Annotated in this window: 49 protein-coding genes (1 of these 49 cut by a window edge); 22 read left to right on the top strand and 27 right to left on the bottom strand. The window is 71.9% G+C overall.

Going from position 1 to position 56785, the window contains the following annotated elements; translation table 11 throughout:
• Positions 1 to 479, top strand: partial view of a sulfite oxidase gene (locus ACTOQ1_RS39070; RefSeq protein WP_440073216.1) — the final stretch only. Its footprint begins 586 nt before the window's first position; 479 of the gene's 1065 nt are visible here — the last part of the coding sequence; its start codon lies beyond the left edge, outside the window; the stop codon is at positions 477 to 479.
• Positions 480 to 538: 59 nt separating this feature from the next.
• Here ACTOQ1_RS39070 and ACTOQ1_RS39065 read toward each other — a convergent pair whose 3' ends face one another.
• From ACTOQ1_RS39065 to ACTOQ1_RS39050, 4 genes are all read right to left on the bottom strand, one after another.
• Complete coding sequence (locus tag ACTOQ1_RS39065) at positions 539 to 1057, bottom strand: DUF2087 domain-containing protein (protein ID WP_440073214.1); 519 nt, start codon at positions 1055 to 1057, stop codon at positions 539 to 541.
• Positions 1058 to 1117: 60 nt separating this feature from the next.
• Positions 1118 to 3610 carry a DEAD/DEAH box helicase gene (locus ACTOQ1_RS39060; RefSeq protein WP_440073212.1) on the bottom strand — a complete coding sequence of 831 codons (2493 nt, stop codon included), beginning with the start codon at positions 3608 to 3610 and terminating at the stop codon, positions 1118 to 1120.
• A gap of 127 nt (positions 3611 to 3737) precedes the next feature.
• A complete protein-coding gene (locus ACTOQ1_RS39055) occupies positions 3738 to 4478 on the bottom strand; it encodes an SDR family oxidoreductase (RefSeq protein WP_440073211.1) in 741 nt (246 codons plus the stop codon).
• 73 nt (positions 4479 to 4551) lie between these two features.
• The gene (locus ACTOQ1_RS39050; protein WP_440073209.1) at positions 4552 to 5931 is read right to left on the bottom strand and encodes an acyltransferase family protein; all 1380 of its coding nucleotides are present in this window, start codon (positions 5929 to 5931) and stop codon (positions 4552 to 4554) included.
• Positions 5932 to 6187: 256 nt separating this feature from the next.
• Here ACTOQ1_RS39050 and ACTOQ1_RS39045 point away from each other — a divergent pair, with 256 nt between their 5' ends.
• The 3 genes from ACTOQ1_RS39045 (at position 6188) to ACTOQ1_RS39035 (ending at position 9057) form a co-directional block, all read left to right on the top strand.
• The gene (locus ACTOQ1_RS39045) at positions 6188 to 7438 is read left to right on the top strand and encodes a sensor histidine kinase (protein ID WP_440073207.1); all 1251 of its coding nucleotides are present in this window, start codon (positions 6188 to 6190) and stop codon (positions 7436 to 7438) included.
• Positions 7429 to 8076 (top strand): response regulator transcription factor, encoded by a 648-nt coding sequence (locus ACTOQ1_RS39040; protein ID WP_350966815.1) that lies wholly within the window; start codon positions 7429 to 7431, stop codon positions 8074 to 8076. Before ACTOQ1_RS39045 ends, ACTOQ1_RS39040 begins: the two co-directional genes overlap by 10 nt.
• An 84-nt stretch (positions 8077 to 8160) precedes the next feature.
• Complete coding sequence (locus ACTOQ1_RS39035; RefSeq protein ID WP_440073206.1) at positions 8161 to 9057, top strand: ribokinase; 897 nt, start codon at positions 8161 to 8163, stop codon at positions 9055 to 9057.
• 144 nt (positions 9058 to 9201) lie between these two features.
• Here ACTOQ1_RS39035 and ACTOQ1_RS39030 read toward each other — a convergent pair whose 3' ends face one another.
• The 3 genes from ACTOQ1_RS39030 to ACTOQ1_RS39020 form a co-directional block, all read right to left on the bottom strand.
• The gene (locus ACTOQ1_RS39030) at positions 9202 to 9672 is read right to left on the bottom strand and encodes a MarR family winged helix-turn-helix transcriptional regulator (RefSeq protein WP_440073205.1); all 471 of its coding nucleotides are present in this window, start codon (positions 9670 to 9672) and stop codon (positions 9202 to 9204) included.
• Positions 9665 to 10942, bottom strand: coding sequence for an FAD-dependent oxidoreductase (locus ACTOQ1_RS39025; protein WP_440073204.1), 1278 nt, complete (start codon positions 10940 to 10942; stop codon positions 9665 to 9667). The genes ACTOQ1_RS39030 and ACTOQ1_RS39025 overlap by 8 nt, the downstream gene beginning before the upstream one ends.
• 239 nt (positions 10943 to 11181) lie before the next feature.
• Positions 11182 to 12696: a SulP family inorganic anion transporter gene (locus tag ACTOQ1_RS39020; protein ID WP_440073202.1), complete on the bottom strand. Its 1515-nt coding sequence runs from the start codon at positions 12694 to 12696 to the stop codon at positions 11182 to 11184.
• 495 nt (positions 12697 to 13191) lie between these two features.
• Here ACTOQ1_RS39020 and ACTOQ1_RS39015 point away from each other — a divergent pair, with 495 nt between their 5' ends.
• Positions 13192 to 13593 (top strand): MerR family transcriptional regulator, encoded by a 402-nt coding sequence (locus ACTOQ1_RS39015; protein ID WP_440073200.1) that lies wholly within the window; start codon positions 13192 to 13194, stop codon positions 13591 to 13593.
• Between the two features lie 188 nt (positions 13594 to 13781).
• Here ACTOQ1_RS39015 and ACTOQ1_RS39010 read toward each other — a convergent pair whose 3' ends face one another.
• Positions 13782 to 13925, bottom strand: a complete 144-nt coding sequence (locus tag ACTOQ1_RS39010) for a hypothetical protein (protein ID WP_329083413.1) — start codon at positions 13923 to 13925, stop codon at positions 13782 to 13784.
• 145 nt (positions 13926 to 14070) lie between these two features.
• Positions 14071 to 14490: a GlcG/HbpS family heme-binding protein gene (locus tag ACTOQ1_RS39005; protein ID WP_440073199.1), complete on the bottom strand. Its 420-nt coding sequence runs from the start codon at positions 14488 to 14490 to the stop codon at positions 14071 to 14073.
• 280 nt (positions 14491 to 14770) lie between these two features.
• Between ACTOQ1_RS39005 and ACTOQ1_RS39000 the strand changes: the two genes are divergently transcribed.
• Both ACTOQ1_RS39000 and ACTOQ1_RS38995 read left to right on the top strand, forming a co-directional pair.
• Positions 14771 to 15781 (top strand): class I SAM-dependent DNA methyltransferase, encoded by a 1011-nt coding sequence (locus ACTOQ1_RS39000; protein WP_440073197.1) that lies wholly within the window; start codon positions 14771 to 14773, stop codon positions 15779 to 15781.
• Positions 15782 to 15815: 34 nt separating this feature from the next.
• Positions 15816 to 16817 carry a phosphotransferase enzyme family protein gene (locus ACTOQ1_RS38995; protein WP_440073196.1) on the top strand — a complete coding sequence of 334 codons (1002 nt, stop codon included), beginning with the start codon at positions 15816 to 15818 and terminating at the stop codon, positions 16815 to 16817.
• A gap of 347 nt (positions 16818 to 17164) precedes the next feature.
• Here the strand turns inward: ACTOQ1_RS38995 and ACTOQ1_RS38990 are convergent, their stop codons facing one another.
• Positions 17165 to 19006 carry a tetratricopeptide repeat protein gene (locus tag ACTOQ1_RS38990; RefSeq protein WP_440073194.1) on the bottom strand — a complete coding sequence of 614 codons (1842 nt, stop codon included), beginning with the start codon at positions 19004 to 19006 and terminating at the stop codon, positions 17165 to 17167.
• Between the two features lie 482 nt (positions 19007 to 19488).
• The gene (locus ACTOQ1_RS38985) at positions 19489 to 20442 is read right to left on the bottom strand and encodes an NADP-dependent oxidoreductase (RefSeq protein WP_440073226.1); all 954 of its coding nucleotides are present in this window, start codon (positions 20440 to 20442) and stop codon (positions 19489 to 19491) included.
• A gap of 335 nt (positions 20443 to 20777) precedes the next feature.
• Here ACTOQ1_RS38985 and ACTOQ1_RS38980 point away from each other — a divergent pair, with 335 nt between their 5' ends.
• The 4 genes from ACTOQ1_RS38980 to ACTOQ1_RS38965 all read left to right on the top strand — a co-directional run bounded on the left by ACTOQ1_RS38980 (position 20778) and on the right by ACTOQ1_RS38965 (position 23955).
• A complete protein-coding gene (locus tag ACTOQ1_RS38980) occupies positions 20778 to 21530 on the top strand; it encodes a class I SAM-dependent methyltransferase (protein ID WP_440073192.1) in 753 nt (250 codons plus the stop codon).
• A 30-nt stretch (positions 21531 to 21560) separates the two neighbouring features.
• The gene (locus ACTOQ1_RS38975; RefSeq protein ID WP_440073190.1) at positions 21561 to 22493 is read left to right on the top strand and encodes a Ppx/GppA phosphatase family protein; all 933 of its coding nucleotides are present in this window, start codon (positions 21561 to 21563) and stop codon (positions 22491 to 22493) included.
• A 37-nt stretch (positions 22494 to 22530) separates the two neighbouring features.
• Positions 22531 to 23349 carry a DUF1206 domain-containing protein gene (locus ACTOQ1_RS38970; RefSeq protein WP_440073188.1) on the top strand — a complete coding sequence of 273 codons (819 nt, stop codon included), beginning with the start codon at positions 22531 to 22533 and terminating at the stop codon, positions 23347 to 23349.
• A gap of 165 nt (positions 23350 to 23514) precedes the next feature.
• Positions 23515 to 23955, top strand: a complete 441-nt coding sequence (locus tag ACTOQ1_RS38965) for an ATP-binding protein (RefSeq protein WP_440073187.1) — start codon at positions 23515 to 23517, stop codon at positions 23953 to 23955.
• A gap of 76 nt (positions 23956 to 24031) precedes the next feature.
• On the opposite strand, the gene ACTOQ1_RS38960 is transcribed toward ACTOQ1_RS38965, so the two are convergent.
• Positions 24032 to 24505, bottom strand: coding sequence for a MarR family winged helix-turn-helix transcriptional regulator (locus ACTOQ1_RS38960; protein ID WP_440073185.1), 474 nt, complete (start codon positions 24503 to 24505; stop codon positions 24032 to 24034).
• A gap of 231 nt (positions 24506 to 24736) precedes the next feature.
• Between ACTOQ1_RS38960 and ACTOQ1_RS38955 the strand changes: the two genes are divergently transcribed.
• Positions 24737 to 26083 carry an extracellular catalytic domain type 1 short-chain-length polyhydroxyalkanoate depolymerase gene (locus ACTOQ1_RS38955; RefSeq protein WP_440073183.1) on the top strand — a complete coding sequence of 449 codons (1347 nt, stop codon included), beginning with the start codon at positions 24737 to 24739 and terminating at the stop codon, positions 26081 to 26083.
• On the opposite strand, the gene ACTOQ1_RS38950 is transcribed toward ACTOQ1_RS38955, so the two are convergent.
• Positions 26073 to 26867 (bottom strand): PaaX family transcriptional regulator, encoded by a 795-nt coding sequence (locus ACTOQ1_RS38950; RefSeq protein ID WP_440073181.1) that lies wholly within the window; start codon positions 26865 to 26867, stop codon positions 26073 to 26075. The genes ACTOQ1_RS38955 and ACTOQ1_RS38950 overlap by 11 nt on opposite strands.
• A 120-nt stretch (positions 26868 to 26987) precedes the next feature.
• Here ACTOQ1_RS38950 and ACTOQ1_RS38945 point away from each other — a divergent pair, with 120 nt between their 5' ends.
• The 3 genes from ACTOQ1_RS38945 to ACTOQ1_RS38935 all read left to right on the top strand — a co-directional run bounded on the left by ACTOQ1_RS38945 (position 26988) and on the right by ACTOQ1_RS38935 (position 30778).
• A complete protein-coding gene (locus tag ACTOQ1_RS38945; RefSeq protein ID WP_440073179.1) occupies positions 26988 to 27854 on the top strand; it encodes an amidohydrolase family protein in 867 nt (288 codons plus the stop codon).
• Between the two features lie 91 nt (positions 27855 to 27945).
• Positions 27946 to 29271: an MFS transporter gene (locus ACTOQ1_RS38940; protein ID WP_440073178.1), complete on the top strand. Its 1326-nt coding sequence runs from the start codon at positions 27946 to 27948 to the stop codon at positions 29269 to 29271.
• Positions 29264 to 30778, top strand: coding sequence for an acyl-CoA synthetase (locus ACTOQ1_RS38935; protein WP_440073177.1), 1515 nt, complete (start codon positions 29264 to 29266; stop codon positions 30776 to 30778). Before ACTOQ1_RS38940 ends, ACTOQ1_RS38935 begins: the two co-directional genes overlap by 8 nt.
• Before the next feature lie 33 nt (positions 30779 to 30811).
• Here the strand turns inward: ACTOQ1_RS38935 and ACTOQ1_RS38930 are convergent, their stop codons facing one another.
• Genes ACTOQ1_RS38930 through ACTOQ1_RS38910 form a run of 5 tightly spaced genes read right to left on the bottom strand, consistent with a single transcriptional unit; the run spans position 30812 to position 35741 of the window.
• On the bottom strand, positions 30812 to 31978 hold the full coding sequence (locus ACTOQ1_RS38930) for an alpha/beta hydrolase family protein (protein ID WP_440073175.1): 1167 nt from the start codon (positions 31976 to 31978) through the stop codon (positions 30812 to 30814).
• Between the two features lie 10 nt (positions 31979 to 31988).
• The gene (locus tag ACTOQ1_RS38925) at positions 31989 to 33407 is read right to left on the bottom strand and encodes a S41 family peptidase (protein WP_440073173.1); all 1419 of its coding nucleotides are present in this window, start codon (positions 33405 to 33407) and stop codon (positions 31989 to 31991) included.
• The gene (locus ACTOQ1_RS38920) at positions 33404 to 34453 is read right to left on the bottom strand and encodes an ABC transporter permease (RefSeq protein WP_440073172.1); all 1050 of its coding nucleotides are present in this window, start codon (positions 34451 to 34453) and stop codon (positions 33404 to 33406) included. The genes ACTOQ1_RS38925 and ACTOQ1_RS38920 overlap by 4 nt, the downstream gene beginning before the upstream one ends.
• Complete coding sequence (locus tag ACTOQ1_RS38915) at positions 34450 to 35340, bottom strand: ABC transporter ATP-binding protein (RefSeq protein WP_440073171.1); 891 nt, start codon at positions 35338 to 35340, stop codon at positions 34450 to 34452. Before ACTOQ1_RS38915 ends, ACTOQ1_RS38920 begins: the two co-directional genes overlap by 4 nt.
• Complete coding sequence (locus ACTOQ1_RS38910; RefSeq protein WP_440073170.1) at positions 35337 to 35741, bottom strand: GntR family transcriptional regulator; 405 nt, start codon at positions 35739 to 35741, stop codon at positions 35337 to 35339. The genes ACTOQ1_RS38915 and ACTOQ1_RS38910 overlap by 4 nt, the downstream gene beginning before the upstream one ends.
• Before the next feature lie 630 nt (positions 35742 to 36371).
• On the opposite strand from ACTOQ1_RS38910, the gene ACTOQ1_RS38905 reads away from it, so the two are divergent.
• From ACTOQ1_RS38905 to ACTOQ1_RS38890, 4 genes are read left to right on the top strand one after another with little or no spacing between them, the layout of a single operon-like run.
• The gene (locus ACTOQ1_RS38905) at positions 36372 to 37289 is read left to right on the top strand and encodes an STM4015 family protein (RefSeq protein WP_440073169.1); all 918 of its coding nucleotides are present in this window, start codon (positions 36372 to 36374) and stop codon (positions 37287 to 37289) included.
• Entirely contained in the window at positions 37286 to 38455 is a 1170-nt protein-coding gene (locus ACTOQ1_RS38900; protein WP_440073167.1) for an STM4014 family protein, read from the top strand. Before ACTOQ1_RS38905 ends, ACTOQ1_RS38900 begins: the two co-directional genes overlap by 4 nt.
• Positions 38456 to 38460: 5 nt before the next feature.
• Positions 38461 to 39774, top strand: a complete 1314-nt coding sequence (locus ACTOQ1_RS38895; RefSeq protein WP_440073225.1) for an STM4012 family radical SAM protein — start codon at positions 38461 to 38463, stop codon at positions 39772 to 39774.
• A complete protein-coding gene (locus ACTOQ1_RS38890) occupies positions 39761 to 40729 on the top strand; it encodes an STM4011 family radical SAM protein (RefSeq protein ID WP_440073165.1) in 969 nt (322 codons plus the stop codon). Before ACTOQ1_RS38895 ends, ACTOQ1_RS38890 begins: the two co-directional genes overlap by 14 nt.
• 42 nt (positions 40730 to 40771) lie before the next feature.
• Here ACTOQ1_RS38890 and ACTOQ1_RS38885 read toward each other — a convergent pair whose 3' ends face one another.
• The 6 genes from ACTOQ1_RS38885 to ACTOQ1_RS38860 form a co-directional block, all read right to left on the bottom strand.
• Positions 40772 to 41995 (bottom strand): DegT/DnrJ/EryC1/StrS family aminotransferase, encoded by a 1224-nt coding sequence (locus tag ACTOQ1_RS38885; protein ID WP_440073163.1) that lies wholly within the window; start codon positions 41993 to 41995, stop codon positions 40772 to 40774.
• Positions 41996 to 42015: 20 nt separating this feature from the next.
• Positions 42016 to 43107 carry a GNAT family N-acetyltransferase gene (locus ACTOQ1_RS38880; protein WP_440073161.1) on the bottom strand — a complete coding sequence of 364 codons (1092 nt, stop codon included), beginning with the start codon at positions 43105 to 43107 and terminating at the stop codon, positions 42016 to 42018.
• Positions 43108 to 43378: 271 nt separating this feature from the next.
• Entirely contained in the window at positions 43379 to 44533 is a 1155-nt protein-coding gene (locus ACTOQ1_RS38875) for a DegT/DnrJ/EryC1/StrS family aminotransferase (protein ID WP_440073160.1), read from the bottom strand.
• Positions 44534 to 44608: 75 nt separating this feature from the next.
• Complete coding sequence (locus ACTOQ1_RS38870) at positions 44609 to 45976, bottom strand: lipopolysaccharide biosynthesis protein (RefSeq protein ID WP_440073159.1); 1368 nt, start codon at positions 45974 to 45976, stop codon at positions 44609 to 44611.
• Positions 45977 to 46597: 621 nt separating this feature from the next.
• Positions 46598 to 47905 (bottom strand): M20/M25/M40 family metallo-hydrolase, encoded by a 1308-nt coding sequence (locus ACTOQ1_RS38865; RefSeq protein ID WP_440073158.1) that lies wholly within the window; start codon positions 47903 to 47905, stop codon positions 46598 to 46600.
• Positions 47906 to 48052: 147 nt separating this feature from the next.
• On the bottom strand, positions 48053 to 48436 hold the full coding sequence (locus tag ACTOQ1_RS38860; RefSeq protein WP_362683408.1) for a histone-like nucleoid-structuring protein Lsr2: 384 nt from the start codon (positions 48434 to 48436) through the stop codon (positions 48053 to 48055).
• 1104 nt (positions 48437 to 49540) lie between these two features.
• On the opposite strand from ACTOQ1_RS38860, the gene ACTOQ1_RS38855 reads away from it, so the two are divergent.
• Together ACTOQ1_RS38855 and ACTOQ1_RS38850 are read left to right on the top strand one after the other, a co-directional pair.
• Positions 49541 to 50908, top strand: coding sequence for an SWIM zinc finger family protein (locus tag ACTOQ1_RS38855; RefSeq protein WP_440073157.1), 1368 nt, complete (start codon positions 49541 to 49543; stop codon positions 50906 to 50908).
• The gene (locus ACTOQ1_RS38850) at positions 50905 to 53910 is read left to right on the top strand and encodes a hypothetical protein (RefSeq protein ID WP_440073156.1); all 3006 of its coding nucleotides are present in this window, start codon (positions 50905 to 50907) and stop codon (positions 53908 to 53910) included. The genes ACTOQ1_RS38855 and ACTOQ1_RS38850 overlap by 4 nt, the downstream gene beginning before the upstream one ends.
• Here ACTOQ1_RS38850 and ACTOQ1_RS38845 read toward each other — a convergent pair.
• From ACTOQ1_RS38845 to ACTOQ1_RS38835, 3 genes are all read right to left on the bottom strand, one after another.
• The gene (locus ACTOQ1_RS38845; RefSeq protein ID WP_440073154.1) at positions 53892 to 54209 is read right to left on the bottom strand and encodes a hypothetical protein; all 318 of its coding nucleotides are present in this window, start codon (positions 54207 to 54209) and stop codon (positions 53892 to 53894) included. The two genes, ACTOQ1_RS38850 and ACTOQ1_RS38845, sit on opposite strands and share 19 nt — an antisense overlap.
• Positions 54202 to 54645, bottom strand: coding sequence for a DUF1622 domain-containing protein (locus ACTOQ1_RS38840; protein WP_440073152.1), 444 nt, complete (start codon positions 54643 to 54645; stop codon positions 54202 to 54204). Before ACTOQ1_RS38840 ends, ACTOQ1_RS38845 begins: the two co-directional genes overlap by 8 nt.
• A gap of 108 nt (positions 54646 to 54753) precedes the next feature.
• Complete coding sequence (locus ACTOQ1_RS38835; protein ID WP_440073151.1) at positions 54754 to 55485, bottom strand: AAA family ATPase; 732 nt, start codon at positions 55483 to 55485, stop codon at positions 54754 to 54756.
• Between the two features lie 386 nt (positions 55486 to 55871).
• On the opposite strand from ACTOQ1_RS38835, the gene tnpB reads away from it, so the two are divergent.
• Positions 55872 to 56785, top strand: a 914-nt coding sequence (gene tnpB, locus ACTOQ1_RS38830; RefSeq protein WP_440073150.1) for an IS607 family element RNA-guided endonuclease TnpB, incomplete at its 3' end; no start/stop codon positions are given.

Genomic DNA, 56785 nt, shown 5'->3' with positions numbered 1-56785 from the left:
TCCAGCGCGTCACCGCGCGCAAGGACCCCTCGGACAACTACTTCCAGGCCACCGCCTACCGCCTCCTGCCCCCCGAGGCCGACCCCGCCAAGGCGGGACCCGGTGACGGCATCTCCCTGGGACCCGTCGTCCTCAACACCGCCATCCTGAGCCCCGCCGACGGTGCCCGCCCGCGGCCGGGCCTCACGCGCGTCACCGGCTACGCCTACGCCGGGGACGGCCGCACCGTCTCCCGCGTCGACGTCTCCCTCGACGGGGGCGACAGCTGGGTGCAGGCGGATCTCGGTGAGCAGGCGGGCCCCTGGGCGTGGCGGCACTGGCACACCACCGCCGAGCTGGGAGAGGGCGAGACCGTGATCACCGCCCGCGCCTGGGACAGCTGCGGGGCCACCCAGCCGGAGTCGGCCCGGCACGTGTGGAATCCCAAGGGGTACGCCAACACCTCGTGGTCCCGCGTCCGCGTCACCTGCGTCCCCTGAGGGGACCTGAGGGGACGCAGGCCGGCTGACCAAGGGACGCGCCGCCGCGCTGCCCGCCTTCAGGCCTCGACGGAGCCGCCGCTGCGCCAGTAGACGTTGTTCTCCCTGCTGAGCATGCCCTCGTCGACGAGATAGCGGCGCAGCGCCGCGTAGTCGTCGTGGAAGGCGCGCAACGCGACGTTGACCTCCTTCTCGGAGTAACGGACCCCCGGCTCGAAGACCTGGACCACGTAGTCGAGCACGACCAGCTGCTTGTCGCGCTTGGTGGGGATCGCCCGCAGTCGTCCCTCGACGAGGAAGGACTGCAGCACCCTCTCCTCGGGGGAGGCCGGGGCGGCGGGCCTGGCCGTGGCGTGCAGCAGCTCACGGAAGCGCTCGCGCCGGACCTCCCACTCGCCGCCCTCTGCCCGTACGGCGAGCCCGCCGCGTTCCAGGCGGTCCAGCGCGCGCCTGACCGCCTCCCTGTCGAGGCCGGACTCCTCCTCCGGCTTGCCGCCCAGCACCAGGGCGGCCAGCACCTTCAACGTGTCTTCCTGGTACAGCAGGCCCAGCACCTGCCTGATCGCGTCGTCGCTCATCCCGCCATTCTTGCCGGTCCCGACGGATGTTTCCGCGCCGGAAGACGGCGGAGGAGGACCTCAGAGGCGGTTCAGGCCGATGACGTGGACCACCGCGCGGCCCTCCTCGTCGGAGGCGGCGAGGTCGACCTGGGCGTCGATGCCCCAGTCGCCGTCGCCCGCCGGGTCGGAGACGACCTGGCGGACCCGCCAGAACTCCTTCTCCTCCTCGATGCGCAGCAGGCCGGGGCCGCGGGCGTCCGGGCCGGTGCCGATCTCCTCGTGGTCGTCGTAGTAGGCGTCGAGCGCGGCGCCCCAGTCGACGTCGGGGGCGAGCTGCTCCAGCTCCTGCTCGTTCTCCAGGGAGGCCAGCTCGATCAGGCGGAACATCGCGTTGCGGACCAGCACCCGGAACGCGCGGGTGTTGGCGGTGACCGGCTTGGTGCTCTCCTCCAGCGAGGGCGCCTCCAGCTCCCCGGCCGGGTTCTGCAGCTGCTCCCACTCGTCCAGGAGGCTGGAGTCGACCTGGCGGACCAGCTCGCCGAGCCACTCGATGAGGTCGACCAGGTCCTCGGTCTTGAGGTGCTCGGGGATGGTCCGCGACAGGGTGCGGTAGGCGTCGGCCAGATAGCGCAGCACGGTGCCCTCGGAGCGGGTCAGCTCGTAGAACTGCACGTAGTCGGCGAAGGTCATCGCCCGCTCGTACATGTCGCGGACGACGCTCTTGGGGCTGACCGTGTAGTCGCCCACCCAGGGGTGGCCGCGCCGGTAGGTCTCGTAGGCGCCCAGCAGCATGTCGGCCATCGGCATCGGGTAGGTGACGTCGGCCAGGAGCTCCATCCGCTCCTCGTACTCGATGCCGTCGGCCTTCATCAGCGCCACCGCCTCGCCGCGCGCCTTGTTGAGCTGCGCCGACAGGATCTGGCGGGGGTCGTCGAGGATGGACTCGATGATCGAGACCATGTCCAGGGCGTAGTTGGGCGACTCCATGTCGAGGAGTTCGAGGGTGGCCAGCGCGAAGGTGGACAGCGCCTGGTTCAGCGCGAAGTCCTCCTGCAGGTCGACGGTGAGGCGGGCCATCCGGCCGTGCTCGTCGGGCTCGCTCAGCTTCTCCACCACGCCTCCGGCCAGCAGCGACCGGTAGATCGCGATGGCCTGGCTGATGTGCCGCCGCTGCCACTTGCGGTCCTCGTGGTTGTCGGTGAGCAGGTGGCGCATCGCCGCGTAGCAGTCGCCGGGCCGGTTGATCACCGCGAGGAGCATGGCGTTGCTGACCTTGAACCGGGAGTTCAGCGGCTCCGGCTCGGCGGCCTGTAGCTTCTCGAAGGTCTCCTCGCTCCAGCCGACGAAACCCTCCGGCGGCTTCTTGCGGGCGAACCCGCGCCGTCTCTTGGGATCGTCGCCGATCTTGGCCAGGGCCTTCTCGTTCTCCACGACGTGGTCGGGGGCCTGGCAGACGACGTAGCCGATGGTGTCGAACCCGGCCCGCCCGGCCCGCCCGGCGATCTGGTGGAACTCGCGGGCGCGCAGCCGCCGCACCTTGTTGCCGTCGTACTTCGACAGCGCGGTGAACAGCACGGTCCTGATCGGGACGTTGACGCCGACGCCGAGCGTGTCGGTGCCGCAGATGACCTTCAGCAGGCCCGCCTGGGCGAGGCGTTCCACCAGGCGGCGGTACTTCGGGAGCATCCCGGCGTGGTGCACGCCGATGCCGTGCCGCACCAGGCGGGAGAGCGCCTTGCCGAACCGGGTGGTGAACCGGAAGTGGCCGATCATGGAGGCGATCGCCTCCTTCTCGGCCTTGGTCGACATGTTGATGCTCATCAGCGCCTGCGCCCGCTCCATGGCCGAGGCCTGGGTGAAGTGGACGACGTAGACGGGGTACTGGTTGGTGGTGAGCATCTCCTCCAGCGTCTCGTGGAGGGGGGTGAGCCGGTAGGAGTAGACGAGCGGGACCGGGCGCTCGGCGTTCTTCACCACCGCGGTGGGCCTGCCGGTGCGCCGGGTGAGGTCCTCCTCGAACCTGGTGACGTCCCCCAGGGTCGCCGACATCAGGATGAACTGGACGTTCGGCAGCTCCAGGAGCGGCACCTGCCAGGCCCAGCCGCGGTCGGGCTCGGAGTAGAAGTGGAACTCGTCCATCACGACCTGGCCGATGTCGGCCGCGGCGCCGTCGCGCAGCGCGACGTTGGCGAGGATCTCCGCGGTGCAGCAGATGATCGGCGCCCCGGGGTTCACGCTCGCGTCGCCGGTCATCATCCCGACGTTCTCTGTGCCGAACACCGCGCACAGGTCGAAGAACTTCTCCGACACCAGCGCCTTGATCGGCGCGGTGTAGAAGGTGCGCACGTCCCTGGTCAGCGCGGTGAAATGGGCTCCGGCGGCGACCAGGCTCTTGCCCGAGCCGGTCGGGGTGGCGAGGATCAGGTTGTTTCCCGACACCACCTCGATGAGAGCCTCCTCCTGCGCCGGGTAGAGGGTCAGTCCCCGCTCGGAGTTCCATTCGACGAAGGCGTCGAAGATGGTGTCGGGGTCGGCGTCGATCTCTTCTGGCAGGCGGTCTACGAGGCTCACGGTTCAATACTGCCGAAGAACTTGAGGTGGTCGGACCGGAGGCGGTCACGGATCACCTTACATTCCAGGTAAAGTGCGTGACTTTGTGTAGTTATGGCTGCTTTTTTCGGCATAAATGCTGATCAAATCAGATGATGCCGCCGTTGACGCGAAGCACCTGCCCGTTGACCCAGCGGGCGGGACCGGCGAGGAACGCCACGGCCTCGGCGATGTCCGAGGGCTGGCCCAGCCGCTCCAGCGGCGGCTGGGCGGCCATCCTGGCGACGGTCTCCTCGTCCTTGCCGTCCAGGAAGAGCGCGGTGGCGGTGGGACCGGGGGCGACGGTGTTGACGGTGACGTCCCTGCCGCGCAGCTCGCGGGCCAGGATGAGGGTCAGGCCCTCCACGGCGCCCTTGGAGGCCACGTAGGCGCCGTAGCCGGGAAGGGCGAGCCCGATGACCGAGGTGGAGAAGGTGATCAGGGCGCCGCCTCGGCGCAGCCTCCTGGCGGCCTGCTGGGCGACGGCGAAGGTGCCGCGTACGTTGACGCGCAGGATGCGGTCCAGCGCCTCGAAGTCGAGGTCGGCGACCGGGACGGGCGGGCCCATGATCCCGGCGGCGTGGACGACGACGTCGACGCCGCCGAAGGCCTCCTCGGCCGTGTCGAAGAGCGCGGAGACCGCGGCGGGGTCGCTGACGTCGGCCCGCACGGCGAGGCCCCCGCCTCCGGCCGTGGAGGCCTCCTTGGCCGCGGCCCGGCCCTCGGCGTCGTCGCTCGCGTAGTTGACGACGACGGCGTAACCGTCGGCGGCGAGCCGCTCCACGACCTGGCGGCCGATGCCTCGGGAACCTCCGGTGACGATGGCGACGCGAGCCGGTGCGGTGCTCATGATCGATACTCCCTCCGCGAACTTATGTACACCATGTACATATACACGTATATGACCATACTGTCCATATATTTCACAGGGGAGAGGCGACGCGGAGCCGTCCGGCGCGCTCGCCCGGCCGCGGGACGGGCGGCCCCGGCGAGCCGGCCGGGCCCGCCGGGGTGTCGCGGGAGGAGCCGGTGAGCGCCAGGCCCGCCACGATCGCGCCCGCCCCGAGCAGGGGTGCCGCCCCCGGGACGAAGCCGGTCACCGTGAGCGTGAGCAGGCCCAGTCCCACCAGCGCGGCGGCCACCAGGACCCTGGCCGTCCCGCCGGTGTACGGCCCGGTCGAGGGCGGCGTCTCGAACCGGGCGAACCCCCGCAGCAGCGGCCACATCGCCAGGGCGAGCAGGAGCAGCCAGTGCGGCCAGCCGGAGAACCAGGCCGAGGTGCCCGGCTCGGGGGTGGAGATGCCCAGCCCCACCACGACCATCGAGACGATGACGAACAGCGCGCTCATGTGCCACAGGTAGAGGGTCATCATCCGGCCGCCGGCCCAGCCCAGCGCCCGCGAGACCCCCGGCCACCCCGCGAAGGAGACGATCCACCGGCGCAGCGCCAGGACCAGCCCGACCTGGCCCACCCCGATCGAGAGCAGCGCGACCGTGGGCGGCGCCATGTTGGAGACGGCGGCCCCCGGCATCCCGATCATGCTGAGTGGGTAGGGGCCGAGGGCCGTCAGCGCCGCGCCCAGGCCGTACCCGGCCAGGGCCAGGACCCAGGGGCGGCCCAGCCGGCCGTCGGCGTACAGGAAGCCGAGCTGGTGCACCGCCAGCCAGACCAGCACGATGTTGGGGAGACCGGCGATGTCGAGGCCGCCGGTGAAGCGCAGGACGTCCACCGCCACGGCCCCCGCCGCCAGCGCGGCCGGCACCCGCCAGCCGTACACCATGTTGAGCCTGAGCATCGGCGTGGTCGCCGCCACCGCGACAAGATAGATCGCCAGGAACCAGAGCAGCTGCCCGGCCAGCCGCGAGGCGGTCATCACCGGCTGCTCCGGCACGCCGAGCGCGAGGAGCAGGTGGGGGAGGGGCAGCCAGACCGCCGCCAGCGGGACGACCGGCCAGGCCAGGCGGCGCAGGCGCCCCGCGAGCCACGCGGGAGTCGCCTCACCGCGGCGTGCCGCGCCGCGCCGGCTGATCGCGTTGGCCGCGCCGCCCGCGAAGAACACCAGCGGCATCACCTGGCTGATCCACGTGATCATCCACCCGTTCCCCGCGGCCAGCGCGTTGCCGGTGGATATCCGCCCGTCGGCGAAGGAGAGCAGCGGCATGCTCCAGTGCTGGAGCACCACCAGGACCATGCCGAACACCCGGAGCACGTCGATGAACGGGTCGCGCCCGGCGGGCGCCGGTGCCGTGCGAGGGGTCGGGATCGCCGCCAGGGGGGCTGTCGGGAAAACCGTCGGAGGCACGGTCGGGGTCGCTGCCGGCCGCACCGACGGGCCGGGGATCACGGTGGTCAAGAGGAGCTCGATTCTCAGGGAGGGAGAGAGAAGATCTCGGGAATGGCGACAGGAGAAGCCTCTCTCCAGGACCCCGGCGGCGCAGTGACGTGCGCAGCAGTCTTCTCGCCCGATCTCCCCCACCATCTCGGGTAGTGCTGGCCCCACCCCCGTAAGCGGGCACGCAGGGTCGATCGGCGCGGCCGGTCCTCGTAGCGTGGGCGGCATGAGAACCCTCCTGCGCCGCATCGGCACCGACACCCGCTATCTGGTCGTGGGCTTCCCGCTGTCCGTCATCTGGTTCGTCCTGATGGTGGCCGGCTTCGCCGCGGGGGTCGGGTCGGCCGTCGCGTTCGTGGGGCTGCCCGTCCTCGCGACGACCCTCCTGGTCGCCCGGGGCTTCGCGGACGTCGAGCGGCGCTGGCTGCCCGAGGTGCTCGGCCGTCCCGTCTCCCGGCCGAGGTACCGGCCCGCCCCGGAGAACGCCGGATGGTTCCGCAGGATGATCAACCCGTTCACCAACGGCCAGTCGTGGCTCGACCTGCTCTACGGCATCGTGGCCTTCCCGATCTCCATCATCACCTTCGTGCTGGCGGTTGTCTGGTGGGCCGGGTCGATCGCCGGCCTCACCTACCCGCTCTACGGGTGGATCGTCTACGCCATCCCCGGCAACGACGGGGGTCTCGGCATGCTCCTCGGCCTGGGCGGCAGCCTGTGGGTCGAAGTGATCATCAACACCACCATCGGCGTGCTCTTCGCCCTCACCCTCCCGGTGATCGTGCGGGGTGCCGCGCTCGTCCAGGCCGGGCTCGGCCGGGCCATGCTGACCGGGGTCGCCGAGCTGCACGACCGCATCGACGACCTGGCCGAGGGCCGGGCCGCCGCGGTGTCGGCCGAGGCGAACGCGCTGCGCCGGCTGGAGCGCGACATCCACGACGGGCCGCAGCAGCGCCTGGTCTCCCTGGCCATGGACCTGTCGCGGGCCCAGCGCCAGCTCAGGCGCGACCCGGCGGGCGTCGAGCAGATGCTGGGCCAGGCGATCACCTCCACCCGCGAGACCCTGGACGAGCTGCGCGCCCTCTCGCGCGGCATCGCCCCGCCGATCCTCAGTGACCGCGGCCTGGCTCCCGCCCTCGCCGCGCTCGCCGGGCGCTGCACCATTCCCGTCGAGCTGGACGTCCAGATCGAGGGACGCTTCCCCGCCGCGGTGGAGAACACCGTCTACTTCGTCGTCGCCGAGTCGCTCACCAACGTCGCCAAGCACAGCCACGCCACGGTCTGTACCGTGACGCTGAGCAGGACGGGGGACTTCCTCATGCTGACGATCGGGGATGATGGGGTCGGCGGCGCCCATGTCGCCAAGGGGCATGGCCTGTCGGGTCTCGGTGATCGCCTCAAGGCGGTCGACGGTGAGCTGGTGGTCGACTCACCGGCCGGAGGGCCGACGGTCATAGTGGCGGAGGTTCCGTGCGGGTAGTTGTGGCCGACGACGCGGTGCTCATCAGGGAGGGCCTGATCAGGCTCCTGGAGGAGTTCGGCTGCCAGGTGGTCGCGGCGGTGGGGGACGGCGACGGGCTGGTGGAGGCCGTCGCCGAGCACCGTCCCGACGTCTCGGTGGTGGACGTGCGGATGCCGCCCGGCTTCACCGACGAGGGGCTGCGGGCGGCGGTGGAGGCGCGCCGGAGGGTTCCGGGCACGCCGGTGCTGATCCTGTCGCAGTACGTGGAGGTGTCCTATGCCGACGACCTGCTCGCCGACGCCAGGGGCGCGGTGGGATACCTGCTCAAGGACCGCGTCGTGGACGTGGACGACTTCATGGGGGGCCTGCGCACGGTCGCGGCCGGAGGTACGGTCTTCGACCCCCAGGTGGTGGCACAGCTGATGGTGCGACGCCGCCGCGACGATCCCCTCGCCCAGCTCACCCCGCGAGAGCGCGAGGTGCTCGGCCTGATGGCCGAGGGCAGGTCCAACCCGGCCATCGGCCGACAGCTGGTGGTCAGCGACGGGGCCGTGGAGAAGCACATCCGCAGCATCTTCGCCAAGCTCGGCCTGTACGCCGAGGACGGCGACCAGCACCGCCGCGTCCTCGCGGTCCTGGCCTACCTGCGTTCCTGACCCGCGCTCCCACCCCGCGTTCCCGCACCCGCGCTCTCACCCCCCCTGCTCTCACAGCCGCGTTCCCGACCGCGAGGAGGAACAGTGATCTCGGTCTTCGGCAGTGCCAACATGGACCTCGTGGCCTACGTCGAGGTCGCCCCCGCGCTCGGCGAGACCGTGACCGGCCGCGCCTTCGGCACGGTCCCCGGCGGCAAGGGCGCCAACCAGGCCATCGCCGCCGCGCGGGCGGGCGCCGAGGTCGCCTTCCTCGGGGCCGTGGGCGACGACGCCTTCGGCACCGAGCTGCGGCGCACGCTGGCCGAGGCGGGGGTCGACGTGACGCGCCTGCGCACGGTTCCCGGCCCCTCGGGCATCGCCCAGATCGTGGTGGACGGCGACGGCGGCAACTCGATCATCGTGGTCCCCGGCGCCAACGGGACCGTGACCGCCCCCTCCGAGGCCGAGATCGAGGTCATCTCCCGGTCCGACATGCTTCTGCTCCAGCTGGAGCTCCCCCTCGAGGCCGTCACCGCCGCCGCCAGGGCCGCCCGCGCGGCCGGGACCACCGTGGTCCTCACCCCCGCGCCCGTCCAGCCGCTCCCCGCCGAGCTGCTGGAGGCCGTGGACGTCCTGGTGGCCAACGAGCACGAGGCCGCCGCGATCACCGGCCAGGCCGATCACGGGCGCGCCCTGGAGGAGCTGAGGGGCACGGTCGGCTGGGTGATCATCACGTTGGGGTCGCGCGGCGTGCTCACCGCCTCGGGCGACGGGCCCGCCGTGCGCGTCGAGGCCCTCGAGGTGCCCGTGGTGGACACCACGGCCGCGGGCGACACCTTCGTGGGCGCCCTCGCCGCGGCCCGCGTCGAGCGGCAGCCCGCCGGCCGGGCCGTCCGCTTCGCCACCGCGGCCGCGGGCCTGTCCGTCCAGCGCGCGGGTGCCAGCACCTCGATGCCCACCCGCGCCGAGATCGACCGGAGCCTTTCCCGAACCGGTGCCTGACCTCGGCGCGAGAATGCTCGTGCCCCGGCGACGTCGCCGCTCGTCGTCTCCGGATGCGAGAGCGCCGGCCGCGCGTCGAGCCGCCCCACCGGGGCACGGTCGTCCGAAGCGCCTGGTCGCCGCTCGCGGGCGTGTCCGGAGATCTCAGGAACCATCCCCTGAGGACAGGGTGGCGCGGACGGTGCGCAGCATCCGGACCAGCTCGGCGGCGTCCTTGCCCGACAGCCCGATGGCCTCCGGGGCGTTGAAGGCCTCGACTCCGGGCAGTGCGCGCTCGAGGAGCGTCCGGCCCGCCGCGGTGATCCGCAGTGCCGCGCGGCGTCCGCGGCCGCCTGGCCCGTCGCGCTCGACGAGGCCGCGCTCGATCAGGGACACGGCCACCTCGCCGAGACTCTGCGGCCGCACCATGATCGTTCGAGCGAGTTCGGCCTGGCTGAGATCATCGCCGTCGGCGAGCGAGGCCAGCACGCCGAACTGGATCGGGGTGAGCCCGACGGCGCCGAAGACCTCGGTGAAGCCCCGGGCGACGACGTAGGAGGTCTGGATCAACTCCCACAGCGGCAGGTCCGCTTCGCCCGCGGCCCATGCCCCCTCGCCGGGCCGCGCCTCACGCACCGCGGGTCCCGGTGATGGTGAGGGTGGTGAGGGTACGGCCCAGCCGCGCGGCGGCGGCGAAGGCCGGCAGCGCGATCCGGGAGGCCCGGGTTCCCGCCGGTGTGGCGAGCCGGTGTATCCATCTCAACGGCTGCGTCGACGTGCGCACGGCCTCGCCGGCGTAGGTGGCCATCCGGTTCTGGAAACGGTGTACCGCCAACGGGATCGTGGACTCCCCGTCTCGTACCAGGAACAGCTCCTCGGCGAGCACGTCGGCGTCGCGAATCGCCGTGGCCGCGGCCATGCCTCCGGTGGGAGGCATGGCGTGCACGGCGTCGCCCAGCGCGGTGACGGCGCCGGCCGGCCATGGGGTGAGGTCGGCGTCGGGGTCGGCGGCGTGGAAGCCGAAGAAGGCCGCCGTCGCGGGATCGGCCGCGCGCACCAGCGCGCGCACGGACGCACTCCAGCCGCGCAGCAGTGAATCGGTGAGCCGGATCAGCCCGGCTCCGTCGAGCTCCCGCGGCCGGCCGGGATAGGCCCTGTCCGGCGCCAGCACGCCCCAGATCAGCGAGGGCGGCTCGATGATCGCCGCGACCTGTGTGCAGGCCGCGGGATCGACCGCGGTGCCGGAGCCTGGGTCGTGGAGGGTGAGGAACAGCCCGACACCGCCGGGGCCGAACGCCAGGGCGGGCCCCCGCGCCAGCAACGCGGGGACCAGAGGGCGGGTGCCGGCGGTCAGGGGAGTGCGGCCGGCGATGCCGCTCACCCCGGCCGGGAGGGAGGTCGGACGCCCGGCCAGCGCCCGCGCGACGCGCGACCCCACACCGTCGGCACCGACCAGCAGGTCACCGCGGTCGGTGCCGCCGCCGGCGAAGTGCGCGGTGACCGTGCCATCGGGGTGGGTCCGGTGCCCGGTGAACTCCGATCCCAGCCGCAGCGCGTCTCCCAGGCCGTGGGCCAGCAGCCGTCGCAGCGGGATCCGGCCGATCATCAGTGTCTCCGACGCCCGCTCGTTCGGTTCAGCGAACAGCAGCCGCATTCTGTGGTCGGCGACCGCGAACCGCGTGAACGTCCGCGGCCCGGCCGAGCTGGCCAGCAGCGCCTGGTAGTGGCCCGGTGCGAGGTGGCGGCGCAGTGCCGCGCAGGCCGGATCGTTGAGATGGAGCCGGTACCCGCCCGTGGCCTCCACGGCCTGATCGCGCTCGTGCACGACCACGTCGATCCCGTTACGGCGCAGCGCCTGAGCCAGCGTCAGCCCGCCCATCCCCGCCCCGATCACCAGAACCTTCACGATCCACCCCCGCTATCAGGCGCCTTATACTTAAGTATAAGGCGCCTGATAGCGGGGGTGGGAGGAGATCGTCGCCGGAACTCTCGTCGAGGCCACGATCCGGGCTTCACGCCCCGCCCTCCCGCCCTCCCGCGCTGTCGGCCGAACGGTGCGACCGGTGCGACCGGGGCCGGGCCGCTGCCCGAGGCCGGGCGCCGGGCCGGCGCATGTCGCCGCTTCGGGAGTGCCGGGCCTTGTTGTCAGTGGCCGCCGGACAGCTGCCCGGCCAGGCTGTCGTGCAGGCGGGCGCTGGGCTCGTTGAGGCCGATGACGGTGACCTTCTTGCCCCGGGCGGCGTACCTGGTCTGCACCGCGTCCAGGGCGGCAACGGAGGAGGCGTCCCAGATGTGGGTGCCGGACAGGTCGATGACGACCTGGTCGGGGTCGCCGGCGTAGTCGAACCGGTAGACCAGGTCGTTGCTGGAGGCGAAGAACAGCTCGCCGGTGACGGCGTAGACGGCCTGGGTGCGGCCGGGGTCGATGACGGCGGTGACGTTGGCCAGATGGGCGACCCGGCGGGCGAAGATGACCATGGCGGTGATGGAGCCGACGACCACGCCGATGGCGAGGTTGTGGGTGGCCACCACGACCGCGACGGTGGTGGTCATGACGATGGTCTCGCCCCAGGGCATGCGCTTGAGGGTGGCCGGGGCGACCGAGTGCCAGTCGAAGGTCGCGAACGAGACCAGGATCATGACGGCGACCAGGGCGGCCATCGGGATCTGCGAGACCCAGGGCCCGAAGGCGATGCACAGGATCATGAGGAAGATGCCGGCGGTGAAGGTCGACAGGCGGGTGCGAGCGCCGTTCTTGACGTTGATCATCGTCTGGCCGATCATGGCGCAGCCGCCCATGCCGCCGAAGAGGCCGGTGACGATGTTGGCGACGCCCTGGCCGATGGACTCGCGCGTCTTGTCGGACCGGGTGTCGGTCAGGTCGTCGACGAGCTTGGCGGTCATCAGCGATTCCATCAGCCCGACCAGCGCCAGTGCCAGGGCATAAGGCGCGACGAGGGTGAGGGTGGCCATGGTGAACGGCACGTCGGGCAGGCCGAAGGCCGGCAGCGAGGAGGGGAGGGTGCCGCGGTCGCCGACGGTCGGCACGGCCAGACCGGCGCCGAGGGTGATGGCGGTCAGGATCGCGATGGAGACCAGCGGGGCGGGCACCACCGTGGTGACGCGGGGGAAGAACACCATCAGGGCCAGGCCGCCGACCACCAGCGGGTAGACCACCCAGGGCACATCGAGGAGTTCGGGCACCTGTGCCATGAAGATCAGGATCGCTAGGGCGTTGACGAAGCCGACCATCACGCTGCGCGGCACGAACCGCATCAACTTCGCCACTCCGAGCGCGCCGAGGGCGATCTGGATGAGGCCGCCGAGGATGACCGCGGCGATGAGGTAGGCCAGGCCGTGCTCGCGGGCCAGCGGGGCGACCACCAGGGCGATCGCGCCGGTGGCGGCGGAGATCATCGCGGGGCGGCCGCCGACGATGGCGATGACCACGGCCATCGTGAAGGAGGCGAACAGCCCGATGCTGGGATCGACCCCGGCGATGATGGAGAACGAGATCGCCTCGGGGATCAGGGCGAGCGCGACCACCAGGCCGGACAGGACCTCGGTGCGGGCGACCTTCGGCGACAGCCAGGCCGGCCGGGAGGCGGGCAGCAGACGGGCGGCGGACAACGAGCGTGGCAAAAGAACGTCCTTGGGCATGAGGGAGCCACCTGGCGGCACGCGGCCGCAGGCGGGCCCATGAGGGTGGCAACAGGCGAAACGGAGGGAGCGGCACCCGCATCAAGCAGGCGGTCGGCGAGATCGACGATTCCGGGCGCGAGCGCCGAGCGAGCCACTGAAGGGGCCGGAGCGCGGCTACCGGAGCGGAAGTGTCACGGCGGGCAGCAGGCGGCGGGCGAGGCGGGCATGCGCGGGCCGAAGTCCTTTACGTCGGGAGCGTCACACGGTGCGCCGGTGCGCCGTGTTCGGGCAGGCCGCGAAGCAGTGTCCGCGACGATCGGGGCAAACCAGCAGGAATCTCCCTCTCGGCGGCAACTCTACCTTAACGTTAGGGTAGAGATTGGTGAGGCGAGGTCCGGTGCGGTCGTCCCTCAGCCGCCCCTTGAACAGTGAGGCCACCCGATCATGGACATCCTGGGCGATACCGCAGCCGCGTCCACCACCCCGCCTGTCCCGCGCAGTGGTGAAGGTCACATGCACATCGGCCAGGTGGCCGAGCGCACCGGACTGTCGCTGCGCACCATCCGGCACTACGAGGAGGTCGGTCTGGTGCCGGCCTCGGCCCGCAGCCAGGGTGGTTTCCGCCTCTACACCGCGGCTGACGTGGCGCGGCTGATGGTGATCCGCCGGATGAAGCCGCTCGGGTTCACCCTGGAGCAGATGGGCGAGCTGCTGGCGGTCACCGACCGGCTGGAGGGCCGCACAGATGCCGGGCCGCTGCCCGAGGCCGAGCGCCAGGCGTGCCTGCGCCGGCTGGAGGTCTTCGAGCGCGCCGCCCGTGAGCGGTGCGAGGCGTTGCGCGCGCAGTTGCAGTGGGCCGAGGAGTTCGCCGCCGACCTGCGACGGCGTGGACAGCAGGCCGTCCACGGTGATTGACGGGGGACAGATGACAACAACCGGGCGCGCGACACCTTTCGGCATCGAGGGCGGCCAGGCCCCCGACCGCTGAGACGTCCGGCTTCGGGATGCCGTTCGAGCCCGGCCCCTCGACGCCGATCTCCCGTTCGCGGGCGGCCGCGATGCCCCCCGCCCAGGGGCATCGGCGCGCCGGGAACGGAGGTCGTCTAGCCGTTGATCAGGGACGTCTCCGACAGCGTGAGCAGGAAGGCTCCGGCGGCGAGCAGCGCGATCGGCCAGGACCGGCTGATGGCGGACCAGATCGTGGCGGCCAGGAAACAGACCAGGGCGAGCAGCACGAGAACGTCCACGAGAATCCTCCAAGGGGTCACCCCCAGACGATCATCGTCTGGGGCAAGCCCTCACTGCCCCGCGACCCTCGCGGGTAACGCGTCGCACCCCTGCTTTCGTCAGGAAGATGATTTCCGCCAACCCAATTTTTGTTGATATATCCGGCTATGCCCCTTCCCAGAGGGCCGCGGCGGCCTCGGCGCAGGCGACATCCTGGGAAACGGTGCCGCCGCTGACGCCGACCGCTCCCGCCACCGCGCTCACCACGCTCACCCCGCGCTCGTCACCGGCCTCCCCGAACGGGACGCCGCCGCCGAAGCACACGTACCGGTCACCGGCCAGGCCGTACAGCTCGCCTCCGGGCAGGACCAGCGGCGCGAGGTCGGCGGTGGGCATGCGGTGGGCCACCGCGGTGTAGGCCTTGCCGGGGGCGAGGACGGGCCCGGTGATCCGCGCGCCGTCCATCCGCTGGAACGCGATCAGGTGCCCGCCCGCGTCGACCACGGCGACCGAGATGAGCGCGCCCTCCCGCGCGGCCTGCCGCACCGCGGCCTCACACATGCGCAGCGCGAGTTCCAGGTTCACCGCTCCCCTCACCGTCTCGAAACCGTTCCGACGGTCTTCGGCGCGGGCGGCCGGGTGCGCGTGCGCCGCCGTCCGGGTGATGCGAGATGTCATAACGATGCGACGCCCGCGCGAGCCCTTCGGAGGACCGGTACGAGCCGGGACCGTCGTCCCGCGAGGGAAGTGACACCGTGAGGCGACATTCCGGCGATGCTCACCAAGAGTGATGTTCACCTTCCTTAGAGCTACGATCTCGTCACTGGCGGGATCGTTGAGGTGTCGTCCGAACATGGGGAGAGGCATGCACAGTCACAACCGCGCGAGCGTCGTCCACCAGCTCAGATACGCCCTCGGCCATCCGGGGCGGGTCCCCCGGCACCTGAGACGGCTGACCAGGGACCTGTGGCTGCGCCTGGGCAACCGCGACCACGTCGCCTACTACCGGGCGGTCATGAGGTCCGACACCGCGCGCAGTCCCCAAGGGGCCGTGGGCAGCAGGTCGTACCGGCGCTGGGTGGCCATGGGGAAGATGCAGTTCGACTATCTCGTGCGGCACGGGCTGAGGCCCGAGCACCGCATGCTGGAGATCGGCTGCGGCAACCTGCGGGCCGGGCGCCTGTTCATCGGCTACCTCGACCCCGGAAACTACTACGGGATCGACATCTCCCCGGACATCCTGATCGCCGCCCAGGACACCCTGGTCTCCTACGACCTGCGCGACAAGTTCCCGCACCTTTTGCCGGTCGGGGACCTGCGCTTCGCCGCCCTGCCCGACCAGGCGTTCGACGTCATCCACGCCCACAGCGTCTTCTCCCACTCCCCGCTCCACGTGATCGAGGAGTGCTTCCGCGGGGTCGGCCGGATCATGAGGCCGGGAGGCTGGTTCGACTTCACCTTCGACCGCACCGAGGGCAGGGAGCACCACGTCCTGCGCGAGGACTTCTACTACCGCACCGAGACGCTGCTCGGCCTGGCCGCCGCGTGCGGGCTCCGGGCGACCTTCATGGACGACTGGGAGCGGCTTCCCCACCGGCAGTCCAAGATCCGCGTCACCCTCCCGGAGCGGGAGAACGCCGAGGACCACGCCGTGCGGGACGCCGGCCGCCCGGCGGAGGCCGTACCGGACCACGGGCGGCCCGAGGTCGAGCGGGACCGCGACCCGTCCGGGATCGAGCGGGACCGCGCCCTCTCCGGGGGCGATAGAGACCGCGTCCGGCCCGGAGCGGGGCATCCCGGAGCGGGGCATCAGGGACACCTCGGCCGAGAAGCCGGGCGGGCGGCGCTGGATCTCGCGGAGGAGTCCCGGATGTAGTCTGGCGCTTCGCGCGACCGACCTGGAGGAGCCGATGCGGGCCCACGACCTGTCCGCCGGGGGCGACGTGCTGGACCGCGTGCACGACGTGGCCCGCGAGGCGACCCGGATCCACGGCCTGACCGACGCCGAGGTCACCCTGGTCAACGTGTCCGAGAACGCCACCTACCGGGTGGACGACCCGGCCACGGGGACGCGGTCCATCCTGCGGGTGCACCGGCTCGGCTACCACACCACGCCGGCGATCCTGTCCGAGCTGGCCTGGCTGGAGGCGCTCCGCGAGCAGGCCGGGATCCGCACCCCCCGGGTGATCCCGGCTCCCGGCGGCTCCCGGGTGCTGACCGTCCCCGGCCCCGAGCCGCGCGACTGCGTGATGTTCGAGTTCCTGCCCGGCGCCGAGCCCTCCCACGACGACCCGGTGCCAGGTTTCGAACGGCTCGGCGCCCTCACGGCGCGGATGCACCGGCACGCGCGCGGGTGGTCCCGGCCCGGCGGGTTCACCCGTTTCCACTGGGACCACGAGGCCGCTCTCGGCACCGAGTCGCGGTGGGGCCGCTGGCAGGACGGCCTGGGGGTGGAGGCCGAGGCGCGGACCGTGCTGGGACGGCTGGACAAGGAGCTGCGCGAGCGGCTGCACCGCTTCGGCCGCGGTCCGGAACGATACGGCCTGATCCACGCCGACCTGCGCGCCGCCAACCTGCTCGTGGAGGGTGAGAACCCGCCCGGCGTCATCGACTTCGACGACTGCGGCTTCGGCTGGCATCTCTACGACCTGGCCGCGGCGGTCAGCTTCGTCGAGCACCGCCCCGAGGTTCCCGAGCTGGTCGACGCGTGGGTGCGGGGCTACCGGACCGTCCTGGACCTCCCGGCCGAGGACGAGGCCGAGATCTGGACGTTCATCCTGTTCCGCCGCCTGCTGCTGGTCGCCTGGATCGGCACCCACACCGGCGCCGACATCGCCGCGGAACTCGGCTCCGGCTACACCGAGGGCAGCTGCGAACTGGCCGAACGCTATCTCGCCGGCTCACTCGGCTAACCCTGCCCGCCGCCTGTCTCCGTCTGCCCGCCGTCCGTCTCCGTCCGTCTCCGCCTGTCTCCTTCCGTCCCGCGTGGGCGCGGCATTCGCGTAGGGAGCGTCCGGCGGCGTGGCGCACGGTGACCGCGCATCGGGAAATCACTCCTATCCGCCTGAGATCCCGGCGATAGGGGGAAGGCGAATACGAGACGTCGTACGTATCACCATGTGCGCGTCGGATATTCGGATAACGGGATTCTCGCGGACGGAGTCGCTGTCTTGCCGGCCGTGACTTTTCCGGGCGCCCTTCCGAATCCGGAATGTTTTCCGGCGACCTCGTCTCGGCCCCGGCCGGGGCCGAGACGAGGTCAGGACTTCAGCTCGCGCCTGATGTCCTCGTCGTTCGGGGCCAGTTCCAGCGCGCGGGTGAGATCGGCGACCGCCTCCCCGTCGCGTCCGGCGGCGCGCAGCGCCATCGCCCGGTTGAACAGCAGGGCGGGGTCGTCCCCTGAGCCGAGGGCCCGGGTGAAGTCCGCGACGGCGCCCTCGGGGTCGCCGGTCTCGAACGACAGGAGCCCCCGGTTCGCCCAGGCCGCCGCCAGCGAGGGCGCGAGCTCCAGGGCCCGGTCGAAGGCGGCGCGCGCCCTGTCGTAACGGCCCTGCGCGGTCTCCACCTGGCCCAGCGCGCACAGCAGGTACGGGTTGGCGGGATCGATCGCGAGCCCGGTCTCCGCGTCCGCCCTGGCCGCGGCGTACTCGCCGAGCGCGGCCCGCAGCCCCGCCCGGTTGGCCAGGCCGTCCACGAATTCCGGGTCCAGTTCCAGCGCGTGGTCCAGGTCGGCGAGCGCGCCCCGGTGGTCACCCGCGGAGAAGCGGATCTCGGCCCGGTTGTAGTAGGGCTCGGGGAAGGGCGGGCCGACCCGCATCGCCGTCTCGTAGTCGGCGACCGCCGCGTCCATCCGGCCCAGCCGGTGCAGCAGGTTGCCCCGGTCGATGTAGTAGTCGGGATAGCCGGGGTCGGCCGCGATCACCGCGTCCAGGTCCTCCAGCGCCTCCTCGGGGCGGCCCAGCATCACGGCGAGCTGTGCCCTGTTGGCCAGCAGCACCAGCCGGTGTATCGGGTGCTCGCCGGGCAGCAGGTCGCGGTCGGCCAGGGCGACGGCCTCCTCGACCAGTTCCAGGGCCCTGGAGGGACGGCCACGCCGCACCTCCACCAGTGCCCGGCCGTTGAGGTCGAATCCCATCTTGAACGCCCGCTCGCGCGGGTCGGGCAGCAGCGAGGAGATGGCGATCGCCTGGTTCACCAGCGCCAGCGCGGCGTCGGGGTCGCGCCGGGTCCGGTCGCGGTGGCGTACCTTCAGCATCCCGGTGGCGTAGGCGGCCGAGGCGTGGACCGTGGGGGAGAGGCTCTCGCGCCTGGCCAGGTCGAACAGCGCCTCCGCCTCGTCCTCGCGGCCCAGCGCGGCCAACGCGGTCGCGGTGCTGTGCAGGAGCCGCCACCAGGTCGCGGGGTCGTCCTCGGGGCCGGCGAGGCGCAGGGCGCGCTCGCCGAGATCCACCACGGCGTCGTGGTAGCCCTCGTCCAGGCACCACTGCACCGCGAACAGGAACGCCCGCACCGCCTTCGACGGGTCGCCGCCGCGCTCGCGGTGGTACGGGATCGCTCCGATCCGCGCGCCGACCGTTCCCTCCCTCTCCAGCTCCTCGGCGAGGGCGTCGTGCCGTTCCGCGCCGAGCCGCTCCTCGGGGGCGGTGGCCCGCTCACGGGTCACCACGGCCAGCAGCTCCCCGGGGACGCGGCGCCGCAGCACCGTCAGGAGCTCCAGATCGGTGGGGTCGGCCAGGTCGGTGTTCTCGACGACGAGCGTGCGGGGGCCGGTTTCCGACAGGTGCTCACGGACGAACTCGGCCAGGCCGTTGGCCAGGCGCAACGTGCGACGCGGCGCGTGCACCAGGATCCGCTCCGCGCCGGGCAGGCTCGCGGCCACCGACCGGCGCCGGGCGGGGATCAGATCGCGCAGGTCGGGCGCCACGGCGCGCAGCTCGATGTCGTAGCGGGCGACGAGTTCGGGCCGGGCCGTGGGCAGCAGGGCGGAGACGATCGCGCCCCCCGCGGTGTACGGCCCGCGCAGGCGCCGGTCCGCGTCGACCACGGGCAGCGGCGGCGCGGGACGAGACGGGTCGCCCTGCGGGTACGGTCCCCGACTCACCGGACTCCTTTAACTCGATTAGTTGATATTTGATGATATGGCTATGCCGGGGAGCCGGCGCCCATCACTGGACGCCGGTTCTGTGATTCAGTCTCAGCCGACGTGCTTAGGACTCGCGGTGCCACTGAGTGCGATGGTGCCAGGCTTGTGAACAATGACGCGCTTCATTATCGGCCTTCCTCGCGAATAGAACAAATTGCAAGTATTCGCAGTAATCGCCCATACTGACAAGATCTATTAGTTATCGTGGCCGGATCCGGACAATCCCTGGACAGGGGCCGCACGGTGGTGTCGACGGAACCGGCGCGGCTCATCCGGAATTCGCGCCCGCCCGGATCCGGCCGCCGCCACGCGTCCGCGCCGGGCGGCACACCGTCCGTCCGCGTCGTGACGGCATCGTGGTGGCACAGCAGTGGCGCCGTACGCGCGGCGGAAAGTGGGAAGGCCGGAAAGGCGGAAGGGCAGTAAGGCCGGAAAGGCGGTCAGTGGGCCACCCGCAGCACGATCTTGCCCCTGGCGTGGCCACCGGCGAGCCGCTCGTGGGCCGCGGCGGCCTCGTCGAGCGGGAACACCTCCTCTAGTTCGGGGGCGATCAGCCCGCCGTCGATCAGCTCGGCGATCTGGGCCAGGGCCGACCCGTCCGGCTCCACCAGGAACGTGCGGGTGCGAAACCCCCGAGCCTCGGCGGCGCGCAGCAGGTCGGGGGAGGCGCCCGAGGGCACCGGAACGAGCAGCCCGCCGGGGCGGAGGACGTCGAGGGAACGCGTGCTGGTCGCGTCGTGCTCGTCCCCGACCAGGTCGACGACCACGTCCACGTCGCGCACCACGTCCTCGAAGCGGACGGCCGTGTAGTCGACGAGCTCGTCGGCTCCCAGCCCGCGCAGCCAGTCGTGCTTGCCGGCGCGGGCGGTGCCGATCACGTACGCGCCGAGGTGCTTGGCGATCTGGACGGCGAGGTGCCCGACGCCGCCCGCGGCGGCGTGGACGAGGACGCGCTGTCCCGGGGTGACCCGCGCGGCGTCCACCAGGACCTGCCACGCGGTCAGCGAGGCCAGTGGCATGGCGCCGGCCTCGTCGTGTCCCAGGGAGCGCGGCTTGAGGGTGAACTGCCTCGACGGCGCGGTCACGAACTCGGCGTAGGCACCGGCCTGGCGCGGGAACCACGGCATGCCGTACACCTCGTCCCCCACCTCCAGGGAGCTCACCCCGAAGCCGGTCTCCTCGACGACACCGGAGACGTCCCAGCCCAGGATGAAGGGCGGGTCCCCCAGGACCCCTGCCATACCCGCGCCCGCCCTGGTCTTGAGGTCCACCGGGTTCACTCCCGCCGAGACGACCCGTACCAGCACCTCGGTGGGCAGTGGTTCCGGGCGCTCCACGCGGACCGGACGCAGCACCTCGGGGCCGCCGAAGGTGTCCTGGCTGATCGCCCGCATAAGGGTCACGATGGCTCTCCCCGATCTCTCGCCGCTCTTCCCGCAGGTGCCGCCGCCCGTGAGAGCGGTGGGGATCACGCTACCCCTCCGGGGGCCGGCGACCCGGTTGCCCTGCCGTTCGCCGGGGCGTGAGCGTGCGCGACGCCCCCGCGCCGGGCCGTCGCGGGAGGTTCCCCGGGGAATGAAACCCTGATGGTCGACGTCCTCCTACCGCGGGACGACCGCACGACCACCGCACGACCGGTCAAGGCCGGTGGGTGCGCCGCCGACCCGCGGCACCATGCCGCGATCCCGCCCGACGGCTCAGGCCGGGGGCCGCACACCGGGGGTATTCGATGAAGGAACCGAGGAGTCGCTGGACGGACATCGCGGGGGGCGATGCCGGAGAGCGGTACGCGGAGAGGTTCGCCCGGCTGGCCGAGTCGGGGGCGGACATGCACGGCGAGGCGCGGTTGTGCGCGGAGCTGCTGCCGCCGGGCGCCCGGGTGCTGGACGCCGGGTGCGGCACCGGGCGGGTGGCGATCCGGCTGGCCGAGCTGGGATACGACTGCGTGGGCGTCGACCTCGACGCGTCCATGCTCGACGTCGCCCGGCGGACCGCGCCATGGCTGCCCTGGATCCTGGCCGACCTCAGCGACCTCAGCGACCTCGACGCGCTCGGCGCGCTCGGCGATCCCGCGGATCCCGCGGATCCCGCGGACCCCGCGGACCCCGCGGACCCCGTGGCGGGGGCGGACCGCGCCGTCCGGGGCGGCCGAGGGGAATCGACGGGGAAGGGCGGGAGAGGCGGGCGCTTCGACATGGTCGTCGCCGCGGGCAACGTCATCCCCCTGCTCGCCCCAGGGACCGAGGCGCGGACCGTCGCGGGGCTCGCGGCGCTGCTACGGCCGGGCGGGCTGCTGGTGAGCGGGTTCGGGCTGGACGCCGCGCACCTCCCGCTCGCCTCGGCGACGGTCACCCTGGCGGACTACGACGACTGGTGCCGTACGTCGGGGCTCACCCCGCTGCGGCGCCTGGCGACCTGGGACGGCGCGCCCTACGACGGTGGCGGATACGCGGTGAGCGTCCACACGCGCACCGCGGGCTGACGGGTCTCGGGGGAGTAGTAACTTCATCCCATGCGACTGGGCGTTCTCGACATCGGTTCCAACACGGTTCATCTGCTGGTGATGGACGCGCACCGGGGGGCCCGGCCGCTGCCGGCGTACTCGCACAAGGTGGACCTGAGGCTTTCCGAGCACATGGAGGACGGCGACCGCCTGTCCGCGCGGGGCGCCGCGCGGCTGCGGGAGTTCGTCGAGGAGGCGCTGCGGCTCGCCGAGGACAAGGGTGTCGAGGACCTCATGGCCTTCGCGACGTCCGCGGTCAGGGAATCGGTGAACGGCGAGGAGGTCCTCGCCGGGATCAAGGCCGACACGCAGGTCGACATCGAGGTGCTGTCCGGTCAGGACGAGGCGAGGCTGACGTTCCTGGCCGTGCGCCGCTGGTTCGGGTGGTCGTCCGGGCGGCTGCTGGTGCTGGACATAGGAGGTGGGTCGCTGGAGATCGCCTCGGGCATCGACGAGCAGCCCGACGCGGCGGTGTCGCTCCCGCTGGGGGCGGGCCGGCTCACCCGCGACTGCTTCACCGCCGATCCGCCGCCCGCCGACGAGGTGCGGGCGCTGCGCAGGCACGTACGGGCCGAGATCGCCCGCACGGTGGGAAACGTGGCCCGGTACGGCCAGGCCGACCACGCGGTGGCGACGTCCAAGACGTTCAGGCAGCTCGCCAGGATCGCCGGGGCGGCGCCCTCGCACGAGGGACCGTCCGTGCGCCGGGTGCTCAGGCACGCGGACCTGGTCGGGTGGACCGACCGGCTGATCAAGATGAGCACCCGGGAGCGGGCCGAGCTGCCCGGGGTCTCCGAGGGGCGGGCGCCGCAGCTGCCGGCCGGGGCGATCGTCGCCGACGCCGCGATGGACCTGTTCGGGGTGGCCCAGCTGGAGGTGTGTCCCTGGGCGCTGCGCGAGGGAGTGATCCTGCGGCGGCTGGACGCGATGCCGGAACGGTGAGGTTTACCAGAGCGTTCACAGGTAAGAGCGCATAGTCATGAACAGCCCTCAGGCTCACGTGGAAGGTGCCGCTCGCAGAGCGGCCAACAGTCAGACGCTCGACAGGCTGGCGCGGGTTGGATTGGCCTGCCGGGGTGTCCTCTACGGTTTGATCGGTTTCCTCGCCCTGCAGATCGCCTTCGGCGGGGGAAGCGGCAACAAGGAAGCCGACAAGACCGGCGCGATCGAGACGGTGGCCGAGCAGCCGTTCGGCACGTTCCTGCTCTGGCTCATGGTCGTCGGGTTCGTCGCGCTGGTCGTCTGGCAGCTGTCGGAGGCCATCATGGGCCGCGGACGGACCAAGGACCGGGTGGAGTCGGGCGCGCGGGTGGCGGTCTACACGCTGATCGTGGCCACGCTGCTCGGCGTGCTGCTGCGCGGCGACTCCGGTGCCTCGATGGACAGCCAGTCGAAGGACATCACGGCCATGCTGATGGACCTGCCCCTGGGGCAGTTCATCGTCGGCCTGATGGGCCTGGGCCTGATCGGCCTGGGTGCCTACTGGATCCGCCAGGGCTGGAAGAAGGAGTTCCTCAAGGACCTGCGCACCGGCGAGATGCCCGCGAGGGCGCGAGAGCTCGCCGAGAAGTTCGGCATGGCGGGATACATCGCCCGAGGCGTGATCGCCGCGGTCGCCGGTGTCTTCGTCATCCAGGCCGCGGTCACCTACGACCCCGACAAGGCCAAGGGCATCGACTCGACGCTGCGCTCGCTGGCCGACACCCCGGCCGGTCCGTGGCTGCTCGGTGTCGTCGCGATCGGTCTGCTGCTGTTCGCGGTCTACTGTTTCTTCGAGGCTCGCTGGCACCGCGTGTGACGGATGGAACCGCACGGTACGCCAGGTGCGGACACGCAGGTGAAGGGGCCTTTGGCAAGCCCCACCTGTCTATCCGGTAAGTGATCGCATTCCTACTTTTCCGCGACATCTTCTCCGCCGAGCCCCGCGTCTTCCCATCAGTGAAACGGTATCGGAGGGGGCGGTATGGACTCGTCGGAGTACGACGGCAGTGAATGGGTTCTCCGCCTGGCGGGTTCCCCGGACCAGGTGGTCAGAGCCCGCCGCCTGGTCTCGATGACCCTGGGGCGAGACCATCCCCTCCACGACGACTGCGTCCTGCTGACCAGCGAGATCGCCACCAACGCGGTGATCCACTCCCGGTCGGGGGACGGCGGGGCGTTCACCGTCACGGTGGCCTGCTCGGCGACGGGGGTACGGGTCTCCGTCCAGGACGAGGGCTCCTCCGCGGCCCCCTGTGTGTGCCGAGCCTCGGCCGACGCGACAGGGGGCCGCGGCCTGCCCCTGCTGGAGGCGCTGGCCCACCGCTGGGGCGTGGTCAGGGAGACCGGGTCCAACAGGGTGTGGTTCGAGCTGGTGCCGGAGATGGCCGGACTGCGCGCGGGCAGCCTGGCCGGCGCCCGCTGACACCGCGACGGCACTCACGTGACGAGCGTGACGACACGGCCTCGTCGTTCGTGGTGAAGTGATGGAAGGGCCTGTCTTACGGGCCGGAGGTGGGTGAGCGCAAGGCTCGCGTGCAGAGAGTGAGGCCCTCCATCAGCGTGGTACGCGTGGTGTCGTCGACCTCGGCGAGCATGTCCTCCTCGATGCCGTCGAGCGAACGGTCGCAGTGCCGCAGCACCGTCTGTCCTTCACGGGTGAGATGGGCGCGGAGCACCCGGCCGCCGTCCGGGTGCGCGTCACGGTGGATCAGGCCGCGTTGTTCCAGCTCGCGGACGACCAGGTTCATCGCCTGCGGCGTGACGAAGGCGATGCGGGCCAGTTCGGCCGAGGAGAGTCCGGCGCGCGTGCGCAGCTCGCTGAGCGCCATGTATTCGGTCGTCGTGATGCCGTACCGGACGAGCGCCTCGTCGAGCCGGGCGCGGATGCGACGCTCCAGCCGGTAGACCACGTAGCTCAGGCGGGGGGCCGGCTTGACCGGCTGGTCGGTTGCGGGGATGCGGCGCGAGGTCACGGGATGACCATAACCGGCGATGTAAGTTTCGCGCCCTCGATATCAAGTTACTTGATAACAAATCGCTTGATAAGCAGCGCAAGCAGCGCTTTTCCGTGGATGGAGCGTCATGATCCCTTACGGGCGTGGCTTGACCGTCCGTTGGTGTCGCCCCTATACCGGCTGATGTCAGGACGAGTCGGCGGCGCCCCGGCCTCGTGCATCGAGCGAACATCAAGCAGAGGAGAGCCGATGAAGTCATTGACCGCTGTGCTCGCGGGTGTCAGTGCCGCGGTGCTGTGCGCCGCCACGTTCCTGGTGACCGGACAGTCCGCCGCCGCGGCCACCCTGACCGAGGTGACCGGCTTCGGCGCCAACCCCGGCAACCTGCGGATGCACCTCTACGTGCCGGACACCGTGCAACCCAGTCCCGCGATCGTGCTCGCCATGCACGGTTGCGGCGGTTCGGGTCCCGGCTTCTACTCGGGTTCGGAGTTCCGGACCCTCGCCGACCGGCACGGCTTCATCGTCATCTACCCGTCGGCGTCCAAGAAGGGCAACTGCTTCGACTCCTGGTCCGCGGCGTCAAAGGTACGCGACGGGGGCAGCGACCCGGTCTCGCTGATGTCCATGATCACCTACACGCGGCAGCGCCACAACGGTGACGCCGACCGCATCTACGTCACCGGCAGCTCCGCCGGCGGCATGGAAACCAACATCATGCTCGGCAACTATCCCGACGTCTTCAAGGCCGGGGCGGCGTTCATGGGGGTGCCGTTCGGCTGCTTCGCGAACGAGGCCGACTACATTCCCTCGCCCGGCGCGAGCGACTGTGCCTCCGGGCGGATCAGCAAGACGCCCCAGCAGTGGGGGGACCTGGTCCGCGCCGCCTATCCCGGGTACAACGGTCCCCGGCCGCGCGTCCAGCTCTGGCACGGCACCACGGACAACCTCGTGTACTACGCCACCCACCAGCAGGCGATCGACCAGTGGACCAACGTGTTCGGCCTGAGCCAGACGCCCACCAGTTCGGACACGCCGCAGCCGAACTGGAACCGCCGCCGCTACGCCGACGCTTCCGGCACGGTGCGGGTCGAGGCGTACAGCATCCAGGGGGCCGGCCACAGCCTGCCGATGAGCGGGATGGCCGCCGCCGCGATCCAGTTCTTCGGCCTCACCGGCGGGACGAGCCCGTCGCCGACCCCGACCCCGACTCCGAGCCCCACCCCGACCCCGACTCCTTCCCCCACCCCCACCCCCACCCCCACCCCCGACCCGGGCACCGGGTGCAGGGTCACCTACCTTGCCAACACCTGGAACAACGGCTTCACCGCCGACGTCACCGTGACGAACACCGGCGCGACCCCCGTCAACGGCTGGACCGTGACCTGGACCTGGCCGGGGAACCAGCGGGTCACCAGTGCCTGGAACGCCACGGTGACCCAGTCGGGCTCCCAGGTCAGCGCGCGCAACCTCTCCTACAACGGCACCATCGCCCCGCAGGCCCGGACCGGTTTCGGGTTCCAGGGCACGTACAGCGGCACGAACTCGGCTCCGACGGCGTTCGCACTGAACGGGACCTCCTGCGTCATGGGGTGAGTCCGTCCAGGAGGCCGGCGGCCACCTTCAGGGCGGGCCGCTCGTACTCCTCGGCGCGTGCGTGGAAGACCTGCTCTGCCCGGATCGCCGGCCAGTCCGCGGGGAGGTGTTCGGCCGGCAGGTGGGGATCCTGCCGGACGAGCTGCAGCCAGTCGGTGTGCAGCAACAGCTGCCGTACGAGATCGTCCGGCGCGTCGGGAAGTGGCCGGGTGACGTCCCACCTGGTGAGGAACGCCCGATAGCGCCGGGCGATCTGCTCGATGTCGAAGGCCTTCGCGACCAGGTCGGCGGCCTCGGTGGGTTCGAACGCCCTGGCGGTCAGCACCGTGACGTGGTCGTCCACGTCCAGCGAGTCGAACACGCCGGTGACCTCCTTCGCGCCCGGCGCGATCCACAGCCCGCTCTGCAGCGGGCCGAACCCGGCCCAGACGAGCCGGGACCGCAGGTCGTGGCGGGTGCTGCGCCGGCTGTCCGGCAGGGAGAACCCGACGACCGTCCAGGTGCCGTCCCAGTCGCGGTTCACCGCGCCGGTCTCCCAGATCCGCCGGCGCCCGTCCCTGAGCACCGCCACGGCGTACGGGGTGAGCTCGATGTACGCCCTGCGTCCCACCCGGTACCGGGTCACGAGGTTGCGCTTCACCATGCGGGCGAGCGTGGACCGGACGGCCTCCTCGGAGACGCCGAGGCGGGCGAACACCTCGATGATGCTGCCCGAGGAGATGGGGGTGCCGCGGTCCAGCGCGTAGATGCCGAGGAAGCTGAATATCAGGGACTGCGGGCGCACAGCCGGCACTGCCGGCACTGCCGGTTCGTCTTCGCCGCCGATGGTCACACCGAAAGCGTAGACGGACCGGATGTCAGGCACATAATTGACGGAAGTCAGATATCTGCCCGAGGAGAGCTCATGAACGTCGACGAACTGGTCGCCATCGACGTGCACACGCACGCGGAGGTCTCCGCCGACGGGCACGCCTCGCTCGGTGACGAGCTGGCCGGTGCCTCGGCGAAGTACTTCAGGGGACACTCCCGGCCCACCATCCCCGAGATGGCCGCCTACTACCGCGAGCGCAGGATGGCGGCGGTGGTGTTCACCGTCGACGCCGAGCACGCCACCGGGCATCCGCGCATCTCGAACGAGGAGGTCGCGGCGAGTTGCGCCGCCCACGCCGACGTGCTGATCCCCTTCGCCAGCGTCGACCCGTGGAAGGGCAGGGCCGGTGTCCGCGAGGCGCGCCGGCTCGTGGCCGAGCACGGGGTGCGCGGCTTCAAGTTCCATCCGAGCGTCCAGGGCATGGCGCCCGACGACCGGGCGGCCTACCCTCTCTACGAGGCGATCGAGGAGATGGGCGTGCCGGCACTGTTCCACACCGGCCAGACCGGCATCGGCGCCGGCCTGCCCGGCGGGGGCGGGATCCGGCTGAAGTACTCCAACCCGATGCTGGTCGACGACGTCGCCGTTGACTTCCCCGAACTGCGGATCATCCTCGCTCATCCGTCCTTTCCTTGGCAGGATGAGGCTCTGGCGGTCGCCACGCACAAGCCGTACGTCTACATCGACCTGTCCGGGTGGTCGCCGAAGTACTTTCCCCCGCTGCTCGTCCGGTACGCCAACACGCTGCTGAAGGACAAGGTGCTCTTCGGGTCCGACTACCCGATGATCACGCCGGACCGATGGCTCGCCGACTTCGACGCCCTCGACATCAAACCCGAGGTCCGCCCGAAGATCGTCAAGGACAACGCCGTACGCCTGCTCGGGCTCGACGCTCCTTAATGTCGGGCAGAGTATTGACGTTCGTCATGAATGTGCCTAACCTCCGGGCAAGTAAGCGCAGCAGTTCGCTCTCGGACTGAGGAGCTCGGTCATGACGACCCCGTCGGCCCTCCCCCACAACCAGGTTCAGCTCCGCCGCGCGGTGGCCTCCAGCTTCCTGGGCAGCGTCATCGAGTACTACGACTTCCTGCTGTACGCCACGGCCTCGGCGGTGGTCTTCAGCAAGATCTTCTTCTCCTCGCTCGACCCGCTCACGGCCACGGTCGCCAGCTTCGGCACCTTCGCCACGGGCTACCTCGCCAGGCCGCTCGGCGGAGTGATCTTCGGTCACTTCGGCGACCGGCTCGGCCGCAAGCGCATGCTGGTCCTGACCATGACCCTGATGGGCATCGCCAGCTTCCTCATCGGCGTGCTCCCCACCTACGAGCAGGTCGGTGCCCTCGCCCCCGTCGCCCTCGTCGTCCTTCGCGTGCTGCAGGGCGTCGCCATCGGCGGCGAGTGGGGAGGCGCCGTGCTGATGTCCGCCGAGCACGCGACCAGCCGCCGCGGCCTGTGGGCGAGCTTCACCAACGCCGGCGCCCCGTTCGGCATGGTGCTCTCCACCGGGGTGCTCAGCGGCACCGCGGCCGTCCTGGGCGAGGAGGCGTTCCTGAGCTGGGGCTGGCGGGTGCCGTTCCTGCTCAGCATCCTCCTCCTGGCGGTCGGCCTGTTCGTCCGGCTGCGGGTCGAGGAGACCCCGGTGTTCGAGGCGGCCGGCGGTCGCGCCGCCAGGGTGCCGCTGCTGGAGGTGTTCCGCCACCATCCGAGGACGCTGCTTCTCGGGGTGGGCGTCGGGCTGTCCGCGTTCGTGGCCCAGGGCACGCTGACCACCTATCTCATCGCCTACGGCGTCCGGACCGGTTTCACCAGGCAGGCCGTGCTGAACGGCCTCACGCTCTCCTCCGCGCTGGCCGTGGTGAGCATCGTCGCCTGGGCGGCGCTCTCGGACCGGGTCGGACGCCGTCCGGTCGTGCTGGCGGGAGCGCTGCTCATGGCCGGGTTCGGCTTCGCGCTGTTCCCGATGGTGAACACCGGCAGCGTCGCCGTGCTCGTCATCGCGCTCGTGCTGGGCCAGGCGGTCATCCACCCGCTGATGTACGGCCCGCTCGGGGCGCTGTACGCCGAGCTCTTCCCCACGAGAAACCGCTACACCGGCGCCTCGCTCGGCTACCAGATCGCCGGACTCGGCGCCGGCCTGGGCCCGTTGCTCTTCGCCCAGCTGGACGCGTCGTCCGGAGGCGGCAGCACGACGACGATCTCAGTGATCATCGCCGTCTGCTGCCTGCTGACCGTGGTCTGCGTGCTCGCCCTGCGTGAGACCAGCACCGACGACCTCACCTCGGACGCCCCGGCGGTCCCCGCCGCCACCGATGCGTAACGCCGGGCTCGGCGGCTGGCCCGCCCGCCGGGCCCGGATGAGTCCCGGCCGCACCGCGTTCGTCTTCGCGGGCCGGTCGGTCAGTTACGCCGATGTCCACGAGCGGGCGACCCGCCTGGCGTCGCGGATGCGCGAGACGGGGATCCGGCCGGGGGACCGGGTCGCCTACCTCGGCCCCAACCACGTCGCCTTCGCCGAGACCATGTTCGCCACCCACATGCTGGGCGGTGTCTTCGTCCCGCTGAACTTCCGGCTGGCCGCGCCCGAGATCGCCTACATGCTCCGGCACTCGGGCGCCTCGCTCCTCGTGTACGACCCCGGCCGCGCGGAGACGGTACGCGGCCTGCCCGGCCCTTACACGGTCGTGGCCCTGCGGTCGCCCGCCCCGGGGGAGCACGACTTCGAGACCTGGGTGTCGCAGGGCGATCCCGATCCCGTCGACGTCCCGGTGGCGCTCGACGACGTCGCCCTGATCCTCTACACCTCCGGCACGACCGGCCGTCCCAAGGGCGCGATGCTCAGCCACGCCAACCTGGTGTGGAACTGCTTCAACATGATGATCGGCGTGGACGTGACGAGCACCGAGGTGACGCTGATCGGCGCGCCGCTCTTCCACGTCGCGGCCCTGAACCAGACGATGCTGCCGACCTTCCTCAAGGGCGGCACCTCGGTGATCATGCCGTCCTGGGACGTCGAGCTCTGTTACGACCTCATCGAGAGGCACCGCGTGACGTGGATGTTCGGCGTCACCACGATGTTCGCCGACCTCGTCCGGTCGCCGCGCTGGGCCGACGCCGACCTCTCGTCGCTGCGCACCCTCATGTCCGGCGGCGCCGCCGTCCCCATGACGCTGATCCGCACCTACCAGGAGAGGGGCCTGGTCTTTTGCCAGGGCTACGGGCTGACCGAGACCGCACCCGGCGCGACCTTCCTCGAGGCGGGCGAGAGCGTGCGCAAGGTGGGCTCGGCCGGGGTCCCGGTCTTCTTCTCCGAGGTGTCCGTGGTCCGCCCCGATCTCACTCCGGCCCCGGTCGGGGAGCCCGGCGAGGTCCTCATCCGGGGGCCGAACGTCACCCCCGGCTACTGGCGTGACCCGGAGGCGACCGCCGCCGCGCTGAGCGAGGACGGCTGGTTCCACTCCGGCGACATCGCGACCGTGGACGAGGAGGGCCACCTGACCATCGTCGACCGCGTCAAGGACATGTACGTCTCCGGCGGGGAGAACGTCTACCCGGCGGAGGTCGAGAACGTGCTCTTCGCGCATCCGGCGGTGGCGGAGGTCGCCGTGGTGGGGATGCCGGACCGGAGGTGGGGCGAGGTGGGCCGCGCTTTCGCCGTGCTCCGTCCCGGCGCCGCCGTCACCCCCGGCGAACTGACGGCCTTCCTCCGTCCTCGGCTCGCGAAGTACAAGATCCCCGTCTGTTTCGAGATCGTCGACGCGCTGCCGAAGACGGGCTCGGGCAAGATTCGCAAATCCGAACTCCGCGACCGCCCCCTGCCCGGATGACGGCGGGACCCCGGGGCGTCCCGCCGTACGGTCTCAAGGGCTGCCGCACCTCGCGGGGCAGAACGTGACCTCGGGGTAGCGCGATGACGGCCCCTCCAGCAGGGGTTGTCGTCGTGATTTCAGGTGCTGGTCGAGGAAGGCCGCCACGTACGTGCGGGTGAGCTCGGCGGAGCGCGCCGCGGACAGAGCGCGGGGGGCGGGCCTGATGCCGAGGGCGCCCGCCAGCAGCGGCAGGTCGGTGAAGGAGTGGTGTTCGGTTCCCGACAGCACGAGCCAGCGTTTCCATCCGGTCAGCAGCTTCCAGTCGCGGTCCCACGAGGTGTCGCGGCCCCCGGGGACGTGCTGCGGCGCACCGATGAACATGAACGGCCGGGCGAACCCGCTCTTGGGAATCCGGGCGTAGGCGGTGCCGTCCATGTCGATCCCGGCGCGCACGCGCGAGTCCTTCACCATGGCCGCCACGGCGGCGGCCCCGCCGATCGACTGGCCTGCCATCGCGACCCTTCCGCCGTCGATCAGGCCGGAGCGTTTCCACCTGGAGGTCAGCCAGTCCAGGACGAAGGAGACGTCGGCGGCCCGGCCCTGGACCACTCTCGGGCCGAAGCCGGGATCGGTGTCGCCGTCACAGGCGAGGCACTCGGCGACCCGCCCGTCGGACAGGGTGGTGGCGTGGCTCTCGTGGGTGTGGTCGATGCCGGCCACGACGTACCCGCGGCTGGCCAGGTCCTCGGCCAGGGAGGTGAGGGTGCTCACCGGCTTGGTGAAGCCGGGGGAGAGCACCACCAGCGGGAGCCCGCGTCCTGCGGGGTCGGCGTCTTCGACGGCGTTCGTGCGCGTCTTGCTCAGCACGTCATACGGCGCGCCGGTGATCCCGGAGCCCTTCAGGAGGAGTTCCGATTCCTTGGCCGTCATGTACGGAGCGCGTTGCCCGTCGCGCCGCTCGGTGGGGTACCACAGGGTGACCTTGAGCCGCCTGGCGTCGAGGTCGGGGTCCCAGGGATCGGGGCGGGAGGTGTCGGTCAGGTGCAGGGCGGTGGTGCCGACCGGATGGGGGCCGGTGGGGGCGGGCAGGGTGGCGGGGCCGGCCGGGGTGACCGGCGGGACGTCGGATCGGGGCGGCGTGGGCGCGGAGCAGGCGGACGCGGCCAGGACGACCAGTCCCGTGGCCAGTCCCGTTGGCAGGGCCAGGAGCTGTCTCATGGGGGTCCCTTCACGCGTGCAGCAGGGCCAGGGCCTTGGCCAGGGCGGGGTCGCGTCCGGCGGCGGCGTCGGCGGGGGTCAGGGGCACGTGGTGGTCGGGCGGCACGCCGATCCGGTCGATCACCTCGCGATCGGGGCCGAGGTGGTGCCTGGCGGGAAAGCTCAGCAGGGTGTTGTCGGCGAGCAGGTACGGTTGGGCCGGGCCGGAGATGACGCCGGCGGTCCTGGTGCCGACCAGCCGGCCGAGGCGCAGGTCCTTGACCGCGGAGCTGAAGTGCTCGCACGCCGAGGCGCAGCCGCGGTCGGTGAGCACCACCAGCGGCAGGCCGAGCAGCTCGACGGTGTCGTCGGTCCGCATGGTCTCGCAGGTGCCGTCCACGGCGCACTGGTGGGCGGTGACCTTGCCGTGCCCGAACGCGCTCAGCAGCCGGATCGCCTCCACGGGGCTGCCGCCGCCGTTGCCGCGCAGGTCCAGCACGACACCGGACAGGGTGCGGCCGGTGCGCAGCCGGGAGACGGCCTTGAGGACCCGGTCGGCGGAGTCGGGCGCGAATCCGGTCATCCGCACGTAGGCGACGTCGTCGTCCAGCAGCTTCGACCGCACCACCTGCAGGCCGGCCAGGTCGCGCTGGAAGAGGCCGGGCTTGAGCGTGACCGTCCAGCGGCGGCCGGTGCTCTGTCGTAGCAGCCGTAGCCGGACCGGCCGGGCTTGGGGGTAGCGCGGGTAGAGGGCGGCGATGGCGGGGGTGGCCCTGGCGTCGATGAAGGGCGCCGAGCCGTTGATCGACTCGATGATGTCGCCGGGGCGCAGGCCGGCGGCCCGCGCGGCGCCGCCTTGCACGGTGGTGACGAACAGCGGGCCGACGGCGGTGCCGGGGTTGGCGTCCGCCTGCGCGCCGTTGACGTTCGCCTCGAAGCCCAGGCCGTAGCCGTCGCCGTCGTAGTGATCGGGGTGGCGCTCGACGCCGTGCGTCCAGCGGGCGTGGTTGTCGTCGAGGGCGGCCACGATGGCCCGCAGGGTGACGACGGCCAGTGCGTCGCGCAGGTCGGGAACCTGGTCGGTGATCTTGCGGTACGTGGTCTCGAAGGCGCTCCAGTCGGCTTTGCGGTCGCCGGTCAGCGCCGGCATGGTCGCCTCGGGCACCTCGCGCCCCTCGCGGTTGAGCTCCTGGGTCAGGGCGACGAATCCGGCCGTCAGCAGCGCGCGGGCGTCCAGCGTGGCGCCGCTGTAGTAGTTGCCCAGGATGCAGAAGTAGGCCTGCTCGATGACGTCGACGGTGGTGGCCGTCTCCACCCCGGGGGGGCCTTGGGGGCGGGAGCAGACCGTACCGGCCGCCGCGCTCGCCTGGGCGCGCGGCGGCGCGGGCGCGGTACAGGCCGTCGCCAGCAGGAGCGCGAGTCCGGCGGCGGCCGTTCTCACGGCGGTCATGACAGGCGCCTTCGGACCCACCAGAAGCAGAACCATGTCAGGCCGACGGTGAGCAGGGCGTAGATGCCGGTCTCGATCCACTGGAAGGGCCAGAAGCGCCCCAGGGGCTGGTAGGCCGCCTGCTGCCGGTAGCCGAGCCGGTTGATCTCGGCCAGGCACGAGTCCATGCCCTGTCCCGGTCCCGATCCCGGCGGTGCGCAGGGTCCCGACGTGGTGGAGGTCTTGACGGCGGCTTCCACGCCGCTCGCACGCCCGGACGGATCGACCAGCTCGCTGGACAGGACCCAGGCACCGGCGTGGCCGGGAACGACCGACTCCAGCATGATGTGCACGAATTGGGTTTCATCCCGTTCTATGCCGATGCTGTCCACATTCGTCTTGCTGAGTTCGAAGGTCCCGGTGACCGGGGGCATCAGGTGGGGACGGACCAGCAGCGGCATGGCGATCTGGATCGCGACGAAGACGGCCAGGGTGAGGGCCATGGCGGCCAGGGTGCGGCGCACCAGCATGCCCACGGCCACGCCCAGGACGAAGGCGAAGGCCGCGTACCCCATCGGCGCGATGCCGCGCGCGCCGAACACCAGGGGAGCCATCAGGGCCAGGTCCGGAGCGGCCGACTTGTCCAGGGGATCGGACCACCAGGTCACCACGAGACCGCACACGCCGGCCGCGGCCATGGCGGTCAGGCCGGTGAGGCCGAGCTTGACCGCCAGCCAGCGTCCGCGGGTGATGCTCTGGTTCCACACCAGCAGGTGCGTGCCCGTCTCCAGCTCGCGGGTGATCAGCGGTGCTCCCCAGAAGAGCCCGACGAGGGCGGGCAGGAGCAGAACGACGAGGGTGAGGGCCAGGAAGGGGAGGTCGTACTCGCCGAAGAAGCGGTCGTAGAAGCGGTCGCAGGAGTCGTCCTGCGTGCAGGCGGTGATCCCGGTGGAGTAGCCGGAGGCCAGGTCCGGCCCGGTGAGGGCCAGAGTGGCGACGAGAACCAGGAGTGCGGCGGCCATCATCGTGGCCGAGCCGCGGAACTGGCGCCAGGTCAGCCAGATCATCGCTGCACCTCCAGGGCGGCCCGCCGGTTCTCGGCGGTGCGCTTTTCCATGTAGGCCAGGACGAGGTCCTCCAGGCCGAGCCGGCTGACCGTCCAGGCGGGGTCGTGGATGGGAGCGTCGGTACGGACCACGTACGTGCTCTGCCGGTCGGTGTGGCGCGCGGAGATGACGTGCTGGTCGGCGGGAAGCCGGTCGGGGTCGCGGCGCGGGCCGGTGAGCCGGTGATGGGTGGACAGCAGCTTCTCGGTCTCCCCGGCGATCTGAACGCGGGAGTCGACCAGCACGACCAGGAAGTCGCAGACCCGTTCCAGGTCGGAGACCAGGTGGGAGGAGAGCACGACGCTGAACTCGTGTTCGACGGTGGCCTCCATAAGCCCCTGCATGAACTCGCGGCGGGCCAGCGGGTCCAGCGAGGCCACGGGCTCGTCCAGGATCAGCAGCTCGGGCCGCTTGGCCAGGCCGAGGGTGAGGGCGAGCTGGGCGCGCTCGCCGCCGGACAACCTGCCCGCCCGCTGGGTGGGGACGAGGCCAAGCCGCGCGATGCGCTCCCGTGCCATCGCGGCGTCCCAGCGGGGGTTGAGCCGGGCACCCAGCCGCAGGTGTTCGGCGACGGTCAGCCCCGCGTAGACGGGGGTGTCCTGGGCGACGAACCCGACCTTGGCCAGCTGCTCGCGACCGCCGGCGGGACGGCCGCCGAGCACGGTGATGCCGCCCGCCGTCGGTTCGAGCTGGCCGCTGGCCAGCTTCAGCAGCGTGGTCTTGCCGGCCCCGTTGGGGCCCACCAGCCCGACGACGTGGCCCGCCGGGATGTCGATGGTGCACTCGCGCAGTGCCCAGCGCCTGCCGTACCGCCTGCCCAGTCCTTGGGCCTCTAAGACAGCGGTCACGCTATGTCCTCCTGAGCGGTGGTCCGAAAGGTGGTCATGAAGAGGGCCTCGATGCTCTCGTCGTCGAGGCCGGCCCGGCGGGCCTTGGCCAGCCAGCGCTGCAGCTCCAGCCGCAACGGGCCGTGCGCGGCCAGCGAGGTGTCGGTGAGGGTCGCCGTCACGAACGTCCCCACCCCCGGCCTGGCGGCGACCAGGCCCTCGTGCTCGAGTTCCCGGTAGGCCTTGAGGACGGTGTTGGGGTTGATCGCCAGTTGCGCCACGGCCTCCTTGACGGTCGGCAGCTGGTCGCCCTCGCGCAGCAGGCCGAGTCGCAGCGCATGCCGTACCTGCTGCACCAGCTGCATGTACGGCGAGACGCCGGACTTCGCGTCCAGATGGAACTCGATCACCAGTTCCTCCATTTATCTACTGTCCTAGTACTTTAGATTACTATATGTATGGAACTTGTTAAGAAAACGCTCGGCGGGGAGCTCGCCCCGGTCCCACGACGCCGGCGCGTGACGCAGTCGAGCCCGGTGCGGGGGTGACCGCACCGGGCTCGTGGCGGGGAGGGCCGCACCGGGTTCGTGCGGGCTGCGACGGATCGGCCGCACCGGGGCCCGCGGTGGCGGACCGCCCGCGTGCCGCCCCGTCCTCGTCGACGGCGTAGAAGCGGATCTGGTCCCGGCCCCGGTCGGAGACGACGGCCAGATCGGTCCTGACGCCGTTGGACAGGCGCAGGCCGTACACCAGGTCGACGTCGTTGAACCGGGAGGGCTCGTCGTCCTCGCCGGGGGCCGCGGGGGCGGGTACGTGAGGCGAGTCCGTGAACGCATGGATCTCCTTGCATGTGAGATATGTAGAGAAATGTCCTTTTGATCGTTGTGGAATCGGCGCAACGGGGAGTTGGCGGGAGGAGAACGCGACGGCCGTATGCGGTGAAGGGTTCCCGGCCGTGCTCGCGTCACCTGATCGGAGGCAGGGCCGCCAGGGCCACATCTGTCGGCGCCGGCTGCTAGAACTTGACCCCTGCCCGTACCGAGGAGCCCCCCGTGATCCATCAGCATCTCACCACGTTCCACGGCCTTCCCGTCCGCTTCCCCGGCGCCGACGACACGCCCGCGTCGCAGGCCGCGTGGCGCGTCAGCGGTGATCCCTACGACGGTGAGGAGACCGTCGGCGACGCCGTCCGGGAGCTGCTCGGCAAGGTCGACTGCGCCGCCGTGCGAGCGCTGGTCGTGGGCACGTGGGGATGGGCGCACGACGACGACCGATCCGACGGACCGATCCGGTTGCTCGTCGAGGCCGCGCCCCGCCTTCCCGCGCTGGAGGCGATCTTCCTCGGCGACTACGTCAGCGAGGAGTCTGAGATCTCCTGGATCGGGCAGTCCGACGTGACCCCGCTCCTGACCGCGTATCCCCGGTTGAGACGGCTCGATGTGCGTGGCGGCGACGGCCTCGAACTCCGGCCCGTCGTGCACACCGCGCTGGAGACCCTCCGTTTCGAGTCGGGCGGGTTGCCGGCCGGGGTGGTCAGGGCGGTCGGCGCGTCCACGTTGCCCGCGCTGCGGCACCTGGAGATGTGGCTGGGCGAGGAGAGCTACTCGGGCGACTCCGGCCCTGACGACTGGGCGGCGATCCTCGCGGGCGGCGGCCTGCCCGCGCTGAGGCATCTCGGCCTGCAGGACAGCGAGCGGCAGGACGAGGTGGCCGCCGCCGTCGCCACCGCGCCGATCGTGGCGCGGCTGGAGTCGCTCGACCTGTCCATGGGTGTCCTGTCCGACGAGGGCGCCGAGGCGTTGCTGTCCGGCCAGCCGCTCACCCACCTCAAGCGGCTCAACCTGCGGCACCACTTCCTGAGCGAGGAGATGGCCGCGAAGGTCGTGGCCGCCCTGGGCGGGGTCGAGGTCGACGTGTCCGAGCAGCAGGAGATCGACGGCGAATGGCGCTTCATCGAGGTGTCCGAGTGACCGTGCCCGGCACCGCGCTGGAAAGGCCCCCCTCCGCCGACCGCCGCACGCGGGCGGCGCCCCTCGCGGTCGTCGGCACGCCCGGCGACCGGCGGGTGACCCTGTTCGGGGACGCCCTGCGCGCGCACGGCCTGCCCGGACCCCTCGTCGTCCCCTGGCGTGACGTGCTCGCCGGGACCGGTTTCCGCATCCCGGAGCGGGCATGCGTCCGCGTCGACTCCCCCGGCGAGGACCCCGCGGCCGACGAATTGCTGCGTGGCCCCGGCGCGCCCACCCGGGTCGGCGGCGGAGCGTCCTGGCACGCCGCGTTCGTGCGCGGCCTCGAGCGCGTACGGCGGGCGGTGGCGCGGACACCGGGCGCCCGGCTGCTCGGTGACGTCGACGAGATCGCGGTGATGTTCGACAAGCGGCGATCGCACGCCCGGCTGCTGGCCGCCGGCGTGCCTGTGCCGCCCGCCCTGCCCGCGCCGGTCACCGGCTACTCCCACCTGCGCGACCTCATGGCCCGATCGGGCTGGAGCCGGGTGTTCGTCAAACCGGCTCACGGCTCGTCGGCCTCGGGGGTCGTGGCGCTCCAGGTCCAGGCCGCGCGGATCCACGCGGTCAGTTCCGTCGAGCTCGTCCGCCCCCGGCCGGAGGCCACCGGGCGGACCTGCCCGGAGCTGCACAACTCGCTACGCGTGCGCGCCTACACCGACGAGGCCGACGTGGCGATGATCATCGACGCGCTCGCGCCCGACGGGCTGCACGTGGAGCGCTGGTTCCCCAAGGCGTCGGTGGACGGGCGTGTGTTCGACCTCCGCGTCGTCGTGGTCGGCGGACGGCCCACGCACGCCGTTGTCCGTGCCGCCCGTGGCCCGATGACGAACCTGCACCTGGGCGGCACCCGTGGTGATCTCGATCAGGTCCGGGCCCGGCTCGGGGCGGCCGGGTGGGAGCAGGCCATGCGGACATGCGAGCAGGCGGCCGCCTGCTTTCCCGGCTCCGTCATGGTCGGGGTCGACCTCATGGTGGGCATCGGCCTGCATCGCCTCGCCGTGGCGGAGGTGAACGCCTTCGGCGACCTGCTGCCCGGGCTCACCGGTCTGCCCGAGAGCGGGGCCGCCGGCCTTGACTGCCACGCCGCGCAGGTGGCCCACCTCCTCACGCTCCGGAGCGCGGCATGAGAGACATGAGCGCGATCGCCGGCACGCACGACGTGAGGCCCTACGAAGGGTACGTCTACGCCTACCCGCACAAGACGGCCTACCGTCCGCTCGACCCGCGGCCCCCGCTGCGCGAGGTCTGGGCACAGGAGCGCACCGACGCGCTCTTCCTCTACCTGCACGTGCCCTTCTGCGAGATGCGGTGCGGCTTCTGCAACCTGTTCACCAGGACCGGCGCCCCCGCGGAGCTGGTGACCTCCTACCTCGACGCGCTCCGGCGCCAGGCGGAAGCCGTACGGCAGGCGCTGCCGGACGACGCGCGTTTCGTCACCACGGCGATCGGCGGCGGCACACCCACCTATCTGGAGGCGGCCGAGCTGGCCAGGCTGCTCGACCTGGCCGAGCAGACCATGGGGACCGACTTCTCCACCACCCCGCTCGGGATCGAGACCTCTCCGGCCACCGCCACGCCTGATCGTCTGGCCGTGCTCGCCGAGCGCGGCACCACCCGGATCTCGATCGGGGTGCAGAGTTTCATCGACGCCGAGGCCAGAGCCGCCCTGCGACCGCAGCGCCGCACCGAGGTCGAGACCGCGCTGACCGCGATCCGCGAGACCGGGTTCCGCACGCTCAACATCGATCTGATCTACGGCATCGACGGCCAGACGCCGGACACCTGGCGCCGTTCTCTCGACGCCACCCTCGCCTGGCGCCCGGAGGAGATCTATCTCTACCCGCTGTACGTCCGGCCTCTCACCGGGCTGGGCGCCCTCGGCCGCGACTGGGACGACCAGCGGCTCGGCCTCTACCGCCAGGGCCGCGACCATCTCCTGGCCGCCGGGTACGAGCAGGTGTCCATGCGGATGTTCCGGCTGCCCGGCACGGAGTCGGGCAGCGAGTACTGCTGCCAGAGCGACGGCATGGTCGGTCTCGGCTGTGGCGCCCGTTCCTACACGTCGCGGCTGCATTACTCGTTCGAGTACGCCGTGGGTGTGCGACACGTGCGCGCGATCATCGACGATTTCGTCCGGTTGCCGCGTTCCGCGTTCGGCGTCGCCAACGTCGGCTTCGCGCTCGACGATCTCGAACAGCGCCGGCGCCATCTCATCCAGTCCCTGCTGCAGGCCGAAGGGCTCGACCGAGCCGCCTACAGGGCGCGTTTCGGCGGCGACGTCCTCGACGAGTTCTCCCTCGACATGTTCGCCGAGCGCGGCTGGGTGGTGGACGACTCCACCCGCGTACGGCTGACGCCCGAAGGACTGGCCCGGTCCGACGCCATCGGGCCGGCCCTGTTCTCCGACAGGGCCCGCGACCTCATGGACTCCTATGATCTCCGCTGACCCTCCGACCGGGCCGGTGACCGGCTCCGGACAGGCGCCACTGTCGATATGGGACATCACACCGCGGCACGTGGACGTGTCCCCGGCGGACGACATCCCGAAGCCCGAGGAGCTGACCCTCCTCTACCGGGGCCCACTGGCCAGTTGCGACTACGACTGCGCCTACTGCCCCTTCGCGAAGCGGCGCGACGGCCCGGACCGGTTGCGCGCCGATCGGGAGGCGCTGGCCCGCTTCACCGCCTGGGTCGCGGCGCGCGACTTTCCCGTCTCGGTGCTGTTCACGCCGTGGGGCGAGGGGCTCGTCAGATCGTGGTATCGCACCGCGATGGTGGAGCTGAGCCATCTGGCCCACGTACGCAGGGTGGCCATCCAGACCAACCTGAGCACCCGGCTGAGGTGGCTCGCCGAAGCCGACCTGGACACGCTCGCCCTCTGGGCCACCTACCACCCGGGCCAGGTGACGCACGACCGGTTCCTGGCCCGATGCCGGGAGCTGCTCGCCCACGGGGTGCGCTTCAGCGTCGGCGTGGTCGGCGTCCCCGACCACGCCGAGCCGGCCAGGCGGCTGCGGGCGGAGCTCCCCGACGACGTGTATCTGTGGATCAACGCCGCCGAGGGGCGTTCCTACACCGAGCGGGAGGCGGCCGTCTGGACCGGGATCGACCCGTTGTTCGGCTACAGCAGGAGGCCGCACCGCAGCCTCGGACTGCCCTGCCGCACCGGCCGGAGCGTGGTGTCGGTCGACGGCGAGGGCACGGTGCGGCGGTGTCACTTCGTCGCGCGGCCGATCGGCAACCTCTACGACGGGTCGGCGCTGCGCGCGCTCGCCCCACGCCCGTGCCCGCTTCCCGTGTGCGACTGCCACATCGGATACGTGCATCTCGAACCGCTCGATCTCCACCGCGTCTTCGCGGGCGGCCTGCTCGAACGCATCCCCGCGGGCTGGCCGCGTTGACGGTCGGCGGGTGCCTTCGGTGCGGCGGGCGCGCCTACCCGCTCAGCCGGGTTGCCGCGACGCCGTGAAGGGCCGCGCGGCCGGGCGGACGCCCAGCTCGGCCAGCAGGCCGGCCATGCGGGCGGCGCGGAGCGGGTCGACGGGCAGGACGTGGCCGGTCCACCAGCGGGCGATCTCCGGGGTCGGCCCCGCGGGAACCAGGTCCAGGTAGTCGTCCAGCGGCGGATCGTAGATGAAACCGGGCACCACGCCCCGGCTCTCCAGCCGGGCGACGACCTCGTCGCGGTCCTCGACCAGCAGGGGCACCCGCAGCAGTGGCTGCGGCGCCGCGTCGCGGACGCCCTCGGCCGCCCAGGGCAGGGTGCGCAGCAGCTCGACCCCGGCCACCCGGCGCTCCCGCTCGCGGTCGATCACCCGGAACCGGGAGCGGTGGTAGCCGCGCAGCAGCGGCCCCTGACGCATCCGCCAGTCGTCGAGGTCGATCCGCAGCCAGTGGTCCATGGCGCGCGGGTCGACCGGATCGGCGGCGACGACCGCGCGAAGCTCGTCCTCGCGGGGCGGGCAGCGGTGGCCGGTCCACCGCACGAGCCCGAGCGCCTTGAGGGCGTGCCACATCGGCCTGACCAGCCCGGTGCGGTAGATCGTCTCGCGCAGCACGGGCCGCAGCGTGCCGAGCAGCTGGGCACGCGCCCCTCCGGGGAGCAGCAGCTCGTCCCTGGCTCGCGCCAGCTCGGGCAGCGCGGCCGGGTCCTCCGCGGTGAGGAACCCGCCGGACATCGCTCGCCCGTGCTTGGCGAGGCTGAACACCCCGGCGGTGCCGAAGGTGCCCGCCGGGCGGCCGTCCACGACCGTCTGCATGGCGTGCGCCGCGTCGTCGAGAAGGAGCACGCCGCGCCGGTCGCACTCGGCCCGCAGCTCGACCACCCGGTCGGGCTGGCCGTACAGGTGCGTGGTGACGACACCGGCGAGACCGCTCCAGTCGACGGCGGGGACGTCGATGTTGCCGTCGCGCCAGGAGACCGGCGCCATCACCGGCTCCAGCCCGGCGGCCAGCACGACGAACAGCACCGTCTCGCAGTTCGTCGGCGAGATCAGCACCCTGTCGCCGCGCTTGAACCAGTGGCGCAGCGCCAGCAGCAGGCCGAACCTGGCGGACGGCACGTGGAGGCACTCCTGGCCGATCCGGTCGCGCATGGCCGCCTCGAGCGCGCGGCGGCCGCCCTCGCGGCCGTTCCCGCGCCCGGACGTGGCGGGGTGACCGCTCATCGGGCCCTCCTTCGGTCGGCTCACGTGGTCTTCCTACGGGTGCGCAGCCGACCGTACCGCTTCATGGCCCTGTCGGCGGCGCCGTACAGGGCCGGGCTGTCGAGGATGAACCGCCGCACCCGGCGGACCGGCTCGGTGCGCAGCCAGTGCGCCGCCGCGCCCGCCGACCGGCGGCGCACGATGCCCTCGGTGACTGGAACGGTCCGGCTGCACAGCGCGTCCTTGTACTCCGAGCCGTTGCTGATGCCCAGGTCGAGCGAGGTGATCCCGAGTTTCGCGGCGGCCTCGACCATGTGCAGGTGCTGGATCAGGCCGGGGGAGTATCTGGCGTACTCGGGGTCGTAGGCGGGAAACCATCCGATCATCGTCGTGCCGGTGCGCAGCCCGAAGTGGCCCGCGACGGGCCTGCCGCCGGCGTACAGCATCGACAGCGGCCCGGCGAAGTCGTCGGTGTCGACGGCGTGCAGGCGCTCGGCCAGCTCCACGACCCACGCCCTGCCGAAGCGGTCGGGACGGCCCATCCGCTGGTACTGGGCGGACTTCCACTCGCGCAGCAGCCGGAACTGCTCCGGGTCGCGCACCGCGAACTCGGAGGTGACCTCGCCCGCGTCGCGGCCCAGCTTCCGCTCCTTGTACAGGGTGGTCTTGAGGAACTTCGGGGAGCGCTCGCGCAGCTCGTCGAGGAAGGCCGAATAGCCGCCGTCGAGGTCGAGGACCACGGCCTCCTGCCTGAGCGTCTCGAACGGCTGGAACCACGGCTGGCGGTCGACCAGGCAGCCGAACTCCCACACGCTCAGCCCGCACGCCTTGAGCAGGGCGCCGGAGTCGAGCTCGGCCCCCGGCCGGTGGACGACCCCCTGGCAGAGCGAGACCCACCCGCCCAGCGCGGCGCCCACCCCGCCACCGTGCCGCTCGAAGGGGAAGAACCCCACGGGCCCGTCCGACTCGGTGATCACCGCCACCCGCGCCGCCGCGCTTACCTCGCCCATCGCGACCGTGAAGTCCGGGCTGAGGAAGGGGTTGTCGAGCTGAGGGCTGGAACGTTGCATTCCACGCCACGCCGCGATCTCGGCCGGGCCCAGCTCCGCGGGCCGGATGACGCTGATCCTCATGCGCCGCTCCCCGCCGGGCGAGGACGACCAGCGGTGCGCGCAAACCTACCGTTCACGGGGCGGTGGTCCTTTCTCGAAGCCTGGTCCCAGGCACTGGACGTCGTCGGAGCGAAGGACGAGATCCAGTCGGCGCGGGCACGAGGGGTGTGCGTCACGGCACGCGGAAACCATCCCGGAACCAGGAAGCGATCCCCCGAACCGCCAGCCGGTAATCGATGCGTCAAATCTATCGGGGATATCGCCCTATTCGCTGAGTTGCCCGTCAGATTCGCTAAGCGACGTCGACGGAGGCCGGCCCCGGGGGCACCCTGGGCGGCAGCGGGGGGACCGCGGGGATGAGCCGCTCGATGACCGGCAGGGCGCGGTGGGCGTACAGCGGGTCGATCGGCAGCACGTGCCGGGCCCACCAGCGCGCCACCTCGGGCTGGGGAGAGGGGTCGGTGAACTCCGGCAGGTAGCCGTCGTACGGCGGGTCGTAGAGGTAGCCGGTGGCGACCCCGTGCCGCTCCAGCTCGGCGATGGCCCCGTCGCGGCCGTAGACCAGCAGCGGGACCCGGAACAGCGGCTGGTCCAGGTGGCGGCGGACGGCCGGCGCCACGGTGGGCGACGCGGCCAGCACCGAGACGCCGGCGATCCGCCGTGACCGCTGCCGGGGCAGCGCGTGCAGGCGCCGCGACTGGTACCAGCGCGAAAGGTGGCCCCGCCTGGCCCGGTAGTCGTGCAGGTCGGCCTGGACCCAGGAGTCGAACGCCGGCAGCTGCTGCGGTGCGTACTCCAGCGCCCTGAGCAGCTCCGCCGGACGCGGGGCGATGCGGTATCCCTCGCGCTCCTCCTCCATGCCGAGCGCGCGCATGGCCCTCAGTGCCGGGCGGACCATGTTCAGGCGCAGCGCGGCGTGCCGGCCCGCGGAGGTCAGCACGCTGTGGATCTCCTTCCTGAAGACGCCCGGCTGCAGCAGCCGGTCGCGCTCGCGCTCCAGGGCGCGCAGGTCCGAGAGGTGCTCGACCGCGATCACCCCGCCGGAGCCCGCCCCCGCGTGCTTGGACAGGCTGAACACGCCGGCCACCCCGAAGGTGCCGATCGGCCTGCCGTTCACGCTCGTCTCGATCGCGTGCGCGACGTCCTCGATCAGGATCTTGCCGCCGAACGCGGCCACCCGGTCCGGCAGGCCGTACAGGTTGGTGGTGAGCACCGCGTCGACCGCGTCGAGGTCGACGGCGTCGACGTCGATGTTGCCGTCGTCGAGGGAGAGCGGGGCGATGACCGGGCGCAGCCCGGCCGCGAGCACGAGGAAGAGGATCTCGTCCGCCGACAGCGGTGACATCAGCAGTCGCTGGCCGGGATGACACCAGTGCCGCAGGGCCAGATACAGGCCCAGGCGGTTGGAAGGCAGCGGGAGGCAGAGGCGATGTGTCCGCTTCGCCACAATGTGCTCAGGAGTCACTGGAAACCGTCTATCACGTACGGCATTGGGACCGCAAACCAGTGGCCGCGTGTCGTCCTAACCGGTGCTCACCTGGGAGGTCTTGCCATGGTTCATCACCCTGCGCATGTTCGGGAAGACCAGCAGCGCCACCAGGAGCTGGCTGCCGAGCATGGCGTAGCCCACCGCGGCGATCCCGAAGTGGGGGAAGAGCACCGCTATTGAGGTGAGGACCAGGACGGCCATCCCGATCTGGACGAGGGCGAGCTTGCGCGCCTCGCTCTGGGCGCGCAGCATGCTGAGGCAGATCTCGATCACCGTCTGGGGGAGCACGGCGATCGCCATCAGGCGCAGCAGCGGCGAGCCCGCCTCGGCGAAACCCGGGCCGAACACGCTCAGGATCAATGGCGCGCCGATCACGACCACCGCGACGACCGGGCCGACGATCAGGAAGGTGCGCCGCAGCGCGTTGCGCACGCTCTGCGCCAGCTGGGCGGCGTTGAAGGACCCCTCGACGGTCAGCGAGACCGCCATGTTGGCCGCGAGCAGCCCGACCATGGAGCCCAGCGTGTGGGCTATCGAGAAGTAGCCGAACGTCGGCGCGTCGTCGAGCCAGCCCGCGACGATGACCGGGACGAGATAGAGGATCAGCAGGATGGAGAACGCGCCGGGGAAGTCTCCGGCGAGGAAGCGGCCCACCTCGCGCAGGCGCGGCGGATTCGCGGCGCTCACCTCGGTGTTCTTGACGTGCTTGGGGATGATCACGCCGAAGATGAGCCAGCTGATCGGGATCAGCGCTATGGCCGTCGGCACGATCCACGAGACGAAGATCCCGCCGAAGACGCCGCCCTGCGGCAGCGCGTACGCCAGCGCGACGAGCAGGCCCATCTTGACCAGGCCGAACGCCAGGCTGTTGACCGGCACCCAGACGGCGTTGCGCAGCCCGGCCAGCGTCACGTCCTGGAGGGTGAAGATGGTCCACACGAGCACCGAGGCGAGGAAGAACAGTCCCGGGCCGAGCCCGCCGAGGTCGGCGTAGACCGAGCCCCAGATCGGCAACGTCAGCAGGAACCCCAGCGCCGCCACCAGGCCGGCGGCCCCGGCGACCGCGTAGCCGCGCAGGACGAACTCGGCGGTGCGGCGTCCGGCCACCGGGATGAACCTGGCCAGGGCGCCCGCGAAGGCGAGCCCGGTCAGGGAGGAGAACAGCCGCATCGCGCTGATCTGGGCCTGGCCCTCGCCGAAGGCGGCGGCGGTGTACAGGTGCGTCGCGAGGAACCAGTAGCCGAGGCCCAGCACGGCGGTGATCCCCGTATTGATCATCAGCGCGTAGCCCTGCAGGAACAGGGGGTTCCTCAGGTCCTTGCGCAGGCGGTCCATCAGGCCGGCCCCGCGCTCCTCGGTCGCCGTCCGGCCCGCCGCCTGGTCGCTCCCGTCGCGCGTCACGCCGCCATCATCGGCCGGGCCGCTTGCACCGACCTTGCCACCCGCTGTACGGAGGCCGGTGGCCGCGTTCACCGGTGGTTCTGGACCCTCCGGCCGGGTGCCCGGCGCGGGAACGCCGCCCCTGGGCCTGGCGTGCCTGCCTCGTCCGGTGCCGTGCTCACTCACCCCGGTACTCCCGGTCCGCGCCGTTCCCTGAGGCGGTGCGGGAGTGCCGCGGATCGCTCGGGCGGGGTGGATCGGTGGCCTCGCCGGCGGGCCCCGAAGGGCACGTCGCCGGCGTACGCGTCTCGTCACGAGACCTGCCGGTCACCGAGGGGTACATGAGAATCGGCACGTGAGTCATGATGCCCCAGTTTCAAGCGAGCCGTGTCCGGCATGTATCCGGAAGTCCCCCGCACGGCCTGATCGTGATGGAGACTGCCCTGCTTTCCCGGGGTCGAGGGGTGGAGGGAGAGTGGCCGAGGTCACCGGGATCACCGGGAGCGACTCGCGGTATGCGGAGCGGGTTCGCCCGCGGTGCGCGGAGCGGGTTCGCGGGAGCCGGGCGGTCCGGGGCGAGGGGGGCGGCCCCGCGCGTCACTCGGGGGCCTCAGGAGCAGGGGCTTCGGGACTTTCTGGTCCTCAGGGGGCCGGTGCCGGTGCCGCGGGGTCCTGGGAACCTCGGGAGGTGAGGAGACGGTTCAGGACGCGGACGCCGAACTCCAGGCCCTCGACGGGGACGCGCTCGTCCACGCCGTGGAACATGCCGAAGTAGTCGAGGTCGGGGGTGAGCATCAGCGGGGCGAAGCCGTAGCCCCTGATGCCGAGCCCCGCGAAGGACTTGGCGTCCGTGCCGCCCGACATCACGTACGGCACCGGCCGCGCAGCCGGGTCCTCGGCCACCAGGGCGGCACCGAGCCGGTCGAAGAACGGTGAATCCATCGGGGCCGAGGGGGCGTCCTCGACGTTGACGAACTCCCGGGTCACCCGGGGGCCGAGCAGGCGGTCGATCGTCTCCAGGAACTCCTCCCGGTATCCCGGCAGGAACCGCCCGTCCACGTGGCCCTCGGCGGTGCCGGGGACCACGTTGACCTTGTAGCCCGCCTGGAGCATCGTCGGGTTCGCCGAGTTGCGGATCTGCGCGCCGAACAGGTCGCCGATCCGGCCGAGCCGCCTCGCCTCCTCCTCCAGCCGGTCGAGGTCGACGCGCTCGCCGAGGATGTCCGACAGGTCCTCGATCAGCGCCGCCACCCCGGGCGTCAGCCGCACCGGCCAGGGGTGGGAGGCGATCCTGGACATGGCGTGGCAGAGCTCGGCCACCGCGTTGTCCACCGGCGGGCGGGAGCCGTGGCCCGCGACGCCGGTCGCGGTGAGCCGCATCCAGGCGGTGCCGCGCTCGCCCACCGCGACCGGGTAGATCCGCGCGCCCGGAGCCTCGACGCTGTAGCCGCCGGACTCGCTGATCGCGTCGGTGCAGCCGTCGAACAGCTCGCGATGGTGGCGCACCGCGTAGCGCGCGCCGTACTCGCCGGTGGCCTCCTCGTCGGCGAGGAAGGCCAGCACGACGTCACGGTCCGGCCGCACCCCGCGCCGGGCCCAGTCGCGGACCAGGGCGAGCGTCATGGCGAGGGTGCCCTTCATGTCGACCGCGCCCCGGCCCCAGACGCATCCGCCGGAGACCTCGCCGGAGAACGGGTGGATCCGCCAGTCGGAGGGCCGGGCGGGAACCACGTCGAGGTGGCCGTGGATCAGCAGGGCCTCGGGCGAGTCGCCGGGGATCCTGGCGACCACGCTGGTCCTGCGGCTGGCCGACTCGAACACCACCGGCTCGATCCCGGCGTCGGACAGCAGGGCGGCGACGTGCTCGGCCGCCGGACGCTCGCCGGGGCCGGGGTTGGTGGTGTCGAACCTGATCAGGTCCGAGCAGATCTGCGCGACCTCGCTGCTCATCGACGAAACGCCCCCCGGAGACAAGAACCCACAATCTGGATCAAAGGTGCATACCCCTCCGGGTTGGAAATAGCACCTCGGGTCGTCGTGTCGAGCACTCCCGGCCGGCTGCGACGCCGCTACCCCTCCAGGGCCCGGGAGCTTGTCTCACTCGCTGAGCGCGGCCTGCGGAGTCTTCTTGGTCGATCCCTTGGCCACGCTGGGGTCGCCGGCGGCGAACGCCTCGGCGACCTTCCCCCCGATGCGCCCGCGCTCGCTCACCTCGATCCCGTGGGACTTCGCCCACGCCCGGATCTCGGCGCTCCGCTCGCGGTTGCCGCCGGAGCCCTTCGCCCTGCCCTTGCGGCTCAGAGAGGTGCTCGCCTTACGGGCGGCGGACTGGAACGGCTTGAGGGCCTCACGAAGTTTCGTGGCGTTCTTCGAGCTCAGATCGATCTCGTAGGCGGTGCCGTCCAAGCCGAACGAGACGGTCTCGTCCGCCTTCTTGCCGGTGATGTCGTCGGTGAACGTGACGACTTGCTGACGTGCCATTGTGCGACTCCTTAATCTTGGCGCCGGAGCGTGCGGTCGTGAACCCGACCGACGATGGTTCCCGCGTCTCTTCCCCGTGCGCAAAACTCTAGTCCCTCCTTTCACCGCTGCGCTCAGGAAACCCCTGCCCATCGGAGATCAATCCTTCGGGTTAATTACTCAAGGCCGAACTCCGACGTCTCCACGTCATTGGGAAATGCTTCCCGCTCACGAGGGATTAAAAACGACGGCGGCGCCGGGCCCCCTAGGCGCCTTGTATGCCGAGATCTGTCGGATACCCTCGGCGGGTTTTCCGGAAGGGGGCATCTGGGCGCTTTGGAGTTTCATGACCTCCGGGTGGTTTCCGGCCTCGCCGCCCGGAAAAAAATCGACTTCCGCCACTTGGGGCGACTCCGGTCCGTCGTTCCACTGCCGTTCGTTTCCCGGGCGCCGTCGCGCCGGGCGCCGCGACCTCCCACCGTCGCCCCTCTCGGCCGCCGGGCGTGTCCTCCGTCCCGTTTTCGCTGCTCACGGTATCTGTCGAATCGAGATCGCAGGAGGGGAACGGGGGACGGGCCGGGGGTGCGGAGAGGCGGGGAGGAGAAGCCCCGCGCGCGCCGTCCCGGGCGCTCGGCGGACAATTCACGCACGCCGGATGTCCGTAACCGAACGCGTTCCGGGATTCTGGAGGACAAATGACTTCCCCGCGTCCGGAATGCGTGCCGCCGGTCCACGGGTTTGCCGGTGTCCCGCGCCGGGTGTCTTCGAAGGCGCCCGGCGGCACGCGGCCGATCACATTGAGGTGCGGTCCCGACACTCTAAGGTAAGGCAAGACTCGCCTTGCGGACCGTATGATTCCGGGCGTCTCGCATTGTGGGGGAGGGGGACGGCGGGCGTCGTTTGGTCCCTGGCGGTCATTGGCCCGTTCCATCGTCCGTCCGGATCAATCAACCGGCGTTCCCCGAATTGTTCGCGAGCCGGCGGGGGATCGGATAGGGGCATTGACCGGATCCGGCGCCTCCGCGCCCCGGCCCCCGGCCCCCGAAGCCTTCGAAACCGGTGGTCCGTACGCCGGCCGCGCGGTCGTGACCGGATTTGTCGGTCGTGATCTCTACCGTCCGGCCCATGACAAGTGCAGTGCAGGCCTACTCCTACGCCGGCCCCTCCACGCTCTCCGACGGACATCTGGGACTGTCGACGTCCGGAGGCCGGAGCACGACGGGCTTCCTCGACCATCCCCGGTTCTTCAGCGGGTTGCTCACCCAGGCCGCGCCCGCCGCGACCGGCCTGCTCGCGGTCGCCGACGTGGCGCTGGCCCGCTACCACCGGCCGCAGCCCGGATTCACCCGCGATCCGGTCGTGACCTGCGGCGGCGACCGCCTCAGGTTCGAGTCGTTCTCCGCCTGCGGCGGCGTCTACGCCCGGCTGGACGTGCTGGGTCCCGCCCTCGACGGTGAGGTCTTCGACCGGGGCACCACCAACGTGGACGTCAACAACCCGCTGCGCGAGGCGCTGGCCAGGGTCGGCGGCCGTGACCCGCTGCACGTCGGGGTCGGTCCCGACGAGCTCACCGTGACCACTCTGGACGGCGCGGTCGTGGAGAAGAAGGTGCCGCTGCCCGACCGGTGGCTGCGCGGTTTCGCGGAGGTCCAGGTGATCGCCTCCGGGTTCGACCTGCGCGCCGAGCTCGCCGGGCCGCAGGCCGTCAGGTTCCTGCGCGGCCTGCCGAAGCGGGCGGCGGCCGAGGTGTGGGCGGTTCCCGCGGGCAGGGAGCTGCGGCTCTCCGAGCGGGCCGTACCGGGCGGGGTCCATCTGGCCGGGGTCGGCAGGCTGGCGACGATGATGCCGTCGCTGCGCTTCGCCAAGGCGCTGCGCGTGTACGGGCCGGCGGACGGCTCGGGGTCGAGCGCCTGGGAGCTGGAACTGCCGGGCATGCGCTACACGCTGGTCCTGTCCCCGCAGGCCTGGCGCGGTTTCTCCGGGGAGGGGGCCGTCCTGGACGACCTCTCCTCGGACGTGGTGGCCGGCGACGCCGACCTGGTCGGCATCCTGCTCGACTTCGAGCCCACCCTGGAACTCGGCCTGCTCGCCGAGCGCTCCGGGCTCGCGCCGGAGCGGGTCCGGGCCTCGCTCACCCAGCTCGGCACGGCGGGCCGGGTCGGCTACGACCTCTTCGAGGCCGCGCACTTCCACCGCGAGCTGCCCTACGACCGCGACCACGTCGCGGCGCTGAACCCCAGGCTCGGCTCCGCCCGCGCCCTGGTCGCCTCCGGCGCCGTCCGGCTGACCGGCCCCGATTCGGCCGAGGTGACCACCGGCGGCGGCGTCCGCCTGGTGCGGACGGCGGAGGGGTCGTGCACCTGCCCGTGGTGGTACGACCACCGGGGCTCGCGCGGTCCCTGCAAGCACGTGCTCGCCGCCCGGATGGCCGCCGGCGCCCGGGACACCTCCCCGGCGGCACCGGTCACCCTAACCCCGGAGGGCGCCCGATGACGGTCTGGGACGAGGTCCGCGAGCTCATCGAGAGCGCCGGTCTCGACGAGCTCGCGGCCCGGATGGTGGAGCTCGACGACGCGGAGCGCAGGGAGGTCGCCAGGGAACTGCCCGGATATCTCAGGCCGGCGCGTCGCGAGGCGGGGTCCTTCGAGCCGTGGAGAAGGCGGGGCGGGCGGGGCGAGCATCTGCGGGTGGCGGGGGCGGGCTCGCTCGGTGGCGCGGCGGCCGTGGCCACCTGGCTGAACCGCCGCGAGTTCACGATCTTCGAGTGGGAGAGGCCGGGCGACACCGCCGCCCTCATCAAGGTGATCTCCGCGCGGGAGCCCGGGTGGCGGGCCGATCTGGTCTCCCGGCTCGTCCTGCGGATCCGCACCCCGACCTCACCGGGACTGCCGCTGGTATTGGCCCTGCTCCGCGGTACCGGCGTGACCCCGCCCGAGCACGACCCGCTCGTGCTGGGCTGGCTCGCCACGCCGCCCAGCGCGGGCGGGCTCCTTCAGGACCCGCTCCTCGACGTCCTGCTGCCGAGGATCTTCGAGGCGCAGGGCGTGGGCCGCGCCCTGCGCGAGGAGCGGAGCGACCCGCCGCGCGCCGGGTCCTGGCTCGGCGTGCTGGCCGCGCTGAGCGGCGAGGGGAGGGTGAGCCGCGAGACGCTCGTGCACGGCTGCGTCAGCCGGTTCCTGCGCGGAGGGGATGCCACCGACCTGCGGTTCTTCGTCCGCCTCCACGAGCTGCTCGAACCCGCGCACGCGGAGGTGGAGGCCCGCGCCCGCGACTACCTGCGCCTGCTGCCGGCCGCGCCGGGACCGGTCGCGGAGCTGGCGCTCAGGCACCTGCGCCGCCTCGACCGCCTCGACCCGGCCGACGTGACGGAGGCGCTGGAGGGCCTGCTGTTTCGCGCCGAGGCCGGCCTGGTGCGTGCCGGACTGACCTGGCTCGACCAGACCCTGCGGCGGTCGCCGGAACGGGCCGACGAGCTGGCCCCGGCTCTCGCGTCCGCGTTCGGCCACGAGGCGTACGCCGTGCGGGAGCGTGCCGTGCGTCTCGCGGTCAAGCACGCGGCACACCTCACCCCGCTCGGCGCGGAGACGTTGCGCGCGGCGCTGGGCGCGCTCCCGCCGGACCTGGGGCGGCTCCTGGCCGGGGCGGTCGGCGGAGAGGCGGAGCCTGAGCGGGAGCCGGAGGTCTTCACCCCTCCGCCGCTCACCCCGCCCGATCCCGCGGGGGCCTTCCCCGACCCGCCGGGCACGGTCGCCGAGCTGGTCCGCGCGGACCGGTCCCGCGACTGGCAGGAGACCGAGCGGTGGCTCGCGGGCTTCGTCCGGTTTGCGGCCGAGGACCGCGAGGCGCTGCGCGCCGCGCTCACCGGGAGCGTCCAGGGGGCCCACGACCTCTACTGGTGCGAGAACTGGTACGCGCCCCATGAGTGGTTCGCCGCGATCGCCGCGGAACTCGTCTCCCCGGGCGCCGATCCCGGACCGGCGGTCCGTGAGGCACCGGAGGACTCGGAGGTCTCGAGGGGGTGGACCCTCGGGAGCGTCGTGATCGGCGTGCGGGGCGAGGACGGCGCGGAGATGTCCTTCGGCGACTTTCTCGCCGGGGCGCGCGACTACGTCATGCGGATCCTCACCGGAGGTGAGGGGAACGGCGGGACGGCCGGGCCGGGGGAGGAACGCGACCTTTCCCGGGGCATGCCGCCGGGGATCCGGTCCGACGCCGCCGAGTTCGAGGGCGGTCACTCGTCGCTCCGGATCCGGGGCGGGCCCGCGGATCCGGGCGAGGGCGAGGGCGAGGGCGAGGGCGGGGAGATCGTGACGACCCTGGAGGCGGGGGAAGCGGTCTTCTCGGGGTCGTCCGGCCACGACGGTGTCGCCGGGCATCGTGCTCCCGGGGAGATCCCGCCCGACCGGCTGCCCGGCGAGCACGACATCTCCGCGCCGCACCGGTTCGTGCTCCGGCGGTGCGCGGAGGTGCTCGCCGCGCTCAAGACGGGCACGCTGCCGCCGGTCCTGCTCGCGACGCCGACCGGCGCCACCGGCCACCTCGACCCCGCCGCGTTCCTCACCCGCCTGGAGGCGGTCGAGGCCGCCGGGGCCGAGCCGCTGCCCGCCGACTTCCAGCAGGCGCTGCTGCGGTTGCCGGGAACCGCGGATCCCGAGGTGGTCGCCCGGGCCGGACGGCTGGTCTCCGAGGCCGGGCGCCGGGCGGCGCGATGGCTGGCGGAGGGGCCGGTCGAGCCGGAGACGCGCGTCCGCTGGACGTTCACCGGGAACGGGAACCTCTACCACACCGACGAGCGCGAACCGCCCCCCGGCGCCGATCTGAGCCCGGTCCCCTGGGTGCGGACCGGACCGACCGGCCTGCCCCTCGTCGACGAGCTGCTCGGCGAGGTGTCATGTCACAACCGGGGGGAGCACGGCCGGTTCATGGCCTGGTGGCCCGCCGTCCTGCCCTGGCACCGCGACGTGGTCGCCGCCCGCTGCCTGCCACACCTGCTCGACTCCTGGTACCGGCCCGGGGTCCAGCCGGACCACGTCGAGGCGCTCACCGCCTGCGACGGACCGGCCGGCGAGCCCATGGCGCTGCTGCTCGCCTTTTTCCTGGCCCAGCGCGACCCGGACCACGGGGTGCGGCTGGTGCTGCGGATGGCGGCACGGGGGGACCTGCCGGCGGACGCGCTCGGCGGGCAACTCGCCCTGCTCACGAACCGGACCCGGGTGAAGCTGCCGCACGCGGTGGCCGGGCTCGAACAGGCGGCCGCGCAGGGCGCCCACCGGGAGGTCTGGGAGGTGATCCGGGCGGCACTGCCGCACGTGCTGCCGGGGGAGGGAGAGCGTCCGCGCCCGGGAGCGACCGATCTCGTCGCCCTGGGCGTCGAGGTGGCCCGGCGGGCCGGGGCGCGCGGGGAGATTCCCGGGCTCGCCCCGCCGCCGCGCCGCTCCTCGTCGGGGTTCGGCCGCCAGTGCCGCCGCCTGCACGACTATCTCGTACGGCCCTGATCCCGCCCGCTCGAGCCGGGGGCGGGGGCGGCGGGACGGCGTCCGGGCGGACGCCGTCCCGCCGGGTACGCGGAGAACCCGGCGACGGCGAGCTTGCGGACCAGCGCCGTGAGCGCCGCCGTGATGATCGCCGCCCAGGTCTGGGCCTGGGAGAGGCGCAGGAGCCCGGCCGCGAGGAGGAAGTCGAGCAGCACCGCGAGCGCGACGCCGGGACCGCCGCCGGAGAGCAGCACGGCGAGCGCGGCGGCCAGCCCCATGACGACGATCAGGGGGACGAGCATCCGGACGAGGTCAGCCATTCCCGGCACCGGGCGGGACGCGCCCGCCGGGGTCGTCCGGCGAGCCGTGCCCGCCCGGGGCGTCCGGTGAGCCGCGCCCGCGCGCGTCGTTCACCGTGCGCCCCTCCCGCTCGATCTCCCTGTTCAGGAAGAAGTTCAGCGCGGTGCGGATGGCCGCGATCGCCGCGAGCTGCCCGATCTGCGTGAAACTCGGCGCGATGGCCGTACGCAGCACGTCGCTGGCCAGCTGGAACTCCAGGCCGAGGGCGAGGAACCGTCCCAGGAACAGCCGCACGGTGATGAACCCGTCGTCGTGCCGCCGTACGGCCGCCAGCACGAACCGCACGAACGCGATCGCGGCACCGACGAAGATGACGGCCGCCCCGGCCGCCTCGACGAGGCGGACCAGCAGGTTGACGAGCTGCCGGAGGGTCTCCTCCGGTAGGAGATCGAGCATGCGCTGCTGTTACCCGGTGGCTCACCGCCCATGCGCCGACGGTCGCCGCCCCTGCCCGCGGCGGTCGGGGGTCGCCCATGGGTCGATCGGGGGTCGCGCAGGTGGCGATCAGAGGTAGAGACCGGTGTTCTCCGGGGCGGCCGAGGTGCGGTCGAGGACGCCTTCGCGGCGGGCGAAGAGCTCGGCGAGGGTCGCGCCCGAGGGGGAGAGCCCTTCGGTGGTGCCGAGCCAGCGGGCGGCCTCGTCGTAGGGGAAGACGCCGACCTCGATCTGGGCGAGGCAGCGGCCGGGGCGGGTGACGGCGGGGTGGAGGTGGGCCAGGTCCTCGTTGGTGGTGATGGCGACCAGGACGTCACGGCCCTGACCGAGGAGCCCGTCGGTCAGGTTGAGCAGCCGCGAGAGGCCCTGCCCGGTGGCCTCCTTGGCGCCGGCCCTGATCAGCTCGTCACAGTCCTCCAGCACCAGGAGCCGCCACCGGTCGCCGCCTCCGTCGCCGTCGTGATCGTGGTCGTGCTCGTCGGAGCCGACCGCGACCTCCATGAGGTAGCCGGGGGACTGGAACAGCAGCTCCGGATCCAGCACGCAGTCGACCTGGCACCACGACCGCCACTCGTGGGCGAGCGTGCGCAGCAGCGTCGTCTCGCCGGTGCCCGGCGGGCCGTGCAGCAGGATCAGCCGGCCGTGCGCCTCGGAGGGGGTGACGGACATCAGCCGCGACAGCGGCTCGCTGACCGACCTGGCGTAGTTGCCGGAGATCTCCGCCCAGGGGTAGGCGGTGATCGGCTTCTTCGAGCGGCGGCGGCCCCGGGGGTTGGAAGCAGTTGGTGGTGGAGCACGCATCAGGATGTGTGAGTGAGCTTGAAGGAGTGGGTTAAGGCGCAGGGGTGTCCATCCGATCACCGCTTACCGGTGGTATCGGGAAGGCGCCCTGGCCCGTGCCCGCTCGTAAGGTCGGGCGGCTGAGCCTGGTCGCAGACGTCGATCCCGTCGCCTGGCACGGCGCAACCACCGTGGGGTACGCCCGCGTGTCTTCGGCGCAGGCGTCTTCCTCGGCGTGCCCGCCTCCACCGACACCGCTACCGGCACCGCCGGCAAGACCAACGGCTCCGTCTGCGGCTTCCTGCGCTCCCGAGGCGGGCGTGGGTCTGTTCGCCGGTCGGGTAGTCGTTGACCATGACTCCTACGCTACGTTAACGGTCAACTGCGTATCGTGACGGGGAGGGTTGATGCGGGTCCACCAGGCCTACCGCTACGCCCTGGACCCCACCCCCGAGCAGGCGCGCCTGCTCGCCTCCCACTGCGGTGCGGCCCGGTTCGCCTTCAACTGGGGCCTGGCCCGCATCAAGGCCGCGATGAACCAGCGGGAGGCGGAGAAGTCCTACGACATCGCGGATGAGATGCTGACCGAGGTGCCGTGGTCGTTGTACGGTCTGCGCCGGGCGTGGAACACCGCCAAGGGCGACGTCGCGCCGTGGTGGGCCGACAACTCCAAAGAGGCCTACAGCACCGGCCTGGACGGGGTGGCGCGGGCGTTGAAGAACTGGGCGGCTTCGCGTCACGGCACCCGCAAGGGGCCGAAGGTCGGGTTTCCCCGGTTCAGGTCCAAGCACCGCGCCGTTTCCTCGTGCCGGTTCACCACCGGCGCGATCCGGGTGGAGGCCGACCGCCGCCACGTGACGCTCCCTCGTCTGGGTACGATCCGCACGGGCGAGTCGACCCGGAAACTGGCCCGCCACCTGGAGCGCGGCACGGGGCGGATCCTGTCGGCCACCGTCCGCGGTGAGGGGGGCCGGTGGTTCGTGGCGTTCACCTGCGAGATCGACCGCGCCGACCGCGCCCCGGCCCGGCCGGGCGCCGTCGTCGGGGTGGATCTCGGGGTCAAGGACCTCGCGGTGCTGTCCACCGGCGAGGTCGTCGCCAACCCCAAACATCACCGCTCGGCGCTCAAACGGCTACGCAGGCTGAACAAGCAACTCGCCCGCCGCGTCGGCCCCCGCGCCCCGGACGGCGGCAAGCAAGAGCCCTCGGCCCGCTGGGCCAAGACCAAGGCCGCCTTGGGCAAAGCACATGCGCGGGTGGCCAATCAGCGGCGCGACGGCCTGCATAAGCTCACCAGCCGCCTGGCGGCCACCTGGGGCAC

Source organism: Streptosporangium sp. OZ121, from assembly GCF_051918885.1.
Classification (GTDB): Bacteria; Actinomycetota; Actinomycetes; order Streptosporangiales; family Streptosporangiaceae; genus Streptosporangium.
Note: the sequence above shows the minus strand (reverse complement) of the source record. Positions and strands in the feature narration are given on the sequence as shown.

Coding starts and splice junctions, on each gene's coding strand:
- ACTOQ1_RS39065 (WP_440073214.1), bottom strand. CDS start 1,057: ATGAGCGACGACGCGATCAGGCAGGTGCTGGGCCTGCTGTACCAGGAA.
- ACTOQ1_RS39055 (WP_440073211.1), bottom strand. CDS start 4,478: ATGAGCACCGCACCGGCTCGCGTCGCCATCGTCACCGGAGGTTCCCGA.
- ACTOQ1_RS39045 (WP_440073207.1), top strand. CDS start 6,188: ATGAGAACCCTCCTGCGCCGCATCGGCACCGACACCCGCTATCTGGTC.
- ACTOQ1_RS39020 (WP_440073202.1), bottom strand. CDS start 12,696: ATGCCCAAGGACGTTCTTTTGCCACGCTCGTTGTCCGCCGCCCGTCTG.
- ACTOQ1_RS39015 (WP_440073200.1), top strand. CDS start 13,192: ATGCACATCGGCCAGGTGGCCGAGCGCACCGGACTGTCGCTGCGCACC.
- ACTOQ1_RS39000 (WP_440073197.1), top strand. CDS start 14,771: ATGCACAGTCACAACCGCGCGAGCGTCGTCCACCAGCTCAGATACGCC.
- ACTOQ1_RS38995 (WP_440073196.1), top strand. CDS start 15,816: ATGCGGGCCCACGACCTGTCCGCCGGGGGCGACGTGCTGGACCGCGTG.
- ACTOQ1_RS38985 (WP_440073226.1), bottom strand. CDS start 20,442: ATGCGGGCGATCAGCCAGGACACCTTCGGCGGCCCCGAGGTGCTGCGT.
- ACTOQ1_RS38980 (WP_440073192.1), top strand. CDS start 20,778: ATGAAGGAACCGAGGAGTCGCTGGACGGACATCGCGGGGGGCGATGCC.
- ACTOQ1_RS38975 (WP_440073190.1), top strand. CDS start 21,561: ATGCGACTGGGCGTTCTCGACATCGGTTCCAACACGGTTCATCTGCTG.
- ACTOQ1_RS38970 (WP_440073188.1), top strand. CDS start 22,531: ATGAACAGCCCTCAGGCTCACGTGGAAGGTGCCGCTCGCAGAGCGGCC.
- ACTOQ1_RS38965 (WP_440073187.1), top strand. CDS start 23,515: ATGGACTCGTCGGAGTACGACGGCAGTGAATGGGTTCTCCGCCTGGCG.
- ACTOQ1_RS38955 (WP_440073183.1), top strand. CDS start 24,737: ATGAAGTCATTGACCGCTGTGCTCGCGGGTGTCAGTGCCGCGGTGCTG.
- ACTOQ1_RS38945 (WP_440073179.1), top strand. CDS start 26,988: ATGAACGTCGACGAACTGGTCGCCATCGACGTGCACACGCACGCGGAG.
- ACTOQ1_RS38940 (WP_440073178.1), top strand. CDS start 27,946: ATGACGACCCCGTCGGCCCTCCCCCACAACCAGGTTCAGCTCCGCCGC.
- ACTOQ1_RS38935 (WP_440073177.1), top strand. CDS start 29,264: ATGCGTAACGCCGGGCTCGGCGGCTGGCCCGCCCGCCGGGCCCGGATG.
- ACTOQ1_RS38930 (WP_440073175.1), bottom strand. CDS start 31,978: ATGAGACAGCTCCTGGCCCTGCCAACGGGACTGGCCACGGGACTGGTC.
- ACTOQ1_RS38925 (WP_440073173.1), bottom strand. CDS start 33,407: ATGACCGCCGTGAGAACGGCCGCCGCCGGACTCGCGCTCCTGCTGGCG.
- ACTOQ1_RS38920 (WP_440073172.1), bottom strand. CDS start 34,453: ATGATCTGGCTGACCTGGCGCCAGTTCCGCGGCTCGGCCACGATGATG.
- ACTOQ1_RS38910 (WP_440073170.1), bottom strand. CDS start 35,741: ATGGAGGAACTGGTGATCGAGTTCCATCTGGACGCGAAGTCCGGCGTC.
- ACTOQ1_RS38895 (WP_440073225.1), top strand. CDS start 38,461: ATGAGCGCGATCGCCGGCACGCACGACGTGAGGCCCTACGAAGGGTAC.
- ACTOQ1_RS38890 (WP_440073165.1), top strand. CDS start 39,761: ATGATCTCCGCTGACCCTCCGACCGGGCCGGTGACCGGCTCCGGACAG.
- ACTOQ1_RS38885 (WP_440073163.1), bottom strand. CDS start 41,995: ATGAGCGGTCACCCCGCCACGTCCGGGCGCGGGAACGGCCGCGAGGGC.
- ACTOQ1_RS38880 (WP_440073161.1), bottom strand. CDS start 43,107: ATGAGGATCAGCGTCATCCGGCCCGCGGAGCTGGGCCCGGCCGAGATC.
- ACTOQ1_RS38865 (WP_440073158.1), bottom strand. CDS start 47,905: ATGAGCAGCGAGGTCGCGCAGATCTGCTCGGACCTGATCAGGTTCGAC.
- ACTOQ1_RS38860 (WP_362683408.1), bottom strand. CDS start 48,436: ATGGCACGTCAGCAAGTCGTCACGTTCACCGACGACATCACCGGCAAG.
- ACTOQ1_RS38855 (WP_440073157.1), top strand. CDS start 49,541: ATGACAAGTGCAGTGCAGGCCTACTCCTACGCCGGCCCCTCCACGCTC.
- ACTOQ1_RS38850 (WP_440073156.1), top strand. CDS start 50,905: ATGACGGTCTGGGACGAGGTCCGCGAGCTCATCGAGAGCGCCGGTCTC.
- ACTOQ1_RS38845 (WP_440073154.1), bottom strand. CDS start 54,209: ATGGCTGACCTCGTCCGGATGCTCGTCCCCCTGATCGTCGTCATGGGG.
- ACTOQ1_RS38840 (WP_440073152.1), bottom strand. CDS start 54,645: ATGCTCGATCTCCTACCGGAGGAGACCCTCCGGCAGCTCGTCAACCTG.
- ACTOQ1_RS38835 (WP_440073151.1), bottom strand. CDS start 55,485: ATGCGTGCTCCACCACCAACTGCTTCCAACCCCCGGGGCCGCCGCCGC.